This is a genomic window from Dermacoccus barathri (assembly GCF_015070805.1).
Lineage (GTDB): Bacteria > Actinomycetota > Actinomycetes > Actinomycetales > Dermatophilaceae > Dermacoccus > Dermacoccus abyssi.
This window is the reverse complement of sequence record NZ_JADCTK010000001.1, coordinates 513,181-568,583: the sequence shown is the minus strand read 5'-3', so window position 1 is coordinate 568,583 and position 55,403 is coordinate 513,181. Positions and strand designations below refer to the sequence as shown.

58 protein-coding genes, 1 pseudogene and 1 riboswitch (2 of these 60 only partly in view) are annotated in these 55,403 nt (G+C 69.2%); of the genes and pseudogenes, 41 read left to right on the top strand and 18 right to left on the bottom strand.

Annotation, left to right across the window (positions count from 1 at the left end):
- Window positions 1-333, top strand: partial view of a hypothetical protein gene (locus IM689_RS02720; RefSeq protein WP_193642762.1) — the 3' end only. 351 nt of this gene lie to the left of the window's left edge; the window shows 333 of its 684 coding nt (coding positions 352-684); its start codon lies off the left edge, out of view; the stop codon is at window positions 331-333.
- 200 nt (window positions 334-533) lie between these two features.
- Here the strand turns inward: IM689_RS02720 and IM689_RS02715 are convergent, their stop codons facing one another.
- On the bottom strand, window positions 534-1,607 hold the full coding sequence (locus tag IM689_RS02715; protein WP_193642761.1) for an enoyl-CoA hydratase/isomerase family protein: 1,074 nt from the start codon (window positions 1,605-1,607) through the stop codon (window positions 534-536).
- A gap of 95 nt (window positions 1,608-1,702) precedes the next feature.
- On the opposite strand from IM689_RS02715, the gene IM689_RS02710 reads away from it, so the two are divergent.
- Window positions 1,703-2,611 carry a glycerophosphodiester phosphodiesterase family protein gene (locus IM689_RS02710; RefSeq protein WP_319803771.1) on the top strand — a complete coding sequence of 303 codons (909 nt, stop codon included), beginning with the start codon at window positions 1,703-1,705 and terminating at the stop codon, window positions 2,609-2,611.
- Between the two features lie 111 nt (window positions 2,612-2,722).
- Here IM689_RS02710 and IM689_RS02705 read toward each other — a convergent pair whose 3' ends face one another.
- On the bottom strand, window positions 2,723-3,220 hold the full coding sequence (locus IM689_RS02705) for a VOC family protein (RefSeq protein WP_319803780.1): 498 nt from the start codon (window positions 3,218-3,220) through the stop codon (window positions 2,723-2,725).
- 277 nt (window positions 3,221-3,497) lie between these two features.
- Here IM689_RS02705 and IM689_RS02700 point away from each other — a divergent pair, with 277 nt between their 5' ends.
- Together IM689_RS02700 and IM689_RS02695 are read left to right on the top strand one after the other, a co-directional pair.
- Window positions 3,498-3,914, top strand: a complete 417-nt coding sequence (locus tag IM689_RS02700) for an ATP-binding protein (RefSeq protein WP_193642759.1) — start codon at window positions 3,498-3,500, stop codon at window positions 3,912-3,914.
- Between the two features lie 185 nt (window positions 3,915-4,099).
- Window positions 4,100-4,993: a DUF5926 family protein gene (locus IM689_RS02695; protein ID WP_193642758.1), complete on the top strand. Its 894-nt coding sequence runs from the start codon at window positions 4,100-4,102 to the stop codon at window positions 4,991-4,993.
- Between the two features lie 158 nt (window positions 4,994-5,151).
- Here the strand turns inward: IM689_RS02695 and IM689_RS02690 are convergent, their stop codons facing one another.
- Entirely contained in the window at window positions 5,152-7,320 is a 2,169-nt protein-coding gene (locus IM689_RS02690; protein ID WP_193642757.1) for a DUF2339 domain-containing protein, read from the bottom strand.
- A gap of 73 nt (window positions 7,321-7,393) precedes the next feature.
- Here IM689_RS02690 and IM689_RS02685 point away from each other — a divergent pair, with 73 nt between their 5' ends.
- Genes IM689_RS02685 through pheA form a run of 3 tightly spaced genes read left to right on the top strand, consistent with a single transcriptional unit; the run spans window position 7,394 to window position 9,459 of the window.
- Window positions 7,394-8,020 (top strand): TMEM165/GDT1 family protein, encoded by a 627-nt coding sequence (locus tag IM689_RS02685; protein WP_193642756.1) that lies wholly within the window; start codon window positions 7,394-7,396, stop codon window positions 8,018-8,020.
- A gap of 33 nt (window positions 8,021-8,053) precedes the next feature.
- Window positions 8,054-8,482 carry a DUF4446 family protein gene (locus tag IM689_RS02680; protein WP_193642755.1) on the top strand — a complete coding sequence of 143 codons (429 nt, stop codon included), beginning with the start codon at window positions 8,054-8,056 and terminating at the stop codon, window positions 8,480-8,482.
- Window positions 8,479-9,459, top strand: a complete 981-nt coding sequence (gene pheA, locus IM689_RS02675) for a prephenate dehydratase (protein WP_193642754.1) — start codon at window positions 8,479-8,481, stop codon at window positions 9,457-9,459. Before IM689_RS02680 ends, pheA begins: the two co-directional genes overlap by 4 nt.
- Window positions 9,460-9,529: 70 nt before the next feature.
- Here the strand turns inward: pheA and IM689_RS02670 are convergent, their stop codons facing one another.
- From IM689_RS02670 to IM689_RS02660, 3 genes are all read right to left on the bottom strand, one after another.
- A complete protein-coding gene (locus tag IM689_RS02670; protein WP_156170139.1) occupies window positions 9,530-9,676 on the bottom strand; it encodes a hypothetical protein in 147 nt (48 codons plus the stop codon).
- A gap of 84 nt (window positions 9,677-9,760) precedes the next feature.
- Window positions 9,761-11,179, bottom strand: coding sequence for a hypothetical protein (locus IM689_RS02665; protein ID WP_193642753.1), 1,419 nt, complete (start codon window positions 11,177-11,179; stop codon window positions 9,761-9,763).
- Window positions 11,180-11,326: 147 nt separating this feature from the next.
- Complete coding sequence (locus IM689_RS02660; protein WP_193642752.1) at window positions 11,327-12,730, bottom strand: hypothetical protein; 1,404 nt, start codon at window positions 12,728-12,730, stop codon at window positions 11,327-11,329.
- A 333-nt stretch (window positions 12,731-13,063) separates the two neighbouring features.
- Between IM689_RS02660 and IM689_RS02655 the strand changes: the two genes are divergently transcribed.
- Complete coding sequence (locus IM689_RS02655) at window positions 13,064-14,233, top strand: acyl-CoA dehydrogenase family protein (protein ID WP_193642751.1); 1,170 nt, start codon at window positions 13,064-13,066, stop codon at window positions 14,231-14,233.
- 13 nt (window positions 14,234-14,246) lie between these two features.
- On the opposite strand, the gene IM689_RS02650 is transcribed toward IM689_RS02655, so the two are convergent.
- On the bottom strand, window positions 14,247-14,711 hold the full coding sequence (locus IM689_RS02650) for a GNAT family N-acetyltransferase (protein ID WP_047310709.1): 465 nt from the start codon (window positions 14,709-14,711) through the stop codon (window positions 14,247-14,249).
- A gap of 59 nt (window positions 14,712-14,770) precedes the next feature.
- Here IM689_RS02650 and IM689_RS02645 point away from each other — a divergent pair, with 59 nt between their 5' ends.
- From IM689_RS02645 to IM689_RS02620, 7 genes and pseudogenes are all read left to right on the top strand, one after another.
- Entirely contained in the window at window positions 14,771-15,787 is a 1,017-nt protein-coding gene (locus IM689_RS02645) for an NADP-dependent oxidoreductase (protein WP_193642750.1), read from the top strand.
- A gap of 8 nt (window positions 15,788-15,795) precedes the next feature.
- On the top strand, window positions 15,796-16,173 hold the full coding sequence (locus IM689_RS02640) for a nuclear transport factor 2 family protein (protein ID WP_193642749.1): 378 nt from the start codon (window positions 15,796-15,798) through the stop codon (window positions 16,171-16,173).
- 294 nt (window positions 16,174-16,467) lie between these two features.
- Window positions 16,468-16,572: pseudogene (locus IM689_RS15125) on the top strand (NADP-dependent oxidoreductase); the annotation flags it as partial.
- Window positions 16,573-16,882: 310 nt separating this feature from the next.
- A complete protein-coding gene (locus IM689_RS02635) occupies window positions 16,883-18,121 on the top strand; it encodes a D-alanyl-D-alanine carboxypeptidase family protein (protein WP_193642748.1) in 1,239 nt (412 codons plus the stop codon).
- A gap of 34 nt (window positions 18,122-18,155) precedes the next feature.
- Window positions 18,156-19,412: an FAD-binding protein gene (locus IM689_RS02630; protein WP_193642747.1), complete on the top strand. Its 1,257-nt coding sequence runs from the start codon at window positions 18,156-18,158 to the stop codon at window positions 19,410-19,412.
- An 87-nt stretch (window positions 19,413-19,499) separates the two neighbouring features.
- Window positions 19,500-20,894 (top strand): FAD-binding oxidoreductase, encoded by a 1,395-nt coding sequence (locus IM689_RS02625; protein WP_193642746.1) that lies wholly within the window; start codon window positions 19,500-19,502, stop codon window positions 20,892-20,894.
- The gene (locus IM689_RS02620; protein ID WP_193642745.1) at window positions 20,891-22,192 is read left to right on the top strand and encodes an SAM-dependent methyltransferase; all 1,302 of its coding nucleotides are present in this window, start codon (window positions 20,891-20,893) and stop codon (window positions 22,190-22,192) included. The genes IM689_RS02625 and IM689_RS02620 overlap by 4 nt, the downstream gene beginning before the upstream one ends.
- 115 nt (window positions 22,193-22,307) lie before the next feature.
- On the opposite strand, the gene IM689_RS02615 is transcribed toward IM689_RS02620, so the two are convergent.
- Window positions 22,308-23,108, bottom strand: a complete 801-nt coding sequence (locus IM689_RS02615) for a DUF6308 family protein (RefSeq protein ID WP_193642744.1) — start codon at window positions 23,106-23,108, stop codon at window positions 22,308-22,310.
- Window positions 23,109-23,277: 169 nt separating this feature from the next.
- Window positions 23,278-23,393, top strand: a riboswitch (SAM riboswitch).
- A 14-nt stretch (window positions 23,394-23,407) separates the two neighbouring features.
- On the opposite strand from IM689_RS02615, the gene IM689_RS02610 reads away from it, so the two are divergent.
- From IM689_RS02610 to IM689_RS02595, 4 genes are all read left to right on the top strand, one after another.
- Window positions 23,408-24,292 (top strand): TauD/TfdA dioxygenase family protein, encoded by an 885-nt coding sequence (locus IM689_RS02610; RefSeq protein ID WP_193642743.1) that lies wholly within the window; start codon window positions 23,408-23,410, stop codon window positions 24,290-24,292.
- Window positions 24,293-24,336: 44 nt separating this feature from the next.
- Window positions 24,337-24,924 (top strand): GNAT family N-acetyltransferase, encoded by a 588-nt coding sequence (locus IM689_RS02605; RefSeq protein WP_227484359.1) that lies wholly within the window; start codon window positions 24,337-24,339, stop codon window positions 24,922-24,924.
- Window positions 24,925-25,041: 117 nt separating this feature from the next.
- On the top strand, window positions 25,042-27,303 hold the full coding sequence (locus IM689_RS02600) for a carbon starvation CstA family protein (protein ID WP_319803770.1): 2,262 nt from the start codon (window positions 25,042-25,044) through the stop codon (window positions 27,301-27,303).
- Window positions 27,296-27,532, top strand: coding sequence for a YbdD/YjiX family protein (locus tag IM689_RS02595; RefSeq protein WP_193642742.1), 237 nt, complete (start codon window positions 27,296-27,298; stop codon window positions 27,530-27,532). The genes IM689_RS02600 and IM689_RS02595 overlap by 8 nt, the downstream gene beginning before the upstream one ends.
- Window positions 27,533-27,605: 73 nt before the next feature.
- Here IM689_RS02595 and IM689_RS02590 read toward each other — a convergent pair whose 3' ends face one another.
- Window positions 27,606-28,220, bottom strand: coding sequence for a hypothetical protein (locus IM689_RS02590; RefSeq protein WP_193642741.1), 615 nt, complete (start codon window positions 28,218-28,220; stop codon window positions 27,606-27,608).
- 56 nt (window positions 28,221-28,276) lie between these two features.
- Between IM689_RS02590 and IM689_RS02585 the strand changes: the two genes are divergently transcribed.
- On the top strand, window positions 28,277-28,708 hold the full coding sequence (locus tag IM689_RS02585) for a pyrimidine dimer DNA glycosylase/endonuclease V (RefSeq protein WP_047310698.1): 432 nt from the start codon (window positions 28,277-28,279) through the stop codon (window positions 28,706-28,708).
- Window positions 28,709-28,730: 22 nt separating this feature from the next.
- Here IM689_RS02585 and IM689_RS02580 read toward each other — a convergent pair whose 3' ends face one another.
- The 3 genes from IM689_RS02580 to IM689_RS02570 form a co-directional block, all read right to left on the bottom strand.
- Complete coding sequence (locus tag IM689_RS02580; RefSeq protein ID WP_193642740.1) at window positions 28,731-29,066, bottom strand: SRPBCC family protein; 336 nt, start codon at window positions 29,064-29,066, stop codon at window positions 28,731-28,733.
- Window positions 29,067-29,336: 270 nt separating this feature from the next.
- Entirely contained in the window at window positions 29,337-29,756 is a 420-nt protein-coding gene (locus IM689_RS02575) for a pyridoxamine 5'-phosphate oxidase family protein (RefSeq protein WP_319803769.1), read from the bottom strand.
- 655 nt (window positions 29,757-30,411) lie between these two features.
- The gene (locus IM689_RS02570; RefSeq protein WP_193642739.1) at window positions 30,412-31,167 is read right to left on the bottom strand and encodes an IclR family transcriptional regulator; all 756 of its coding nucleotides are present in this window, start codon (window positions 31,165-31,167) and stop codon (window positions 30,412-30,414) included.
- 99 nt (window positions 31,168-31,266) lie between these two features.
- On the opposite strand from IM689_RS02570, the gene hutH reads away from it, so the two are divergent.
- The 5 genes from hutH to hutI are packed head-to-tail and all read left to right on the top strand — an operon-like array spanning window position 31,267 to window position 38,346.
- The gene (hutH, locus tag IM689_RS02565; RefSeq protein ID WP_193642738.1) at window positions 31,267-32,826 is read left to right on the top strand and encodes a histidine ammonia-lyase; all 1,560 of its coding nucleotides are present in this window, start codon (window positions 31,267-31,269) and stop codon (window positions 32,824-32,826) included.
- A gap of 28 nt (window positions 32,827-32,854) precedes the next feature.
- A complete protein-coding gene (gene hutU, locus IM689_RS02560) occupies window positions 32,855-34,606 on the top strand; it encodes a urocanate hydratase (protein WP_193642737.1) in 1,752 nt (583 codons plus the stop codon).
- A 19-nt stretch (window positions 34,607-34,625) separates the two neighbouring features.
- Window positions 34,626-35,855, top strand: coding sequence for an allantoate amidohydrolase (locus IM689_RS02555; RefSeq protein WP_319803768.1), 1,230 nt, complete (start codon window positions 34,626-34,628; stop codon window positions 35,853-35,855).
- The gene (locus tag IM689_RS02550; RefSeq protein ID WP_193642736.1) at window positions 35,852-37,171 is read left to right on the top strand and encodes a formimidoylglutamate deiminase; all 1,320 of its coding nucleotides are present in this window, start codon (window positions 35,852-35,854) and stop codon (window positions 37,169-37,171) included. Before IM689_RS02555 ends, IM689_RS02550 begins: the two co-directional genes overlap by 4 nt.
- Window positions 37,168-38,346 (top strand): imidazolonepropionase, encoded by a 1,179-nt coding sequence (gene hutI / locus IM689_RS02545; protein ID WP_193642735.1) that lies wholly within the window; start codon window positions 37,168-37,170, stop codon window positions 38,344-38,346. The genes IM689_RS02550 and hutI overlap by 4 nt, the downstream gene beginning before the upstream one ends.
- Before the next feature lie 11 nt (window positions 38,347-38,357).
- Here hutI and IM689_RS02540 read toward each other — a convergent pair whose 3' ends face one another.
- On the bottom strand, window positions 38,358-39,404 hold the full coding sequence (locus IM689_RS02540) for a diacylglycerol/lipid kinase family protein (protein ID WP_193642734.1): 1,047 nt from the start codon (window positions 39,402-39,404) through the stop codon (window positions 38,358-38,360).
- Window positions 39,405-39,574: 170 nt separating this feature from the next.
- On the opposite strand from IM689_RS02540, the gene IM689_RS02535 reads away from it, so the two are divergent.
- From IM689_RS02535 to serS, 5 genes are all read left to right on the top strand, one after another.
- Window positions 39,575-39,841, top strand: coding sequence for a toxin (locus tag IM689_RS02535; protein WP_193642733.1), 267 nt, complete (start codon window positions 39,575-39,577; stop codon window positions 39,839-39,841).
- Window positions 39,838-40,137: a ribbon-helix-helix protein, CopG family gene (locus IM689_RS02530; protein ID WP_193642732.1), complete on the top strand. Its 300-nt coding sequence runs from the start codon at window positions 39,838-39,840 to the stop codon at window positions 40,135-40,137. The genes IM689_RS02535 and IM689_RS02530 overlap by 4 nt, the downstream gene beginning before the upstream one ends.
- Window positions 40,138-40,231: 94 nt before the next feature.
- Entirely contained in the window at window positions 40,232-40,492 is a 261-nt protein-coding gene (locus IM689_RS02525) for a hypothetical protein (RefSeq protein ID WP_047310689.1), read from the top strand.
- A gap of 69 nt (window positions 40,493-40,561) precedes the next feature.
- Window positions 40,562-41,419 carry a hypothetical protein gene (locus IM689_RS02520; RefSeq protein ID WP_193642731.1) on the top strand — a complete coding sequence of 286 codons (858 nt, stop codon included), beginning with the start codon at window positions 40,562-40,564 and terminating at the stop codon, window positions 41,417-41,419.
- Between the two features lie 135 nt (window positions 41,420-41,554).
- The gene (gene serS / locus IM689_RS02515) at window positions 41,555-42,871 is read left to right on the top strand and encodes a serine--tRNA ligase (RefSeq protein WP_193642730.1); all 1,317 of its coding nucleotides are present in this window, start codon (window positions 41,555-41,557) and stop codon (window positions 42,869-42,871) included.
- Window positions 42,872-43,013: 142 nt separating this feature from the next.
- Here the strand turns inward: serS and IM689_RS14850 are convergent, their stop codons facing one another.
- Entirely contained in the window at window positions 43,014-43,148 is a 135-nt protein-coding gene (locus IM689_RS14850; RefSeq protein ID WP_264674261.1) for a hypothetical protein, read from the bottom strand.
- Window positions 43,149-43,501: 353 nt separating this feature from the next.
- Between IM689_RS14850 and IM689_RS02510 the strand changes: the two genes are divergently transcribed.
- Window positions 43,502-43,981 (top strand): hypothetical protein, encoded by a 480-nt coding sequence (locus tag IM689_RS02510; RefSeq protein ID WP_193642729.1) that lies wholly within the window; start codon window positions 43,502-43,504, stop codon window positions 43,979-43,981.
- A 140-nt stretch (window positions 43,982-44,121) separates the two neighbouring features.
- On the top strand, window positions 44,122-44,781 hold the full coding sequence (locus tag IM689_RS02505; RefSeq protein ID WP_193642728.1) for a DUF1345 domain-containing protein: 660 nt from the start codon (window positions 44,122-44,124) through the stop codon (window positions 44,779-44,781).
- 9 nt (window positions 44,782-44,790) lie between these two features.
- Here IM689_RS02505 and IM689_RS02500 read toward each other — a convergent pair whose 3' ends face one another.
- The 3 genes from IM689_RS02500 to IM689_RS02490 all read right to left on the bottom strand — a co-directional run bounded on the left by IM689_RS02500 (window position 44,791) and on the right by IM689_RS02490 (window position 45,640).
- Window positions 44,791-44,949, bottom strand: coding sequence for a hypothetical protein (locus IM689_RS02500; RefSeq protein WP_193642727.1), 159 nt, complete (start codon window positions 44,947-44,949; stop codon window positions 44,791-44,793).
- Window positions 44,950-45,157: 208 nt separating this feature from the next.
- Window positions 45,158-45,412 (bottom strand): hypothetical protein, encoded by a 255-nt coding sequence (locus IM689_RS02495; protein WP_193642726.1) that lies wholly within the window; start codon window positions 45,410-45,412, stop codon window positions 45,158-45,160.
- Window positions 45,413-45,457: 45 nt separating this feature from the next.
- The gene (locus tag IM689_RS02490; RefSeq protein ID WP_193642725.1) at window positions 45,458-45,640 is read right to left on the bottom strand and encodes a hypothetical protein; all 183 of its coding nucleotides are present in this window, start codon (window positions 45,638-45,640) and stop codon (window positions 45,458-45,460) included.
- 258 nt (window positions 45,641-45,898) lie between these two features.
- Between IM689_RS02490 and IM689_RS02485 the strand changes: the two genes are divergently transcribed.
- From IM689_RS02485 to IM689_RS02450, 8 genes are all read left to right on the top strand, one after another.
- On the top strand, window positions 45,899-47,248 hold the full coding sequence (locus IM689_RS02485) for a sensor histidine kinase (protein WP_319803765.1): 1,350 nt from the start codon (window positions 45,899-45,901) through the stop codon (window positions 47,246-47,248).
- Window positions 47,245-47,916, top strand: a complete 672-nt coding sequence (locus IM689_RS02480) for a response regulator (protein ID WP_193642724.1) — start codon at window positions 47,245-47,247, stop codon at window positions 47,914-47,916. Before IM689_RS02485 ends, IM689_RS02480 begins: the two co-directional genes overlap by 4 nt.
- Before the next feature lie 90 nt (window positions 47,917-48,006).
- Window positions 48,007-48,909 carry an ABC transporter ATP-binding protein gene (locus IM689_RS02475; RefSeq protein ID WP_193642723.1) on the top strand — a complete coding sequence of 301 codons (903 nt, stop codon included), beginning with the start codon at window positions 48,007-48,009 and terminating at the stop codon, window positions 48,907-48,909.
- Between the two features lie 2 nt (window positions 48,910-48,911).
- Window positions 48,912-50,126, top strand: coding sequence for an ABC transporter permease (locus tag IM689_RS02470; protein WP_193642722.1), 1,215 nt, complete (start codon window positions 48,912-48,914; stop codon window positions 50,124-50,126).
- Window positions 50,127-50,185: 59 nt separating this feature from the next.
- Complete coding sequence (locus IM689_RS02465) at window positions 50,186-51,505, top strand: hypothetical protein (protein WP_193642721.1); 1,320 nt, start codon at window positions 50,186-50,188, stop codon at window positions 51,503-51,505.
- A 126-nt stretch (window positions 51,506-51,631) separates the two neighbouring features.
- Window positions 51,632-53,080 carry a short-chain fatty acid transporter gene (locus IM689_RS02460; protein WP_193642720.1) on the top strand — a complete coding sequence of 483 codons (1,449 nt, stop codon included), beginning with the start codon at window positions 51,632-51,634 and terminating at the stop codon, window positions 53,078-53,080.
- 46 nt (window positions 53,081-53,126) lie between these two features.
- Window positions 53,127-54,002 carry an HAD family hydrolase gene (locus IM689_RS02455; RefSeq protein WP_406565484.1) on the top strand — a complete coding sequence of 292 codons (876 nt, stop codon included), beginning with the start codon at window positions 53,127-53,129 and terminating at the stop codon, window positions 54,000-54,002.
- Entirely contained in the window at window positions 53,999-54,265 is a 267-nt protein-coding gene (locus tag IM689_RS02450) for a DUF2283 domain-containing protein (protein WP_319803764.1), read from the top strand. The genes IM689_RS02455 and IM689_RS02450 overlap by 4 nt, the downstream gene beginning before the upstream one ends.
- Window positions 54,266-54,277: 12 nt before the next feature.
- Here the strand turns inward: IM689_RS02450 and IM689_RS02445 are convergent, their stop codons facing one another.
- Window positions 54,278-54,838 carry a DUF1990 family protein gene (locus tag IM689_RS02445; protein ID WP_319803763.1) on the bottom strand — a complete coding sequence of 187 codons (561 nt, stop codon included), beginning with the start codon at window positions 54,836-54,838 and terminating at the stop codon, window positions 54,278-54,280.
- 65 nt (window positions 54,839-54,903) lie between these two features.
- Here IM689_RS02445 and IM689_RS02440 point away from each other — a divergent pair, with 65 nt between their 5' ends.
- Window positions 54,904-55,403: the 5' portion of a TrmH family RNA methyltransferase gene (locus IM689_RS02440; RefSeq protein ID WP_193642719.1), read on the top strand. It continues 313 nt past the right edge of the window; 500 of the gene's 813 nt are visible here — the first part of the coding sequence; it begins with the start codon at window positions 54,904-54,906; the stop codon falls past the right edge of the window.

Genomic DNA, 55,403 nt, shown 5'->3' with positions numbered 1-55,403 from the left:
ACGTACCGGGTCTCGTACGACCTGGGTGCGGTTCGCCCTGCGAATTCCCCCATTGGTGCGCAGACGCTTGCAGTGCAGCTGACCTCACCCTCGGGCGTGGTCGTTTCGGGGTCTGCGGCCACCTATACGACGCCGAGCGGTACCAGCGGCGTGCAGGTGCCGTACGTGGCCTCCGGCGCCATCAGCCGCACTCTCTCGTCGACGTCGTTCAGTTTCAAGGCGGTGGCGGGGACTTACGTCTTCAAGGCGACCTTCACCACCCCGACGAACAAGGGTACGAGCCTCTTCGCCGATGGTCTCGGCTTCGCCGCGCCCGCGTTCACGGTCGTCTAGAGGGCATGCGGCGGATCGCCGGTCAGCCGAATGACTCTCGAGGTAGCGGGAGCCCGTGTGAATCGAATGTCAGTGACGGCATCGTCGGCTGTGTCATCGGGCACGAGGTGCTCCACTGACGCGTCCACGATCTGTGACCGACGGCCCGGTGTGTGAGCTGCGCAGCTCACACACCGGGCCGTTCGTCACATGGTGGTTCGTCAGTCGAACAGGCGCGTGACCTGCTCGTCGCTGATCTCGTCGAAGGACTTCTGCGACCACTGCGGCGCGCGGTCCTTGTCGACGAGCTGCGCGCGCACGCCCTCGACGAAGTCGCCGTGTTCGACGAGGCCGCGGGCGAGGCGTTTGTCCTGGTCGAGCACCTCGTGAACCGAATCCATCGACGCGGCGCGACGCAAAGCCTCGAGGGTCGCCGCCACGGACAGGGGCGAACGCTGAACGAGCAGGTCAGCAGCTTCGCCGGCCGCCGTCTCGTCCGAGTCGCGAAGACGGGCCAGGACGTCCGACGGCGCGCGCAATTGCTCGCCGGATCCGAAGGCGTCGTCGATCCACGCGCGATCGCTCTCCAGCGAGGAGTCCGCGCTCGTCGTGAGGCCGGCGACGGCCTCGTCGCGGGTGGCACCGTCGGCGAGGCGCTCGATGACGGTCGCCCACGAGGCAGAGTCGATGACGGCGTCCGAGAGCCCGACGTAACAGGAGTCGTGCCCATCGACGGTGGTGCCGGTGAGCGCGAGGTAGGCGCCTGTGCCGCCGGGTGCGCGCGAGAGGAGGTAGAGAGCGCCTACGTCCGGGAAGAAGCCGATGATCGTCTCCGGCATCGCAACCTTCGTGCGCTCCGTCGCGACGCGCAGACCGGCGTAGGCGGAGATGCCGACGCCGCCGCCCATGACGATGCCGTCCTGGTAACTCACGATGAGTTTCGGGTAGTCGGCGATGACCGCGTTCATACGGTACTCGCGCTCGAAGAAGCTGAACGTGCGCTCGTGCTGGCCCTCGAGGAAGGCCTCGCGGACGCTGCGTACGTCGCCGCCCGCGCACAGGCCGCGTTCGCCGGCGCCCTCGATGGTCACGGCGGTGACGGAGTCGTCGTCGCGCCACGCGTCGAGGCACTCGCGCACGGAATCGACCATGTCGGTGGTGAGCGCGTTGATCGCCTTGGGACGGTTGAGCATGATGCGGGCCAGCGAGCCGGTGCGCGCTGCGAGCACCTCGGACGTGCTCGTGGGGGCGAAGCTGGCCGCGTCAAGTTCTTCGGGAATCTCCTGCGTACTCATGAGGCTCCTCGTGAAATCGTGGGCATGTGCCGTCGCCGTCACCCTAGTCGGCGGGCGGCGCGCCCGGTTCGCTCCTCGCGGTAAGGATGGTCGACGTGCCCGCTCAGCCCCAGCGCCCGGCGTTGCCGAAGCCGACGAAGGTCGTCGCGCACGGGTTCCGTGCGGTGCGCCCGCCCGTGGAGCCGCTCGACATCCCGACGCTGACGGGCCGCCCGCCGCAGGTCGTCGCGCATCGCGGGGCGTCGCACCACGAGCCGGAGCACACCCTCGAGGCGTACGAACGGGCCATCGAGGTGGGCGCTGACGCGTTGGAGTGCGACGTGCGGCTCACCGCCGACGGGCACCTCGTCTGCGTCCACGACCGCACGGCGAAGCGGACGTCGAACGGCACCGGGGCGATCAGCGCGCTCGAGTTGGCGATGCTGGAGGAGCTCGACTGGGGGTCGTGGAAGGCGCGCGTCGGCGCCGACGACCTGGAGCTCGCCGACCGCAACGCGTCGCAGATCCTCACGCTGCGTCAGCTCCTGCGCACGACGCTGGCCGCCGGGCGCCGCGTCGACCTCGCCATCGAGACGAAGCACCCGTCGCGGCACGCGGGGAAGGTGGAGGCCGAACTGGCGCGAGTCTTGGCGGATTTCGGGTTGGACACGCACGACCCGGAGCGCACGAACGTGCGCGTCATGTCGTTCTCGCTGCCGGCCGTCACGCGGCTGACGCGGTTCGCGCCCGAGGTACCGCTCGCGTGGCTCATGGAGGGCGTCATGCCGCAGCGCATCCGTGGCGGACGCCTGCCGAGCGGCATCTCGATCGCAGCGATCAGCGTCGGGATGCTGCGCCGCAACCCGGGCCTCGTCGCCGAGCAGCACGGCCGCGGCCACGAGGTGCACGTGTGGACGGTCGACGAACCCGACGACGTCCTGCGCTGCCTGCGCAACGGCGTCGACGCGATCATCACCAACAAGCCTGCAGAGGTCCTCGCCGCCCGGGCGGCGTTCTACGGGTGAGCCCCACTCGCGCGAGATGTCGCGCACGTGGGGCTCAACAGGGTTGAGAGTTCCCCACAAGCGCGGGATGTCGCGCGAGTGGGGAACGTGCGCCGTCGATGAGCCGCGACCTCAGTCGCGGGGCTTCGGCATCCAGACCTCGGCCTCGGAGTTGTCGGGGTAGTAGTGGCCGCCGGGGATCGTCTGCAGCTCGATGAGCATGCCCCACGGAGCCTTGACGTAGACGCTGCCGTTGCCTTCGGAATCCTCGTAGCGGCTGTTGCCGTGCACCTCGCTCAGCGCCTCGCCGCCCGCGTCGACGAGACGGCGCAGCGAACCTTCGATGTCGTCGCAGTAGAAGCTGATGTGGTTGAGGCCGAAGTCAGCCAGGCCGGCCGCCGGGCGCTGCTCGCCGCTGATCTCGAACACCTCAAGGCCCGGCCCCTCGCCGATGACGAACATGCGCTGACGGTGGATGGCCGCGCCGCGCGGCAACCCGAGCTGACGCTCCACCTCGGCGCCCTGGCGGGGTTCGTCGTCGGGGGAGAGGCCGTCGTAGGCCACCTTGGCGCCGAGGCCCTCGACGAAGAAGCGCGTGGCCGCCTCGAGGTCGGGCACGGTGACGCCGATGTGCTGGATACCGCGGGGGCAGAGGGGAATTCGTCGTCATGGCTTCGACGCTAGCGAGGACGGCGGCGAGGCGACAAGGGCCTGACGTTCTGTCCAGCCGGCTGCGTTTTCTGCGGTTGGTGACGGTGCAACGTCACCAACCGCACCGAACGTCACCGGCTACGAAGCGAGCCCGGCAGCGACTGGACTGCGGCGACGACCTCCAGGCGCTACCGGTCGGTTTTTCACGCGCGTGAGAAACTGTGCACGGAGCACACCCCCAGGGAGAGGAGTCACCGTGTCGAGTGACGCACGCGTCCGAACTGTCCGCCTCGACTGGAGCCTGGAGTCGGTGCCCAAGATTCGCCACGCGATCGTCGACGACCTCTCCGACGGCACCATCGAGGACGACATCATCAGCGAGGCCGAGATGGTCGTCAGCGAACTCGTCACGAACGCGATCCGCCACGCCAAGCCCCTCGCCGACGGCAGTATCCGCGTGCACTGGAAGGTGCGCGCGCCCCGCGTCGAGGTCGAGGTCACCGACGGCGGCAGCGACGACGTCCCCGTCCCCAAGCCCAAGGCCGAGTGGGTCAACGCCGGCCGCGGGCTGCGCATCGTCCGCTCCCTCGCGCACGAGTGGGGCGTCACCGACGAGCGCAACGGCCGCACCGTGTGGGCCAGCCTCGGCGGCCCGAGCCGCCGCCGCGCCTGACGCCCGCCCCCGCCGCCAGGCCGACTTCCTAGCTGGGGCATTTGTCTCGATCTGGCCGCGATATATCGCCCCCGGATCCGCACAACATCCCCAGACCGCACGGGTCGACGGCCACCCATCAGCCGTTTGCAGCTCGCGCGACGGCGGGGAGGCACCCCGGCGTCGTCACGCCTAGAATCGTGCCCATGGGTAAGGCTTCACGCCGTAAGGGCAAGGAAAACCGGGTCGCGAAAGACCCCTCGCAGCAGCCGGCGCCGTTCGTCGCGCGCCCCTTCGAGGGCCTCGCGAACGAGACCGACTGGGTCGCCATGCGCGAGATCGTGCCGTCCGCCACCGCGAAGGTCACCTTCGAGGTCGACGGCGCCGAGCACGAGGCGATCGTCGCCACCATCCTGCCGATGGCGTGGCCCGGCCTGCGTCGCGAGAGTGGCGAGATGATGGTCGCGCTGCAGACCGGCGGCGGCTCCGGCGACGCCAGCCGCGACGTTGCCGCGCAGCTCATCGCCGTCACGCAGCTCGAGCCGGGGCAGCCGCTCGCCGCGATGCCGCCCGTCAGCGCCGTCACCCCGCGTCTGCAGGACATGCTCACGAGCACCTCGCTCGAGCCCACGGTGCACGACACGTTCGACTTCTGGATCCCCGAGGACCACGAGGTCGGCGAAGAGGCCTCCATCTCGATGGAGGACGCCAACGACTCCATCGCTCCCACCTTCAAGCTGCCCGGCGTCGACTCGGCCTACTGGGTGCTCATCGGCGACCGCGCTTTCGTGCGCTGGGTGCTCCCGCAGGAGGAGAACAAGGCCACCGACGCTCTCGCACGCCTCTCCGCGTCGGGCAAGGGCCGCATGCCGAGCAACGACGACGACGGCCGTCTCCTCGGCGCCTTCCGTGCCTGCGGTGTGCTGACGCCGGTGTGGGAGGTCGTCACCACGCGGCTGCCCGAGGAACAGCGCAAGCCGATGCTCGAACTCGCCGCCGCCTACGAGGAGGCCTACGCCTCGCTCGATTCGACGCCGCTCGACGCCGAGGAGCGCCGCGCACGCAACGGCATCGTCTCGCGCCAGATCACGCTTCGCTGACTGTCGCGCCACCCGCGCCCCTCGTCCGCTTCGGACGAGGGGCGCAGTGCGTTCGGGGGAACGCGGGGGCGAGGTGACGCAGTGCCAGGTGCGTGCTCGCCGTCAGGGCGCGTTGAGTCCTCAACCCCGCCTCGGCGCGGCACCTTCGAACGCTCGCGTCACTTCTTCGACGGCAGCCGACCGGCCGCAGGAACGCGGGGCGCCTCGTAGGTGGCCGACGACGTGAGACGGGCGGCCGTCAGTACGAGCAGGGGGATGACGACGAGGGCGCCGGCGGGCGGGATCGACGTGCCCGAGTCGTTCGCGATGAACCCGAAACCGAGCATGATGATGATGGCGATGAGCCCGTGGCGCAGCATCGGCACACGCACGAAGAGCGGCTGGAGGAAGCGCCCCGGGCCCGTCGGGAAGGCCGTCACGACGACCGCGACGAGCAGCCCGAGGGGCACGAGCCAGTGGAACCAGTGCTGGTTGAGCATGTTCCAGTTCGTGTAGAGGATGCGCTTGACGGGGTTGATCTGCCCGTCGCCGATGAGCCCGGCGAACACGTCACCGAGGTGGGTTCGCTCCGACTCGCCGCGCAGGTAGTCCAGCCATGCGACGCCGAGAACGAAGACAACACCAGCGAAAGCGGCCGCGATGAGGCGCGTGAACGTGATGCGCCATCCGCGCGCACGCATGGCGAGGTACACGAGCGCAGGCACGAACGCCGCCGAGCCGCCGCCCTCGTTGCCCCACTGCGGCACCCCGTTGACGAGGATCGCGGGCACGCCGATGGCGAGCACCGTGAGCAGCGCCAAACGGGGCCGCTTCATCGCGCGGTAGCGCCCGGCGAGCATCGCGGCCACGAACAGCGCGGACGTCATGAACAGCGCGTACCCGACGTTGCCCATACCGAAGTGACGCCCGCCGTACACCGGCTGCAGGCCGAGCATCGACACGAGTTGCAGGCGCGAACCCTGCACGACGTCCATGGCGAGCGTGACGGCGGTGAACCCCGCGAGGAAAACGGCCGGTCCGGGCGTCCACCTGCGCCACGGCCCGAGGAAGGCGACGATCGCCGTCGGCACGAGCACGACGAGCACACTCAACCCGTAGCGCACGAGGGCGTGCTCGTGCAGGTACCAGGCGTAGAGGTTCGCGAGGAACGTGGCGACCGGCACGCTGGCGAGTAGCGCGGCCGTCACGCTCCACCACCACCGGTTGAGTCGCCGGGCCCGAGTCACCTGTGGGCTCTCGGCCTCGGCGTCCTTTCGTGACGGCGGCGTCAGGTGGCCGCCGGAAAGCCGTCGCGCCCGTACGAACAGCCCGACTCCCACGAGCGCGAGTGCCAGGGCGATGGAGAACACCCACGTGAAGAACGGCGCAATGAGGTTGTGCTCGGTGCGCAACAGGGTCTGCATGTTGTGGACCGAGCGGATCGTCGCGGGTGTCGACGTGCGTTCGACCGAGAGCGGCCTGCCCTCACCGAGCGTCGGCGGGTTCGGCACACGTTCGAGGATGAACGCGGAGATGTCGGTCGTCGTCACGAGGCCGGGCTGGCGCGTCGAGCGCGAACGCAACATGCCGCCGCCGATGTTCGGCCCGTCGAGAATGATGGCGCGCGGCGACTCGGGTCGCTCGTCGTCGGTGAGACCGGTGACGAGGAACGTGGTGTCGATGGGCGCGTTGTCGATGACGTAGCGCAGCTCTGCGTCGTTGCGACTCTCGAGGGAAACGAAGGTCACCGGGCAGGCGCTGAGGGCGTCCTTGGTGAGCGTCGGTGAGTAGTGGCTGACGAAGCCGTCTTGGTTCGCGGCGGCGAGCGTGGCGCGCTCACCGACGGCGGCGACGCACTGTTGGTCGTCCTCGAGGGTGCTCGCCACGAGGCCCATCCGGGAGGGGATGTTGCGACGGAAGGCGACCTTCGACCACGTGTCCCACTGGTGGAAGGTGTAGGTCTGGGTCGTCGGGTTGTGGACGCCGGTGACGGGCTCGGGGCAGAACGAGTTGGTGCCGGAACTGGACGCCATCGGGGGCCCGTACCCCATGGGAGTGCGGGCGCCGGCGCCCAACGTCACCCACGCCGCGTCGCTGCAGGTGTGGGCGCTGATGGCGCGCACGAGTTGGTTGCCGATGGCGCCGTGACCGGCCATCTGCGCCAGCGTCGGAGTGGTCTCCTCGTTGATGTCGCTCCACGTGAGGCCCGGCATGCCGATGACGACGAGGTTGCCGGGCTGAACGCGGTGCGTGGGAGGCCGGTCGCCCTTGATCGTGCTGATGCCGAACGCCGCTGCCGCGAACGCCAGCGCGGCCGCGAGGACGCTGACGAGCCACCGGCGGAACATCGCTCAAGCATAGGTGTCGGCCCTGAGACGGAGGTGAGTCCCCGGCGGCCCGGCTCGCGTATCGTTGGCCAGCGTGGATATCGCCCTCATGCTGACCGTCTTCACGACGCTGTTCCTCGTGGAACTGCCCGACAAGACGTTCATCGCGACGCTCGTTCTTGCGACGAAGTACCGCCCGTTGTACGTGTGGATCGGGGTGGCGTCGGCGTTCCTCGTCCAGACGTTCGTCGCCGTCGCGTTCGGTGCGGTGCTGAGCAAGCTGCCGGAGACGCCGGTTCACGTCGTCGTCGCGCTGCTTTTCCTCGTGGCCGGCATCCTGCTCATCAAGGGCGCCAAGGACGCAGCCGCCGAGGGCGACGAGGCCGAGGAGGAGTTCGCCGGCAAGGCGAAGCCCGCCAAGGGCCTCAAGGCGATCAGCGCGAGCTTCCTCATCCTCTTCCTCGCCGAGTGGGGCGACCTGTCGCAGCTCGCGACGGCCGGGTTCGTCGCCCGGGGCGGCAACCCCTGGGCCGTCGGCATCGCCGCGTTCACGGCGCTCGCGCTCGTCTCGGGCCTCGGTGCCGCCGTCGGCCGCGCGCTGCTCAACCGCATCAGCCTGTCCACGATCCGCGCTGCGGGCGGTGTCGTCTGCCTCATCTTCGCTGCGCTCATGATCGCCGGGCTCGCGGGCGTCGAGTTCCCGAGCTGGGTACCGGCCTGACGCGGGCTGCCCGAGTTTCCCTAGGCTGAACCAATGCTGATCGCCGCTCTCGCCGTCGCCGCCGTGGCGTGCCTCGTCGCGGTGGTCTCAGTGTGGCGCGTCGTGACGTTGGAGCGGCGCTTCCGGGTGCTCTGGGGTGACGGCGACGGCCCGAAGGAGGTTGCGCGAGAACTCGCTTCCGCGCGAAGCGAACTGCGCAGCGCAACCGACGACGCAGGCGACAGCCTCAAGCGTGTGGCGCTCGTGCGTTACGACGCGTTCGGCGACATCGCGGGGCGCCTGTCGTTCTCCGCGGCCCTGCTCGACGACGACGGTGACGGCCTCGTCATCTCGTCGATCCACGCGCGTAGCGAGTCGCGCACCTACGCCAAGAGCATCGAGAACGGGCGGAGCTCGATCGAGCTCACGCCCGAGGAGAAGCAGGCCGTCGCGGCAGCGCGGGCCGGGAAAGAGACACCGTGAGCGCACGCGAGACCTTCGGCTACTTCGGCCCCGAGGGCACGTTCACCCAGGCGGCGCTGCGTCAGTGGCACCACCAGCACAACGATGCCGAGACGGCCGAGGCGCTGCTGGCCGAGTCGGTGCCCTACGCCACCGTGCCGACGGCGCTCGACGCGGTGCGCGAGGGCGAGGTCGACGCCGTCATGGTGCCGATCGAGAACAGCGTCGAGGGTGGCGTCAGTTCGACGCTCGACGCCCTCAACTCGGAGCATTCCGAGGGCACGCTGCGGCTCGTCGGCGAGGTGCTCGTGCCGATCACGTTCGTCCTGGCGGTGCGCCCCGGCACGCGTGAGGACGCGATCACCGGCGTCGGCTCGCACTCGCACGCCTGGCCGCAGGTGCGCGGGTGGATGACGAAGAACCTGCCGGGGGCCACGTACGTGCCCACGCTGTCGACGGCGGCCGCCGCGCAGGGTCTCGCGCGCGGTGAGGTCGGCCAGTACCAGGCGGCCGTCTGCGCCCCGATGGCCGCGCAGGTCTTCGGTCTGGAGACGCTCGCCACCGACATCGGCGACAACGTCGGGGCCGTGACGCGCTTCGTCCTCGTCAAGCGTGCCCGTGGGCGGGACGGGGGAAGCTCGACGCCGGAGCCGACCGGCCACGACAAGACGACGCTCGTGCTCTACCAGCACGACGACCGCCCCGGTGGTCTGCTCGAACTGCTCGAACAACTCGCCACGCGCGGCATCAGCATGACGCGCCTCGAGTCGCGCCCGACCGGTGCGGCGATGGGCAGCTACTGCTTCTCCATCGACGTCGACGGGCACGTCGCGGACGAGCGCGTCGGCGAGGCGCTCATGGGCCTGCAGCGCGTTGCCGCGCAGGTCCGCTTCCTCGGTTCCTACGCGCGCGCCGACCGCCGTCCGGTCGACGTCCGCCCAGACGCGAGCGACGAGGCCTACGTCGCTGCCCAGGAGTGGCTCGACTCCCTGCGCTGACGCACAGATGTGGCGCAAGGGGCTGCCGCAGTGTCGAACTGCGGCAGCCCCTTTTCTCGGATCGGTCGGCTCAGCCGGCGTCCTCGGTCTCGACGACGTCGTCGTTGGCGTTGCCCTCGAGGTCGGAGCCCGTCTGCTCGTCGACGGCCTCGTCGGCGTCGGGCGTCGGCGTGTCGGCCACGTCGGAAGCGTTCTTGTCGTTACCCATGTCGCTCATGGCGTCCTCCTCGTGCGTCGTACAGGTCGATTCCTGTTCTACGCCCTCGCCGCCCACGCGTCCAGCATCTCCACCCCGCGGGGGTCAGCGGCGCGTGCGGTAGCGCGGATCGACGAAGGGCGCGTCGTGGTCGGCGAGCCAGCGCAGCACCTGCGGCGCCACCTGCGGGTCGCTGCGCACGAGACGGTCGTGGACGTCACGCAGGTCGCCGTCGATACCGAGCCCGGCGATGATCTGCAGCACGGCGAGGGTGCAGCGGAAGACCTGCAGCCAGCGCTCGTCGGGTTCCGGGGAGAAGGTCACGGGCAGGGAGAAGACGCGCACGTTCCCGGTGAGTTCCTCCGCGCGCGCCACCATGGTGTCCCGCTGACGGCGCAGTTCGTCGAACTCCGAGGACACCTCGTCGACGGGGCGTCCCCCGCCGAGACGCCCGGGCGGGAACTGCGCGGTGTGCAGGAGGGAGGCGTCGTCCTCGACGAGGCAGATCTGCACGAGCTGATTCGTGACGCGTCCCTGTGCATCGCGGAACGGCGCGTACGGATTGTCGCCGGAAAGGATCGAGCCGTGGTGCGACCAGACGCGCCGCGTCGGCGTCGCCGCGGACAGGAAGTTGTCGTGGATGTCGTTGCGCAGGTGGTCGCTGCGGTACGGGTCCTTGACGAGTTCGCGCGCCAACTCACGCGTCGTCGTGAAGCCGTAGCCGAGCACCATCGCCACGAGGGCGCCGACGTCGTCGGTCCACGGCGTCGTCGTGACGGAGGTGATGACGACGGCCGGAACGCCGTCGTGGGCGCGGTGCACGATGCCGGGGCGGGGGCGACCGACGTACTGGACGGCCCACGGTGACAAGGTTGTCGGCGTCGGGGCGTCGGCCGGCACGGCGAAACGTGGCGTGCGGCGGCTGACGACGGCGAACGAGTCCTGGAGCGCGTCGGCGAGCCCGGGGTGGTCGATCGGCTTGGGCGCGGGACGGTCGGGCTGCGGTTCACGCAGATCGATGCGGTCCGACACGTGCATCGGGTAGCCGCGCGGGCCCTCGAAGATCGGGAGGACGGCGGCACCGAGGCCGCTCTCCATCGCCCTGCGCACGATGTTGACGACACCTTCGTCGGCCGTGGCGCTCGCGAGGGTGCTCTGGGCGTCGGTGATCTTCGCGCGGATGCTCTGCAGCCGGTAGGCCGCCTCGATGAGTTCCGAGTGCTCCGGTGCGGCCTCGAGGATTCCCATGGCGCGCGGCAGGTACGTCGGGTCGTACGGTGCGTTCCCGGCGGGGTCGTTGCTCATGCCGAGAATGCGGCCGATCACCTTGAGTGACTGCAGCGGCGGCGACGTCGAGTGCCGCCAGCGCTTGATGATCTGTTCGGTGATGGGCGCGGAGAGGCCGGCGTCATCGGCGTCGGCGTTGATCGCGTCTGCGAGGGCCTTGTTCGTGTACCTGCGCAGTTCCATCCAATGCTTGAGTTCGGAGCGGAAGATGTCCCAACTCGCGTCGTGTGCAGCCATCCGTCGAAGGTGCTCCTGGTGGTAGAGGAGAAGGATCCGGGGGCGGGGTGGCGCAGCATGGAGGCGCCGTCGTCTCGCGCTTCGACCTCGAGAAGCAGGTCGAATGTTCAATCTACGGCACAGCGTTGCCAGATTTCCGGTGAAACTTCAGCCGAGATGGTGCGACGACGAGAAGGTCTCGCTGACGAGCGGCGAGCCGTGGTCGGCCAGCCATCGCAGGATCGTCGGCGCGATGTCCGGTTCGTCGCGCGCGAGTCGTTCGTGGATGGGGTACAGGTCGACGTTCACGCCCAGCTCGTGGAGGCGGTGCGTCACGAGCAGCACGGTCTGGAAGACCTGCTCCCAGCGGTCCGAGGCGTCGGTCAGCAGTTCGACCGGCACGGTGACGACGCGGTGGCGCACCTGCTGCATGGTCGGGGAGTCGAGGCGGCTGGCGGCTTCGTCGCGGTCGCGCTTGGCGAGCACGGCTGCCTCCTCCTCGGTGGTGCCGAGCTGCTCGGCGAGCCAGTCGCTCTCGTGGTCGAGGATGGCGTCGGTCTCGACGAGGCGGACGTGGACGAGCGAGGAGGCGACGGCGCCGCTGGCGTCGGTCCAGGGCGCGCCCGGGTTGTCGCTGGGCAGGCCGGCGGCGTGGTGTGACCACACGTGACGCGCGGGCGCCTGGGTGAGGAACTGCTCGTGGACGTCGTTGCGCAGTGCCTCGGTGGCGAACGGGTTGCGCGTCAGTTCGCGAGCGATCTCGCGGGTGCTGACGAAGCCGTAGCCGAGCACCCAGGCGAGCATCGAGGCGACGTCGTCGACCCATGCGCGGGCCGTCTGCGCCGACACGGCAATCGACGGCACGGCGAGGTGCAGCATGTGCCCGCTGCGCGTCGAGGGGCGCCCGATGTGGGGGATGGCCCAGTGCTCCTGCGTCGCGAGGTCGTCGGGTTGGGTGCTGAATCGTGGACCGAGCTCGCCGGGCACGACGAAGTTCTCCACGAACAGCGACCGCATGGAGGGCACGTCGTCGATGCTGCCGAGGCCCGGGCGCGCTGCGCGGAAGTCGATGCGGTCGGAGACGTGCATGGGGTAGCCGGTGGGGCCGGCCCACACGGGGTAGACGGCTGCGGCGTAGCCGTGTGACATCGCGGTCTGCACGAGACGGCCGGCGCCGCTTCGCGCCGAGTGCTCGCCGAGGGAGGCACGCACGTCGAGAAGGCGGAGTCGCAGTTCCTGGAGGCGGAAGCTGGAGTCGACGAGCTCGCCCGTCGTCGCGGGCTCGGCGAGCAGGCCCATGCGGCGCAGGATGAACGTGGGGTCGTGCGGTGCGGCGCCCGTCGGGTCGTCGCTCATCTCGAGGATGGCGGCGATGTGGCGAACCGCGGCCAGGGGCGGCGCGGTGGAGTGGCGCCAACGCTTGACCACGTGCTCGTCGAGGTTGACGTCGCTCGACGCCCCGAGGGCGTCGTTCAGCTTCATTGCGAGCGCGCGGCTCGTGAAGTGACGCAGTTCCATCCAGTGACGCAGTTCGCTACGGAACGCGTCCCATCCGGCGTCGTGGCTCGCCATCGGTGTCGACTCCTTCGTGCCGCCCTCCCGGGCGACGTCCTGCGTAGACGCGAGAGTTCTCTCGTGTCGACACTTCGCAACCTGGCGGTTGCAACGTGTTTCAAAAGCGGTGGCTGCGTGGCGATTTTGCAACCATCGCTCCCGTGTGCACCCCTGCAGGCGAGAGCGTAGCCGAACGCTTGTCTCAGACGCACCGAACTGGGCGATATTCGACATCGTTTTTCGCCCTTCGGTTTGAATTTCGGTCGACAGGTTCGGCAGGGGCGAACGCCCGCCGTGCATGTGAGGTGCGGCACACTGGGGGCACCGCCCGTCAGCTCGAAAGGATCAGGCATGAGCCCCACCGCGCCGCTGCCCTACCGATCGCCGTGGATGAACGAGGAACTCGACGATCTGCGCACCCTCGCCCGACGTTTCTGCGAGGACGAACTCGCCGCGCACATCGACCGCTTCCACGAGCAGCACGCCGTGGACCGCGAGGTGTGGACGAAGGCCGGTGAGCTCGGGCTGCTGGGCCTGTCGATCCCCGAGGAGTACGGCGGCGGGGGCGGTACGTTCGCCCACGAGGCCGTCGTCGCCCTGGAGCAGGCGCGCGCCGGCGACGACTCGTGGGGCTTTGTCGTGCACTCGATCATCGTCATGCACTACGTGCTCGCGTACGGCACGGAGGAGCAGAAGAAGCGGTGGCTGCCGAAAATGTGCACCGGCGAGATGGTCGGCGCCGTCGCGATGACGGAGCCCGGCGCCGGTTCGGACCTCAAGCGTGTGCGCACCCGCGCGGTGCGTGACGGCGACGACTTCGTCGTCAACGGGTCGAAGACGTTCATCACGAACGCCGGCCACGCGGACCTCATCGTCGTCGTGGCCCGCACCGGCGAGCGTGACCCTAAGGCCGGGCACAAGGGCATTTCGCTGCTCGTCGTCGAGACGGACGGACTCGAGGGATTCGAGCGCGGACGTGTGCTGCAGAAGATCGGCCAGCACGGCCAGGACACCCGCGAGCTGCACTTCACCGACGTGCGCGTTCCGGTCGAGAACGTTCTCGGCGAGGAGGGCCGCGGTTTCTACCACCTCATGGAGCAGCTGCCGCAGGAGCGCCTCGGCCTGGCGTGCACGGCCGTCGGTTCGGCGGAGCTCGCCATCGAGCTGGGTGTGGAACACGCGAAGTCGCGCGAGATGTTCGACGGCGTGCTCATGGACCTGCAGAACACGCGCTTCGTGCTCGCCGAGTGCTCGACGGACGTGCTCGCCGCCCGCACACTGCTCGACCACTGCATCGGGTTGCACGTCAACGGAGACCTCGACTCCGCGACGGCCTCGCGGGCGAAGTTCTGGACCACCGACGTGCAGTGCAACGTCATCGACCGCGTGCTGCAGCTCTTCGGCGGGTACGGCTTCATGTCCGAGTACCCCATCGCCAAGATGTACGCCGGCGCGCGCATCCAGAAGATCTACGGCGGCGCCAACGAGGTGATGAAGGAACTTGTCGCGCGCTCGCTGTAGCCCGTTGCGGACGTCAGTGGTGGTCGCGCAGGTGCAGGGCGTACCGAACGGAGCGGCCGGTGTCACGGGCCTGCTCGAACCCGCGCGATTCGTAGAGACGGTGGGCGTAGCCGTTGTCGGCCTCCGTCTCGACGATGACGGCGTGGGCGCCGTTGTCGCGCGCCGACGTCACGAGAGCGTCGACGAGGCCACCGCCGACGCGACGACCGCGGGCGGCGCCGTCGACGAAGAGGTCGGTGAGGATCCACTCGTGGGCGAGGCGGATCGAGTCGAACGCGCGGTAGGCCTGAGCGAAGCCGACGACGCGGTAGCCGTCGCGGGCGACGAGGACGAGCGACTGGCCACCGGCCACGCGCTCCTCGAGGAAGGTGCGGGCGTCGTGCGTCGGGGCCTTGCCGTAAAAGCTGCGGTACTGCTCGAAAAGGCTTGCGACGTCGTCGATGTCGGCCTCGGTGGCGTACGAGATCTCGATGGTCATGGTTCCATCTTGCGCCATGCGGCCAGGGGGTTGTCAGGGGTGTGTGACATGGTGAGGGCATGACTTTCGAAAAGGCCCGCATCATCGTTCTCGCGTCGCGCCCGGAGGGTGCTCCGACGGCCGACAACTTCCGTCTCGAGGAGCGCGAACTGCCCGCGCTCGGTGACGGTGAGCTGCTCGTGCGCAACGTCGTGATGAGCGTCGACCCGTACATGCGTGGGCGCATGAACGACGTCAAGTCGTACGTTCCGCCGTTCCAGATCGACGAGCCGCTCGACGGTGGCGCGGTCGGTGAGGTCGTCGAGTCGAAGGCCGACGGGTTCGCCGCGGGCGACCTCGTGCTGCACGGTCTCGGCTGGCGCGACCTCGCGGTCGTCCCGGCGAAGGGCGCGCGCAAGGTGGAGCGGGAGATCAACGGCGTCGAGATCTCGCCGTCCACGTACCTCGGCGTTTTGGGCATGCCGGGCATCACCGCGTACGGCGGCCTGCTGCGCACGGCCGAGTTCAAGCCGGGTGACGCCGTCTTCGTCTCGGGCGCGGCGGGTGCCGTCGGTTCGCTCGTGGGGCAGATCGCGAAGCTCGAGGGCGCGTCGCGCGTCATCGGTTCGGCCGGTTCGCCGGAGAAGGTGGAGCGCGCCAAGGAGAGCGGCTTCGACGCGGCGTTCAACTACAAGGACGGTGACGTGCGTCGTCAGCTCAAGGACGCGGCGCCCGACGGTATCGACGTGTACTTCGACAACGTGGGCGGCGACCACCTCGAGGCGGCCATCTCGGCGCTCAACCTCAACGGGCGCATCGCGATGTGTGGCGCCATCGCGCAGTACAACTCGGCAGAGCCGCCGGCTGCGCCGCGCAACCTGGCCCTCATGATCGGAAAGCGCCTCACGATGCGGGGGTTCATCCAGGCCGACCACCGCGACCTCGTGCCCGAGTTCCAGGAGAAGATGGCGCGCTGGATCGGCTCCGGTGATGTCACGTGGGACGAGACGGTTGTCGAGGGGCTCGAGAACGCGCCGCAGGCGTTCATGGATCTGCTCACCGGCGGCAACACCGGCAAGATGGTCGTCACGATCTGAGGCCCACCGTGTCGAACCTGAGCGAAGAACGCCTCGTCACGTTGGAGCACCGCGGTTGGCAGGCGCTGTGTTCGCGCGCGGGTGCTGACTTCTACGGCCGCCTTATGACCGATGACGGCGTCATGCTCCTGGCGGGCGGGCTCCTGCTCGATCGCGGCGGGGTGGTCGAGTCGCTCGACGGCGCGCCGCCGTGGTCGATGTACGAGCTCAGCAACGTGAAGCTGCTACCCCTCGGCGCATCGGCTGCCGCGCTGACGTACCGCGCCACGGCACGTCGCGGGGACGACGAGCCGTTCACCGCGCTCATGACGAGCGTTTATCGGCTCGTCGACGATGAACCGCGCCTGGCGCTCTACCAGCAGACAGTTGAGCCGCTGCACTCGTGAATCGGGTTAATGCGTCGCATGGGCAGTAGCGCTGTCTCGCTACTGCTCCGATGAAGGTTCCGAGGACCGCCACGACATCCCCGAAGTCGCGTGCCAGGCGAACCGCTTCCGGTCCCAGAGGTGACGCTCGGCGGAGGAGCGTTCCGCGGCGGCCGAACGCGGTTCACGGGAGCACGCGGGTCGACCTCGTCGTTCGCGCTGGGCTCCCAGGTCTCGAATCGGGTGGTCAGTTCGTCGGCGTGCTCCAGAATCTTGTCAACCGAGCGGGGCATCCTCGTCACCTCGCAATGTCTCGTGACCGAAGACGAGACGGTTGTCGAGGGGCTCGAGAACGCGCCGCAGGCGTTCATGGATCTGCTCACCGGCGGCAACACCGGCAAGATGGTCGTCACGATCTGAGGTCGGACAGGGGGGCGACACGAACTTGTCACCGGGGGCTGTCTGAAGGATTCGTGCGCTTCGGGCTGATTGTCGGTGCAGGGGGTATAACGTCACTCCAAGAGCGAGATCTCCGTCACGCACCGTGGCGGCAACGTCTTCCACGGGGGCGTCGAAGATCGGTGCCTTCGGGCATCGCGCAGCGTCGTGTGGGCGACTCTGTGATGGCCGGGATTCTCGGCGCTCGCGCTGCCTGACGAGCCCGTCGCCCGTCGCCGGCCACCACCTCGGTCGCCTCGCGAGCGGGCATGCCTTAATCCTGGAGAACTGCATGATCCTCGCCAACCCCCGCAGCTTCGCTGTGGCCGTGACGCTCGCCCTCGGGGGCACGGTCGCGGGGAGCGCCGCCGTCAGCCTCGCGGCGCCCGCCGCGACCTCCACCACGGTGACCCGCTCCACGTTCCAGACCACGAATGTGCGCACGAGCCCGGCCACGAGCTCCGTCCTCGTCGGCAAGATGCCCGTTGGCACAACGGTCACCGGCACGCTTTCCAACGGCTGGGTCAAGATCAGCACCCCCAGCAAGTACGCGGGCAAGTACGTCAAGGACAGCGTTCTCGCGAAGACGACGGCCACTGCCCCGCCGGCCAAGAAGCCGAGCGTCCCCGCGCCGACCGGCACGTCGGCCTGGGTCGGGTACGCCAAGACCTACCTGTACAACAGCGCCGGAACCCAGCTGACCACGATCCCCGTGAACACCAAGGTCACCGGCAAGATTGCCGGAACCAAGCTGTTCAAGATCACCGGCGGGCCCTACAACGGCAAGTACCTGCGCAACATCGACCTGCTGTGGACCGACCCGCTCCGGTCCGGGCCCACCGCACTCGGCACGAACAAAGCGCCCGTCGGCATCACCGTCACCCGGTACGTCATCACGAACCGCGACCCCATCGCGGTGCGCTCGGCGGCGACGACGCACTCGAAGCTCGTGGCGTACATCCCGAAGGGCACCGCACTCAAGGGCAAGTACGTGAGCGACGACTGGTTCAGGATCACCTCTGGCGCTCACACGGGTCGCTACGTCTCGTCGGCCCTCATCTACGCGACCAACACCATGTCCGCGTACAACGGCGTCGCGAAGAAGAACGACATGTGCGCCCTGCCCTCCTGGACCCAGACGAACTGGGCCCCCACGCAGCCCCGGTTCCTGGCGTGCCCGGCCGCGAAGTCGTTCGTCGAGATGAACGCGGCCTTCCGCGCTCAGTACGGCTACGACATCAAGATCGACGAGGCCTACCGCGACCTGACGACGCAGCAGAAGTACGCCGGCTTCCTCGGATACCCCCGGGCTGCCCGGCCGGGCACGTCCAACCACGGGATGGGCGTGGCCATCGACCTGGAGACCCGCAGCAGCAGCGCCATGTCCGGCACTCCGTATCGCTCCGGCTTCGGTGGCCCGTACGACATGTGGATCACCGCTCACGGCAAGGAGTACGGCTGGGACCGGCCCGCCTACCTCGACCGGAACGGCTCGAATCCCGAGTCCTGGCACTACAACTTCATCGGCTGACCTCACCCTCGGCCCGCGGGTATAGCGTCGTTTCATGAGCGAGATCCCCGTGACGAACTGGGCCGGAAACGTCGTCTACGAAGCCAGTGAGCGCCTCGCGCCCACGAGCGTCGAGCAGGTGCAGGACGCGGTGCGCGCGGCTCGAGCGTCGGGCAAGCGGCTGCGGGTCGTCGGCACCCGGCACTGCTTCAACTCCGTCGCCGACACCGACGGCGTCCACGTCACCTTGCGCGACCTGCCGCGCCGCGTCGAGGTGACGAACGAGGGCAGTGCGTGGGTCGACGGCGGCATCACCTACGCCGAGGCGAACGCGGCGCTCGCCGAGCACGGGTTGGCGCTCGCGAACCTCGCGTCGCTGCCGCACATCACCATCGCGGGCGCCATTGCGACGGCGACGCACGGCTCGGGCGTCACGCAGCCGAGCCTTGCGTCCGCGGTGCGTTCCCTCACGCACGTCACGGCCGACGGCGATCTGCGCATCGTGCGTCGCGGTGACGCAGGTTTTGCGCACTACCCCGTGCACCTGGGGCTGTTCGGGCCGATCGTCGAGCTCGAACTCGACGTCGTGCCCGCGTTCGAGATCGCGACGACGGTGTACGAGGGCCTCGACTACGCGGCCGCCGTCGAGCACTTCGACACGCTCGTCAGCGAGCTGTACTCGTTCAGCCTCGCCCCGAACTGGCAGGACGGTGGTCGCGCGCTCCTGTTCGCCAAGCGTCGCGGCGGTGACGCCGCGCCGGCTGAGATCCTCGGAGCCCGCGCTGCCACGAGTGCGCGTCATCCCTCGCCGGGTGCCGACCCCGTGGCCGTCACGGAGCAACTCGGAGTGGCCGGGCCGAGCTACGAGCGCCTCACGCACTTCCGCTCCGAGTTCGAGCCGAGCGTGGGGGAGGAGGTGCAGTCGGAGTACCTCGTGCCGCGCGAGCACGCCCGTGCCGCACTGTCAGCGCTGCCGCAGTTCGCCGACGTCTTCGCCACGCTGGCGCACTCGATGGAGATTCGCGCCGTCGCCGGTGACCACCTGTCGCTCAGCCCGATGCGCGGCGCGGACGTCGTCGCGGTGCACATCACGTGGCACCGCGACCCGGACGCCGTCATGCGCTTCCTGCCTCGGTTGGAGGCTGCGCTCGAGCCGTTCGACGCGCGCCCGCACTGGGGCAAGCTCTACGCCACGTCGCGCGAGCGGATGCTCGAACTCTTCCCGGCGCTGCCGGAGGTGGATGCCGAGGCGCGCGGTCTCGACCCCGACGGGATGTTCCGCAACGCGTGGAGCGAAGCCCTGTTCGGGTAGACACCCCAGGGCGTGAGCACCGTCTCATCCGCGGGAGGTCGCGGATAATCTGGGGCCGGGTGTAGCGTCAGAACGTGAGGTACATCGATGTTCAATAGAAATTCTCAGACCGCGCGTCCGGTCGGAGTCGAGGCTCACGAGCGGGCTGTTTCGCGCCTGCGAGAGTCCTTCGCCGCGCTCGGCCCGGACGAGACGGTGCGCCTCGCGAAGAAGACCTCGAACCTCTTCCGTCCGCGCGAGCGCGCCACCCGCGGGCTCGACGTCGAGGGCCTCGCCGGCGTCATCAGCATCGACGCCGAAGCGCGCACCGCCGACGTCCAGGGCATGTGCACGTACGAGAACCTCGTCGACGTCACGCTTCAGCACGGCCTCATGCCGTTCGTCGTGCCGCAGCTGCGCACCATCACGCTCGGCGGTGCGGTGACGGGCCTGGGCATCGAGTCGACGTCGTTCCGCAACGGGCTGCCGCACGAATCCGTCCTTGAGATGGACGTGTTCACGGGGGAGGGCACGATCGTCTCGGCGACGCCGACGAACGAGCACGCCGACCTCTTCCGGGCCTTCCCGAACAGCTACGGCAGCCTCGGCTATGCGACGCGCCTGCGCATCGAACTCGCGCCGATCGGCGACCTCGTCGAGACCCGCAACGTGCGCTTCGACTCCGCCCGGGCGATGACGGAGGCGATCGAGCGCATCGTCGCGGACGAGGTGTGGGAGGGCGAGCGCGTCGACGGCCTCGACGGCATGATCGTCTCGCCGGGCGAGTGCTACCTCGTCCTCGCGAACTTCTTCCCCAACGTTCGCCGCCACCCGAGCGATTACACCGGTCAGCGCATCTTCTACCGCAGCCTCGAAGAGCTGGACCGCGACACCCTCACGGCGCACGACTACATCTGGCGCTGGGACACGGACTGGTTCTGGTGCTCCAACGCGTTCGGTGTGCAGAACCCGACGGTCCGCCGGCTGTGGCCGAGCAAGTACCGCCGCAGCGACGTATTCCACCGCATTGTCGGCTTCGAGAACCGCTACGGCGTGGCCGCGAAGATCGACTCGATGCGCGGCGAGCTACCGCGTGAGCGCGTCGTCCAGGACGTCGAGGTGCCGCTCGAGGAACTCGTGAACTTCATGCCGTGGTTCGACGAGCACGTCGGCATGACGCCGGTGTGGGTCTGCCCGCTGCGGTTGCGCGGCGATCAGGCGTGGCCGCTGTACCGGCTCGAGCCGAACCGCACCTACGTCAATGTCGGGTTCTGGGGCACGGTGGCCATCGAGCCCGGCCGCGCGGACGGCGACGTCAACCGCGACATCGAGGCCGTGCTGCCCACGATAGGCGGTCACAAGTCGCTGTACTCCGACGTCTACTACGACGCTCAGACCTTCGAAGACCTCTACGGCGCAGCCGAATACCGCCGTATGAAGTCGATGTACGACCCCTCGGGCCGACTGCCCGAATTCGCAGACAAGGTAAGGACTCACGCATGACCACGCCGACCGGCGCACCCCTCGTTCAGCAGGCCGTCACCGCGGTGCTCGAGGAGCCGCTGCCGATGCGCCTCACCGCGTACGACGGCACCGACGTCGGGCCGAAGGACGCTGCGATTCAGCTGCGGATCGAGAACGAGGAGGGGCTGCGTTACCTCCTCACAGCGCCCGGCGACCTGGGGCTCGCTCGCGCGTACCTCACGGGAACGCTGACGGGGACGGGCTTCTCCGAGGGCGACCCGTACGAGGTGTTCAGCCTCATCAAGCGCGATCTGCGCGTGAAGGATCTGGGCAAGCGTGACGCGGCGTCGGTGCTCGCGCCGATCGTCAAGGCGCTGGGGACGAAGGCGCTCAAGCACCCGCCGTTGCCGGAGATCGAGAGCCAGCCGCGCTGGAAGCGTCACCTCGCGAAGGTGAACCCGATGTCGCGGGCGGCCGATTCGATCAGCTACCACTACGACGTCTCGAACGCGTTCTACGAGAAGGTGCTCGGCCCGTCGATGGCGTACACGTGCGCCGTCTACGACGCGGCGACGGATTCGCTGGAGGAGGCGCAGGAGCGCAAGTTCGCGCTCGTCGCGGACAAGCTCGACCTCCAGCCGGGCGATCGGTTGCTCGACGTCGGCTGCGGCTGGGGCGGCATGGCGATCCACGCCGCGCGCGAGCGTGGCGTGAGTGTGCTCGGTGTGACGCTGAGCCGCGAGCAGGCGGAGTGGGGTCAGCGTGCTGTGCGCGAGGCGGGCCTGGAGCACCTCGTCGAGATTCGCCACAGCGACTACCGCGACGTGACGGAGACGGGCTTCGACAAGGTGAGCTCGATCGGCCTGACGGAGCACATCGGCGTGAAGAACTACCACGACTACTTCACGTTCCTGCACTCGAAGCTGCGTGACGGCGGGCGCCTGCTCAACCACTGCATCACGCGTCGTGACGACACGGCGTCGGCGCGCCCGGAGCCGTTCACGGACCGCTACGTGTTCCCCGACGGTGAACTGGCCTCGCCGGGGCGCCTCATCGCGGAGTGCCACGACGCCGGGTTCGAGGTGCAGCACGACGAGAACCTGCGCCTGTCGTACGCGCACACGCTGGCCGCGTGGTGCCGCAACCTCGAGGCGAACTGGGAGTTCTGCGTCGGCGAGGCCGGCCTGCCGACGGCGCGCGTGTGGGGCATCTACATGGCCGGTTCGCGCCTGGCGTTCGAGGAGGGCTGGCTGCACCTGCACCAGGTGCTCGCGACGAAGACGACGGAGAACGGCGACAACGGCGGCTACCCGCTCGGCTCGCACTGGAACGCCTAACCCCACCGTCGATGTTGAGCGGGGACCGCGGCACGGGTGCCGCGTTTCCAAGGAAACATCGCCTAGCGCGATGCAGCTGCTGTGTACCTGGCCGCTCACCGGAGGTTGCGATGAGTCACGTGCCAGGCACCGCTACCGGGCGTACGGCGTCGAGTGGGATTGCGGGGCCAGGCTCCCTCGTCACCCATCGCGCCCGTTCTTTGTCGCTGGCAGCCTCCGACTTTCGTGACTCACGCAGATCGTCCTGTGTAGTCCACAGGACGATGTCGAGTAGGCGGACGTCTGATGTCTGCGAGATACCGGGGATCTCGTGCGTGGCATCACGCAGGGCCCCCATCCAACCGGCGCGATCACGAAGTGTCGATCGCAGGCCGGGGAGCGCGTGGTGGATGTTCCTCCGCCGCCGTGTCTCGGCGCGTTGCGTAGCCCCGTAGGAGAACCCGTATTGGCCGACACCGAACGCCGTCGCGAGGTAGCTATCGAGGATCGTTGCGGCATGTGGCCGATATAGGGCGGCAAGTTTCGTAATGGTGGGAGTGCGCGCCCCGTGGAATCCGAAGGCGCTCAGCTCCGTGAGCGCGTCCAGTTCGGCATCGGAGAACTCGGTCAGGTCCTTAGAATCCGGTACCAAGGCGACACGTGCCGCGATCTCGGTCCGCCGCTCAACCGTGAATGCCGTGACCGCACCGACACTAGGGCGTGCATTCATCAACGCCGACAACAGCAAGTCCCAGGTGCGTACCTCTTCGAAGTGCCCTTCATTGCGAGCTGTAATCGCCGCGAGGTCGTAGATCGTCCATCCGCTGAGCGGGTGCGTGCAGTACGCCCACACTCGTTTGGTTGCGTCCTCGACGTCCACGGGCGCCAGGATGGCGCCTTCGACCAGGAGCGGTGACGGGACATTGTGAGTTGTCATGTCCGAAATTATCCGTTTCGGTCACGCCGCGACCCTGAAATACACCAGCCGCTCAGCTAATCGGAACAGGGAGGGGAGCGGATGTGTCCCCGCTGCGGAGTCCCGCGATGCGGACACTCGCCAACCAATAACTGTTCGTTCCACAAAGGATGCGCTTACGTTATGGGCGGGTCACGAGTTCCGGCGACAAGTCTCGGCTGGCCGGACGGCAACCCTCCGCTGCGGTGGGGTGCCCCGAGTAACGACCTGGCGCGTCGCCGCCCGGCGTCTGCGCAAGCGCAACGAACAAAGAGGTTGTCATGACACTTCTCGCTACCCACGCTCCCGCCACGACGCCCGGACTGCGCATCGAGCGCCTCGGCCCGGCCCTGGGCGCCGTCATCCACGGCATCGACCTGGCGTCCATCGACGAGATCGCGGCCTTCGACATCCGCCGCGCCCTGCTCGCCCACAAGGTGCTCTTCTTCCGCGATCAGCACGGCTTCGACGACGACGCCCAGGTACGCCTCGGCAACCTCCTCGGCGACCTGACGCCCGGCCACCCCGTCGCCGGCAACCACGAGCGCAGCGAGATCTACAACATCGACTCGAGCGACCCCGAGTTCTCCTTCTCCGACGTCTGGCACACCGACGTCACCTTCATGAAGCGGCCGCCGTCCATCAGCATCCTCCGCGCCGTGACGCTCCCGCCCTACGGCGGCGACACGTCCTGGGCCGACAGCCAGGCCGCCTACGACTCCCTCTCCGCACCCCTCAAGGCGCTCGCCGACCAGCTGCTCGCCGTCCACGACGGCAACCGCGAGTGGGGTGCCTTCCTCAAGAAGAACGGCGGCCACGAGTGGGAGGGCGAGATCGTCACCGAACTGCCCGCCGTCGAGCACCCCGTCGTCCGCGTCCACCCCGAGACCGGCCGCCGCGGCCTCTTCGTCAACCCCGGCTTCACCTCCCACGTCAGCGGCGTCTCCGAAGCCGAATCGCGTGCCATCCTCGACGCCCTCTACGCCCACCTCACGCAGCCCGAGCACACGATCCGTCACCGCTGGGCGCCCGGCGACGTCGGCATCTGGGACAACCGCGCCACCTCCCACTACGCCAACCGCGACTACACGAACACCCGCGTCATGCACCGCGTCACCGTGCGCGGCGACGAGCCCCGCGGCGTCGACGGCCTGCGCGCCCACTAAGCGCACCGAAAACTGATCGACGCCCCACGGTCGGGGGTGATGAGATGACCGACATGATCGAACTCATCGCCCCCGACGCCGCGCGCTACGACGACTGGTCGGCCATGCTGCGCGAGTTCCGCGACGCCACCACCGACTCGCGCGGCGACCACTGGGTGTGCGCGGGCGGCATGGACGGCTCGGGCTTCTTCGCGGGCACCGACGTCGACATCACCTCCGACGGCTTTGCCGCCTACGTCGAAGACTGCGCCCGCCAAGGCAACACGATGTGGCCGCCGCACACTGGCCTCGTCCACTGCTCCTACTTCTGGATCGTCGACGACGGCGCCCTCGTCGGTCACCTCGCCCTGCGTCACGCGCTCAACGAGTTCCTCTACGAACTCGGCGGCCACATCGGCTACTCCGTGCGGCCAGCCGCTCGCGGACGCGGCATCGCGAAGGAGGCTCTGAAGCTCGGGCTCGCCGAAGCCGCCGCGCTCGACATCGCCCCCGTGCTCGTCTGCTGCGCGCAGACGAACGGCGCCTCGCGCGCCGTCATCGAGTCCTGCGGGGGCCGGCTCGAGGACGTCCGCGAAGACAGCCGTCGCTACTGGTTCGGCGACGGACCGCGCCCCACCGGCCCCACTGCGTGACGTTCGTCCACATTCGTGATGAAGGCGTGACCTGCGCGTGCGTTGTCAAAGCCCTGTGACCTACCCGACACCGCATAACGTGGCCCTGCTCACACTCACACGAAAAGGGAGGTCTCCGTGCCCGCGTCGAGCACCAAAACCCCCGAGCGCGACGGGAACACGCCCCCGGTCGCGGTCGACCTACCCCGCCAGATCACGGGACGTCAGAAGATCGTCATCGCCGTCGCGGCCGTCATCGCCGCCATCGGTTGGACGATGGTTGCGTTCGTCCGCGGCGAGCACGTCAACTCGATCTGGTTCGTCATGGCTGCCGTCGGCAGCTACGTCATCGGCTACATGCTGTACAGCCGCCTCATCCAGTACAAGGTCATCCGTCCGCGCGACGATCTCGCCACCCCGGCCGAGCAGTTCGAGAACGGCCAGGATTTCCTGCCCACCGACCGGCGCGTGCTGTTCGGTCACCACTTCGCCGCCATCGCCGGCGCCGGCCCGCTCGTCGGCCCCGTGCTCGCCGCGCAGATGGGTTACCTGCCGGGCACGCTTTGGATCATCTTCGGTGTGATCTTCGCGGGCGCCGTGCAGGACTACATGGTGCTCGCCATCTCCACGCGCCGCGGCGGTCGCAGCCTCGGCCAGATGGCCCGTGACACGCTCGGCCCGGTCGGCGGTTGGGCGGCCATGTTCGCCGTCATGACGATCATGATCATCCTGATCGCCGTGCTCGGCCTCGTCGTCGTCAACGCGCTCGCCGAGTCGCCCTGGGGCGTCTTCTCGCTCGCGATGACGATCCCGATCGCGCTCTTCATGGGTTGCTACCTGCGCTTCATGCGCCCGGGTGCCGTCTCCGAGGTCTCGGGCATCGGCGTCGTCCTGCTGCTCCTCGCCATCGTCGCCGGTGGCTGGGTTGCCGGCACCGACTGGGGCAAGGACATGTTCACGCTGTCGCCGACGGCGCTGTCGTGGGCCATCATCATCTACGGCTTCGCCGCTGCCGTCCTGCCCGTGTGGCTCCTGCTCGCTCCGCGTGACTACCTGTCGACCTTCATGAAGGTCGGCACGATCGTGCTGCTCGCGCTGGGCATCGTCATCGCGCGCCCGTCCATCGACATCCCGGCCATCACGTCGTTCGGCAAGGAGGGCAACGGCCCCGTCTTCGCCGGTTCGCTGTTCCCGTTCCTGTTCATCACGATCGCCTGTGGTGCGCTCTCCGGCTTCCACGCTCTCATATCCTCGGGCACGACGCCGAAGCTGCTGCAGAAGGAGAGCCAGGCTCGCCTCATCGGCTACGGCTCGATGCTCGTGGAGTCGTTCGTCGCGATCATGGCGCTCATCGCGGCCGCCATCATCGACCACCACCTGTACTTCGTCATGAACTCGCCCGCCGGCGTCACCGGCGGTACGCCCGAGAAGGCTGCCGCGTGGGTGAACTCGCTCGGCCTCGGCGGCGACCCGACGTCGGCCACCGAGATCGCGCAGGCCGCGAAGGACGTCGGCGAGGAGTCGGTCGTCTCCCGCACGGGTGGCGCACCGACGTTCGCCTTCGGTATGTCGAACGTGTTCTCGCAGGTCATCCCCGGCGCTTCGATGAAGCAGTTCTGGTACCACTTCGCGATCATGTTCGAGGCGCTGTTCATCCTGACGACGGTCGACGCCGGTACCCGCGTCGCGCGCTTCATGCTCTCCGACACGCTCAGCAACGTCCCGGGCCTCAAGCGCTTCCGTGAGACGTCCTGGAAGGTCGGCGCCTGGATCACGACGTTCCTCGTCGTCGCCGGCTGGGGCTCCATCCTCCTCATGGGTGTCACCGACCCACTGGGCGGCATCAACACGCTGTTCCCGCTGTTCGGTATCGCCAACCAGCTGCTCGCCGCGGTGGCGCTGACGGTCGTGGTCGTCGTCGTCGTCAAGAGCGGCCACGTGAAGTGGGCCTGGATTCCGGGCGTTCCGCTCGCGTGGGACGTCATCGTCACGATGACGGCCAGCTACCAGAAGATCTTCTCCTCCGACCCGAAGCTCGGCTACTGGGCGCAGCACAAGGCGTTCGTCGACGCCAAGGAGAAGGGCCTGACGAGTTTCAAGACGGCCAAGACGCCGGAGGCGATCGACGCGGTCATCCGCAACACGTTCATCCAGCAGTCGCTGTCGATCCTGTTCGCGGGTCTCGTGCTCATCGTCGTCATCGCCGGTGTCATCGCCGCGATCAAGGCGGTTCGTGCGGGCGAGGCCGACGACGGCGTCACCGACGAGAAGGTGCCTTCGAAGATCTTCGCCCCGGCCGGTTTCTCGGCCACGGACGATGAGAAGGCCGTGCTCGAGCAGTGGCGCGAGGCCGGTCTCGACCCGGAGGGTGCTCCCACGGGAGGTCGCGTCCATGCCTGAGCAGACGAACACGCAGTGCCGGCTGGAGCAGGAGCAGCCGGGCGGTCTTCGTCGGGCCCTCGACTCGGTGCGGTGGTACTGGGCGTCCGTCATGGGCGACAACCACTACGAGCGCTACCTCGCGCATCACGAGCGCACTCACCCCGGTGAGGCTCCGATGACGAAGAAGGAGTACTGGCGCGAACGCACCGACGCGCAGGACACCAACCCGCGCAGCCGCTGCTGCTGAAACGTCGCACAACGCCGGGCCCCGCAGAACCTCTGAGGTTCTGCGGGGCCGCGGCGTTTCCGCCTCGTTCAGATCACGCGCCAGGCCGGTCAATGAACGTGGTGACACGCGTCAGAGAGGGAATCTGCGGTGTGGAGCTGAACCCGAACTGCGGGGCCGGGGTCACGGGGGCCAGGACGCCGATCGGCTCTCCTTCCCACGAGCCGCTCAGCGTCGCCACACGGCGAAGGTCCTGGGCGACGTAATACTCGTGCGCCCCGTGGCCTGCGGACCCGTGCGTCTGAACCCCCTCCACGAGGCGACGAGCCAGCGGGTTCGACAATCGTGCCGTCACAGGGTGGATGAGCGGTCCACGGACCAGGCGCAAGGGGTAGCCCAAGAGCCTGCGACGACCGAACGTAGCGCTAAGCCTCGAACGATCGGTGGCGATGACCCACTTCGAAGAGGTGCGCGCGACGTGAACGTCCGACAACGTGACCTGATCGAACTGGTACGTCTCGCAGACGTACGCTCCGATTTCTTCGTTGGGAGCGATGAGTTCGCGCGCGCCGTCCGGGTGGGCCACCATGATGTCGGCGAACGCTCCGAACGGGGAGCGCTGCCAGCACCCCACGACGAATCGGCGACCACACGGTGTGCCGACGCCCAGGATGTACCCGTCGAAGCGATGCCGGGCAGTAGAGTTCACGATCTGCCCTTCGGAGCCGAATGTCGACGGCTTAGGAGTGCCGGTAGATTCAGGGTATGCGCATATGGAGCCTTCACCCTGCCCAGCTGGACAGACGCGCTCTCGTGGCGGGATGGCGTGAGGGGCTGCTCGCGCAGAAGGTTCTCGCCGGCGAGACCACGGGGTACAGGAACCACCCGCAGCTGCTGAGGTTTCGTGCCACCGACGACCCGATCCGCGCCATCACGTCGTATCTTTGGCGACTCGCTGAGGAAGCGGATCGACGTGGCTACACGTTTCGTTCGGACAAGCTTTTGAGGCCCCTCGAGCCCTCTGTATCGCTGACGCTCGCGCAAGGGCAACTCGATTACGAGTGGGCCCATCTGTGCCGAAAGGTCGAGCAGCGAGACCCGCCGTGGTTCCGCGCGCACTTGGCCGCGAGCGCGCCGCGGCCGCATCCGATGTTCACGCTGATTCCCGGCCCCGTCGCCGAGTGGGAGATAGTGTGAGCGATGCCGGTAGCGGCCGCGCTCACCCAGCCGGTTCCTGAGATCCGATGATGCGGCTCAGAGTTCTCACGTATCCGGCACGAACGAGAGGCACCGTCAACCACGCGACGATGTCGGGCAGCCCGTGAACGCTGTACGTCTGATGCCAGTCGAGACGGCTCCCGCCATCGACGTCACTCAGGCGCACGGTGATTGTGCCACCGAACACTCGCCCGACCTTCACGATTCGAGCCTCCGCCGGCGGATCCCAGCGGTCGACGCGCATGACGTCGTCGATCGTCAGGGGCCCGAGGTGCGTGCGGGCGTTGAACCGTGACCCTTCTCGCAGGCCGCTCTCGTGTCCGACTTCGGTGGGCACGAGGGTCACGGTGGTGAACGGGATCACGCGTGAGTGAATCTCGAGATCCCACAGTGCGTCCCACACGGCCGACCGAGGGTGGGCCGAACTCCGTGTGATGCGAAAGCTGGGCGGATGTTTCATGGCACCTTTCGCGGTTCGAGGTGTGACGGCAAGTGCCGTCAGCGTCGGAGTGCTCGGTTCGAACGAGTCGTCGGCCGGGGGCCACGCGCACCCGGCCGACACCCGAGCATTCGTCGAGCGATAGCTCTGACGCGTGCTCGTCCGGATCTACATCTCGGTCGTCGCGCTGATGGCGGACGGGCGCTCACCGGTGACGCGGGCCTTCATGATGCTCGCGAGCGCTGAGACCTTGCCGCCGGGCTGCCCCCAGAACTGCGCGGAGTCGCTCTCGAATCGGATGAGACCAAGGTTCGGGTCCTCCTTGCCGCCGTCGAACCAAGCGGAGACCCCGTCGTCCCACAGCTCGTCGATCTTCTGTCGGTCCTCGACGAACTCGACGCGACCAGCGACGGAGAGCCAGGAGCCGGTTTCGGCGAAGGCGAGGTTGACCTCCGGCTGGGTGCGCAGCGCCTGAGCCTGCTCGCCCTGAAGTCCGATGAAGAACCAGACGTCGGCGTCATCGGTGACCTGCTTCGGGGTCATCGGGTGGCTGTGCAGCGTTCTGTCGTCGGCGATCGAGGTCATCATGACGAAGCGCTCACGCGCATGATCTCGACGACCTGTTCTTGCGTGATCTCGGACATGTCGGACCTTTCTATCGCTGTCTCGGCGGGGGCGAACCTCCGTCGGGGCGTTACGTTGCTCTCTTGCAACGCTAACGAGGCGCCGTCGGGTGTCACTACCTCCGGTGGGGTGGCCGCTTCACGGCTCCAGGTTGCGCCGGCGGGATCGGTCGCCGAGTGAGGTCAGCACCTTGACGAGTTGCCCGGCGGACGGCGCGAGTTCGGCACCCGGTATCGGCTTCGTGGCCCCGTCCACCGGGCCGGAAAGCAACCGGTTGACGACGCCGAGGAGGCGGGTTGTCAGCCCCGGCGCGAGGCCGTGGACGCGCGCGCCCACCTTTGCCGCGGGGTGAGGATGACGTAGGGCTTGCCGGCGAGGACCCCGCCGACGATGGCGTGCGCGGCGCGTTGGGCATCCATGCTGACGAGGGGCAGCGATGCGGCGGGCGCGAACCAGGCGTACTCGCGCTGACGGTCACCGTAGAACTCGGCGGCGGCGTCTCATCGGCGCCCACTCTCCATCATCACAGGCCGTCGTGACCACGCCAATGGGTCGTGGCATGTGCCACCCGAAGGTGCGGGTCAGCGGGCACAGCCGCCAATGCCGAGACCCCGCTGCCTCATCGAGCCAGACGAGACGTCAGTTCTCTAGCGGCATCCTTGACCGCTGTGGCGTACTCGGTCTCGCGGTCGCCCGCGTCCTCAGGCCACGTGACGGCGAGGCTCGCGGCAGGCAGGCCGTTGAGGTCGAGTGCCGCCCCTGCCACCGTCTGGAAGCCCGGCGTCACGCGCCCGACCTCCCGCGCGTACCCGCGCTGACGCACCTGCGCGAGCTCCGAACGCAACCCCGCCACCGTCTCCGGCTGATCCGCCCCGGAGTTGCGCTGCACCAGCTCCGCGCCGGAGGGGAACAGCGCCCTCACCTGCGCGGCCGGCAGGTGCGCGAGCATCGCCATCCCGCTCGCCGTCACGTTCGCAGGCAAGCGCACGCCGACGTCCGTCACGAGCGGTGAAACCCCCAGCGGCCGCTCCTCGATGACGTACAGCACGTCCGAGCCGTGCAGCACCCCGAGGTGCGCGGCCTGCCCCGTGCTCTCGGCGAGGCGCGTCATCACCGCGCGGGCCATGCGCTGCAACGGCTGCTGCCGCGAGTAGGCCGAGCCCAACTCGTACGCCGCGATGCCCAGCCCCCAGCGCCGCGTCTCCTCCGAGTGCGTGACGAACCCCGCGTCCTTGAGCACCCCGAGCAGCCGGTACGTCGTCGACCGTGGAAGCCCCAACTCGCGCGCCAACGTCGCGGCAGGCTGCGCCGACGGTCGCCCCGCGAGCAGCTGCAACAGGGCAATGACCTGGGCGGCGGCGGGGGCAGAACTCACGCGCCAACGGTAGCCATTCGAGGGCAACTGTCTCAATCCTGGGACAGTTCGCGTCGCCCGTGTCACGCCGCGCCCGGGCTCGCACGATGCAATGGGCGCATGACTTCTGCAGCACAGTCCACCGGCAGCGTCGCCGTCGGCGTCGGCCCACTCACGATCGACGACGTCGTCGCCGTCGCCCGCCACGGCGCCATCATCGAGCTGAGCGCCGACTCCGTCGCCGAAGTCGCGAAATCCCGCGCCATCATCGACGCCCTCGCGAGCGACACCATCCCGCACTACGGCATCTCGACGGGCTTCGGCGCGCTCGCGAACACGAGCATCCCGCCCGAGAAGCGGCAGAAGCTCCAGCGCAGCCTCGTCGCCTCCCACGCCGCGGGCTCCGGCGAACCCGTCGAGCGCGAGATCGTGCGCGCCCTCATGCTGCTGCGCATCTCCACCCTCGCCACCGGCCGCACCGGCATCCGCCCCGAAACCCTCGACGCGTACATCGCGATGCTCAACGCCGGCATCACGCCGCTCGTGCGCGAGTACGGCTCCCTCGGCTGCTCCGGCGACCTCGCGCCGCTCGCGCACTGCGCGCTCGCGCTCATGGGCGACGGTGAGGTGGCCACCGCCGACGGCGACGTCGTCCACGCCGCCGACGCGCTCAAGGCCGCGGGCATCGAGCCGGTCGTCCTGCAGGAGAAGGAGGGCCTGGCCCTCATCAACGGCACCGACGGCATGCTCGGCACCCTGTGCCTCGCCATCGCCGACCTGCGGATGCTCCTGTCAACAGCCGACATCGCCTCGGGCCTCTCGGTCGAGGGCCTGCTTGGCACCGACGACGTGTTCGCCGACGACCTGCAGAAGCTGCGTCCCCACCCGGGCCAGGCCAAGTCGGCCGCCAACCTGCGCAAGGTGCTCGACGCCAGCGGCATCCGCGATTCGCACCGTGACCCGCACGCCTGCACCCGCGTGCAGGACGCGTACTCGCTGCGCTGCTCGCCGCAGGTCATCGGCGCCGCCCGCGACACCCTCGACTACGTCACCACCGTCGCCGAGCGTGAGCTCGCCGCCGCCGTCGACAACCCCGTCGTCACGCTCGACGGCCGCGTCGAGTCGAACGGCAACTTCCACGGCGCCCCCGTCGCGTACGCGCTCGACTTCCTCGCCATCGTCATCGCCGACGTCGCTTCGATGAGCGAACGCCGCACCGACCGCTTCCTCGACCGCGCACGCAACAACGGCCTCCCACCGTTCCTCGCCGACGACCCCGGCACCGACTCGGGCCTCATGATCGCCCAGTACACGGCGGCGGGCATCGTCAGCGAACTCAAGCGCCTTGCGAACCCGGCCAGCGCCGACTCGATCCCCAGCAGCGCCATGCAGGAAGACCACGTCTCCATGGGCTGGGCCGGTGCGCGCAAGCTGCGCCGCTCCGTCGACGGCCTGACGCGCGTGCTCGCCATCGAACTGCTCACCGCCACGCGCGGCATCCAGATGCGCGCCCCGCTCACGCCGGGCCCGGTCGGCGCCGCCGTCATCGAAGCGCTCGACGGCGCGGGCCGCCCCGGCCCCGACCGCTACCTGTCGCCCGAGATCGAATCCGTCGTCGCCCGTGTCGCCGACGGCGACGTCCTCGCCGCCGCCACGCGCGCAGCCGGCGACTTCAACTGACCCCCAGCACGAACCGAAGGAGACCGCCATGGAGGGCGCCCGCCCCGTCCGCGCACCGCGCGGAACCGAACTCAACGCGAAGTGCTGGCAGACCGAAGCCCCGCTGCGCATGCTCATGAACAACCTCGACCCCGAGGTCGCCGAGCGCCCCGACGACCTCGTCGTCTACGGCGGCACCGGCCGCGCAGCCCGATCCTGGGAGGCGTTCGACGCCATCGTCGAGACGCTCAAGGACCTCGAGCCGAACGAGACGCTCCTCGTGCAGTCGGGCAAGCCCGTCGGAGTCGTGACGACGAACGAGTGGGCGCCGCGTGTGCTCATCGCCAACTCCCACCTCGTGCCGGACTGGGCCACGTGGCCCGAGTTCCGCCGTCTCGAGGCCGAGGGGCTCATGATGTACGGCCAGATGACGGCCGGTTCGTGGATCTACATCGCGACGCAGGGCATCCTCCAGGGCACCTACGAGACCTTCGCCGCCGTCGCCCGCAAGCGGTTCGGCGGGACGCTCGCCGGCACCATCACGCTCACCGGCGGCTGCGGCGGCATGGGTGGCGCGCAGCCGCTCGCCGTCACGCTCAACGACGGCGTGTGCCTCATCGCCGACGTCGACCGCACCCGCCTCGAGCGCCGCGTCGCCAAGCGCTACCTCACCGAAATCGCCGACGACCTCGACGACGCGATCGCGCGCGCCAACGCTGCGAAGGCCGAGAAGCGCGGCGTCTCCGTCGGCATCGTCGGCAACGCCGCCGACGTCTTCCCGCAGATGCTCGCGCGCCACCGCGCAGGCGACATCACGATCGACGTCGTCACCGACCAGACGTCGGCGCACGACCCGCTGAGCTACCTGCCGTCGGAGGTCGCCGTCGACGAGTGGCAGCGCGAGGCCGAGGGCGACCCGGTGGGCTTCACGAAGAAGTCACGCGAGTCGATGGCGGCCCACGTGCAGGCCATGGTCGAGTTCCAGGACGAAGGCGCCGAGGTCTTCGACTACGGCAACTCCATCCGCGACGAGGCCCGGACCGCTGGTTACACGCGCGCCTTCGAGTTCCCCGGCTTCGTGCCCGCCTACATCCGCCCGCTCTTCTGCGAGGGCCTCGGCCCGTTCCGCTGGGCGGCGCTCTCAGGCGACCCGCAGGACATCGCCGTCACCGACGCCGCGCTCAAGGAACTGTTCCCCGAGAACGAGCACCTGCACCGCTGGCTCGACGCCGCCGGTGAGCTCGTCGAGTTCGAGGGCCTGCCCGCGCGCATCTGCTGGCTGGGCTACGGCGAGCGTCACAAGGCCGGACAGCTGTTCAACCGGCTCGTCGCCGAGGGCAAGGTCTCCGCACCCATCGTCATCGGCCGCGACCACCTCGACTCCGGCTCCGTCGCCTCGCCGTACCGCGAGACCGAGGGCATGCTCGACGGCTCCGACGCCATCGCCGACTGGCCGCTGCTCAACGCCCTCACCGCCACGAGTTCGGGCGCCACGTGGGTGTCGCTGCACCACGGCGGCGGCGTAGGTATCGGCCGCTCGATCCACGCCGGCCAGGTCGGCGTCGCGGACGGCACCGACCTCGCGGCCGCGAAGCTCACCGCGCTGCTGACGAACGACCCCGCCATGGGCGTCTTCCGCCACGTCGACGCCGGGTACTCCCGCGCCGTCGAGGTCGCCGACGAGCGTGGCGCGCGCATTCCGATGACGCCCACCGTTCGTGACGCCGACGGCGCCGACGCCGCGCAGGCTGCCGCCACGCGAGCCGCCGCCGAGCGCACGGCGCCCAAGGCCGGCAACTGAGCGAGTGCGAGGTACTGACGTGAGCGAGACCCGCCGATTCGAGTCGCTGTGGAACGACCTGCACCCCGTGGGCCGTGACGGCGGCTCCGGCGGCTACCGGCGCTTCGCGTGGACGCGTGAGGACGCGACACTGCGCGAGTGGTTCGTCGGCGAGTGCGCCGCGCTGGGCCTCGACGTCACCGAAGATCGCGCCGGCAACCAGTGGGCGTGGTGGGGCAACCCGGACGACGCGCCCGGCGAGGGCGTCGTCACCGGCTCGCACCTCGACTCGGTGCCCGACGGCGGTGCGTTCGACGGGCCGCTCGGTGTCGTCTCCTCGCTCCTGGCCGTTAAGACGTTGCAGGAGAAGGGGTTCGCGCCACGCAAGCCGATCGGCGTCGTCAACTTCGTCGACGAGGAAGGCGCTCGCTTCGGCGTCGCCTGCGCCGGTTCGCGCATCATCACGGGCGCGCTCGACGCCGACCGCGCCCGCTCGCTCACCGACGCCGACGGCGTCACGATGGCCGAGGCGTGGCAGCGCGCCGGGCGCGACCCGGGCACGCTCGGGCGCGACGACGAGACCCTCGCGCGGGTCGGCACCTTCGTCGAACTGCACGTCGAACAGGGCCGCGCGCTCATCGACCTCGACGACGCCCCGGTCGCCATTGGCAGCGACATCTGGCCGCACGGCCGTTTCCGCGCCGACCTGCCCGGACGCGCCGACCACGCCGGCACGACGGCCCTCGGCAACCGCGACGACGCGCTGCTCAAGGCGGCGCAGTTCATCGAGGCGACGCGGGGCGCGGCGGCCTCGCGTGACCGCTCGGGCGAGGGCGGCGACCGCGTCGTCGCGACCGTCGGCAAGCTCGACGTCGTGCCCGGCGGCATCAATGCCATCGCGTCGCACGTCACGGCGTGGGTGGACGCACGAGGCTCCCGGGAGGAGGACGTGCGGGCCGTCGTCGGCGAGCTCGAGGAGCGCGCCAGGGCACTTGGGGGGTCCTGGCGCGCCGAGTCGTGGACGCCGACGACGCCCTTCGACGCAGGCCTGGTCGAGCGGCTCGACGCGACGCTCGGCGGCGTGCCCTTGCTCGGCACGGGCGCCGGCCACGACGCAGGCATCCTCGCCAACCACGGCGTGCCCACGGCGATGCTGTTCGTGCGCAACCCGACAGGCACGTCGCACTCGCCCGAGGAGTTCGCCGAGACCGACGACTGCGTGCGCGGCGTCGAGGCCCTCGTCCGCGTTCTGGAGGATCTCGCCGGATGACGACGTACTGGGCCCAACACGCGCTCCTGCCGGAGGGTGTGGCGTACAACGTTCGCCTGACGGAAGCCGAAGGGCGCTGGAGCGCAATCGAACCCGGCGTCCAGCGTGGCGACGGTGACGTGCCGTTGGGTGGGGTCGCCCTGCCCGGTTTCGCGAACTGCCACTCACACGCGTTCCATCGCGCGCTGCGCGGGCGCACCCACGGCGACGGCGGCACCTTCTGGACGTGGCGTGAGCGTATGTACGCCGTCTCGAGGCGCCTCACGCCGGAGAACTACCGGGCGCTCGCGCGGGCCGTCTTCGCCGAGATGGTCATGGCCGGCATGACGAGCGTGGGCGAGTTCCACTACGTCCACCATCGCCCCGGCGGCGCGGCGTACGACGACCCGAACGCGATGGGCGAAGCGCTCCGCGAGGCCGCCCGGGAGGCGGGGATCCGCCTCACGCTCCTCGACACCTGTTACCTCCACGGTGGGCTCACCGCTGAGGGCCACACTCCACTCAACGAGGACCAGCAGCGCTTCAGCGACGGTTCCGCGGCCGCCTGGGCCGCGCGACACGCCCTGCTCGCCGACGACCAAGCGACGCGCATCGGCGCCGCCATCCATTCTGTGCGGGCCGTCGCTCGCGACGAGGTCGGTGAGGTGCTCGCCGCGAGCGACGGTCAGCCCGTGCACGCGCACCTGTCGGAGCAGCCCGCGGAGAACGAGGCGTGCGAGGCGTTCTACGGCCGCTCGCCGGTGGCGCTTCTGGACGACGCAGGCGCGCTGACATCCCGGTTCTCGGCCGTCCACGCCACGCACCTGAGCGATGACGACATCGCGCTGCTCGCCGACGCGAACGCCGTCGCGTGCTTCTGCCCGACGACCGAGCGCGACCTCGCCGACGGCATCGGCCCCGCGCGCGCGCTCGCCGATGCCGGGGTGCGCGTCAGCCTCGGCAGCGACCAGCACGCGGTCGTCGACACGTTCGAGGACGCCCGCGCGCTCGAGATGCACGAGCGCCTCGTGACGAACGACCGCGGCCGCTTCAGCCCCGAGGAGTTGCTCGACGCGGCCACGCGTCACGACACGATCGGGTGGCCGGACGCCGGACGCCTCGAGGTCGGAATGCGCGCGGACGCCGTTGCCGTGCGCCTCGATTCGCGCCGCACCGCCGGGTGCCTGCCCGAGCAGGTGCTGCTCGCGGCCACCGCCGAGGACATCACGGACGTCGTCGCGGACGGCGCCCACGTCGTCACAGCAGGTCGTCACCGCCTCGGTGACGTCGGGGCCCTGCTCACCGAAGCCATCACCACACTCTGGGAGGACGCATGAGCACGACGCTCGTCACGAACATCGGGGAACTCGTCACGAACGATCCCGCGCGGAACGGGGGTGGCGCGGCGCTTCGGGGAGAGGAGCGCATCGCGCTCCTGCGTGACGCCGCGCTCGTCATCGACGGCGAACACATCGCGTGGGTGGGATCGGCCTCCGAGGCCCCGGACGCCGACCGCTGCCTCGACATGGACGGGGCCGCCGTCATCCCCGCGTTCGTCGACTCGCACAACCACCTCGTCTTCGACGGCGACCGCTCGGCCGAGTTCGCCGCGCGCATGACGGGGGAGGCCTACGACGGCGGCGGCATTGCGAACACGGTGCGCCCCACACGCCAGGCGTCCGACGAGCGTCTGCGCGAACTCGTCGCCGCCCGCGTAGAGCAGGCACGGGCGCAGGGCACCGGGCTCGTGGAGATCAAGTCGGGCTACGGGCTGTCGGTCGACGACGAGGCGCGGACGCTGCGCATCGCGGGGGAGTTCACCGACGAAGTGACCTACCTCGGCGCCCACGTCGTGCCGAGCGACACGGATCGGCGCGAGTACGTCGACCTCGTCACCGGCGCGATGCTCGAAGCGTGCGCGCCCCTCGCGCGTTGGATCGACGTGTTCTGCGAACCGCACAGCGCGCACGCGTTCGACGGCGACGAGACGCGCGAGATCCTTGGCGCCGGCGTAGCTGCGGGCCTCATGCCGCGCCTTCACGCGGGGCAGCTCGGGGATGGACCCGGTGTGCAGCTGGCCGTCGAGTTCGACGCGGCCAGCGTCGACCACTGCACGTTCTTGTCGACGGAGGACGTTGCGGCACTGGCCGGTTCGTCGACCGTTGCGACCCTCTTGCCGGGTGTCGAGTTCTCCACCCGTCAGCCGTTCCCGAGCGGGCGCGACCTCCTCGACGCCGGAGTCGAGGTGGCGCTCGCGACCGACTGCAACCCGGGCACGTGCTTCTCGAACTCGATGCCGTTCATGATCGCGCTCGCCGTGCGCGAGATGGGCATGACGCCCGCGGAGGCGTTGTGGGCTGCGACGGCCGGGGGCGCTGCAGCGCTGCGGCGCGACGACGTCGGCGTCATCCGCGTCGGTGCGCGCGCCGATTTGGCGATGCTCGACGCCCCGAGCTACCTGCACATCGCCTACCGCCCGGGCGTGCCGATCGTCAGCTCGCTCGCGGCCTGAGGTTCACCCGACTACTTGCTCGACTTCTTCGCCTTCGCGGGCAGGCCCTTGAAGTCCTGACCGAACGGCCCGGGCAGGCGGCTGCGCAGGTCGGAGAGCTTGGAGTCCTTCGGGTCGGCGATGCGCACGACGAGCGCGTCGGAGTCGATCCACATGCTGACGTCGCGTGCCTGGCCGATGACGTCACCGTCGAGTTCGACGGCGCGCTCGCGGCCCATGGCGCGGGCCTCGACACGGCGCGCGCGCACCCGCTCGACGCGGTTCGTGTTGCGGCGCGACTTGGTGAGGATCTGGCGCGTCAGCGCGCCCCACTGCAGCGGCCCGTCGGCCGAGAGCCAGACGGCGTCGAACCATCCGTCGTTGCCCGTGGCGTCGGGCATGAGCTTGACCCCGCCGGTGAGGCGGCCGAAGTTGCCGACGAGCAGCGTCGTCGTCTTCTTCGTGCGCGGGGCGCCGTCGTCGAAGCTGGCGAGCATGCGCTCGGGGCGCTCGGTGAAGTACTTGATGCCGGCGAGGGGGTAGGCCATCCAACCGACGCGCTTCTTGAGGCCTTCGCTCGTCGAATCCATGATGTCGCCGTCGAGACCGAACCCGGCCATGATGAGGAAGGTGTCGTTCTTGGCCGAGCCGTCGTCGAACGTGGCGTGCACGCGGCCGACGTCGATACGCATGTCGTGACCGACGAGGGAGCGCGCGAAGTTCTGCGCGGCCGAGCCGTCGACGGAGACGCCGAGGTTGCGCGCGAGGAGGTTGCCCGTGCCCTGCGGCATGAGGCCGAGCGGGATGTCCGTGCCGGTGAGCGCGGAGCCGACCAGACGGACCGTGCCGTCGCCGCCCGCGGCGAAAACGATGTCGCAGCCCGCGCTGACGGCCTGATGAGCCTGGCCGACGCCGGGATCTTCGAGCGTCGTCTCGAGCCAGAGCGGTTCGTCCCAGCCGGCCTCCTTGGCGGCCTTGGTGCACTCGCGGCGCAGCTTGTCTTGGTCGTCGACCTTGGTGGGGTTGACGACGATGCCGGCGCGCTTGCGGGCGCCCTGCGAGGGTGAGGAGTTCGGCACCTCACGACTGTATCGGTCAGCGAGCGTCGGCGCCGGGCGACGGCTGGTTGCCGACGTGAGCATGCCTCGCTGTGGGAGCGAAACACCCTCGATGGGAGCGTTGCGGGCCCCGTCTTCGGCGCCCGTCGCGGGCTCTGTCTCTCGGGCGAGTTTCGTGACACAATATTGTTGTGGATGACGCCGTCACACTCCATCCTTCGGCCTTCAAGTACGGATTGTCCGCCGAGGACGTGACGCAGGCGTGGACGACTCGTTTCGCACGACAAGCTCGCCTTGAAGACGATCAGCCCGAGCGGTATCTACGCATCGGAGTCGACACGAGAGGGCGGCCCGTGGAGGTCGTCGCCTTGGTGTTCGACCAGAAGCGGACGCTCATCATTCACGCGATGCCGGTACGCAAGGCCACGCTCGACCTACTAGAGGGGAGAAAGCGATGAACGAGAAGTTCGACACGGCAACCCGACCCGACGGTGGCTCGTGGGGCACGGTGAATGGGCAGCCGATCACAGAGGAAACGATCGAGGCCCTCGTCGCTGACGCCGAGGCGGGATTTCCCAAGGCTCGGGTGGCTCCGGTCGGGCGTCCGCGCACCGTGGGGAAGCGTCCGGCCGAAACCGTGACAGTACGGCTGGACCCTGAGCGCATCGATGCTGTCCGCGCGCGGGCGCGTCGGGAGCACACGAGTGCCAGTGACATCCTGCGTCGAGCCCTGGACGAGTATCTCGCCGGTTGAGCAGTGCCGATGGGAGTGTTGCAGCGCTCCCGTCGCCACAATCCGCGCCCGTCGCGGGTTCTGCTCCCGTCGGGAGGCGCCCTAAGGTCAGGGCGTGAACCCTCGCCGTGTTGTCTTCGTCATCCTGACGCTGATGGTTCTCGCAGCGCCGCTTCTCGTCGAGGCCTCGCGGCAGGGTCACCGCGAGCTCGACCGGTGCATGACGAGCGCGCCGACGGTCGATTCGCCGTCGATGGTCAGTTGGGAGATCGACCACGACTACGCCCGTTTCCGACTGATCTGCACACTCTTGGACTCGAACGATCCGACGCAGCGCATCACCTGGACCAGGCCGCTGTGGGAATGGCCCCCGTGAGCCGACCGAACCGAGGTCGCGTCGGTGCCTCATCGATAGGGTGCCGACGTGGCATCGCGGGATAGCAGCGTGGCATCCGTCGAGCGGTGGCAGGCTTGCGGATGGCAGGTCGAGATCGAATACGCGGTGGCGGGCACCTTCGACGAGGTCTTCCTTTCGCGGCCAGGACGCGACGTTCACGCTCTTGTCGCCCCCGAAGGCGATGAGGTGGTGGTGGACCCGGGCGGTTCTCGCGAGGAGATGCAGCTGCGGTCGTTCGATGATCTGCTCGATCGCCTTGCCTTCGGGTGGGTGATTCGGTGCGGCGAGGGTCGACCGGCGCGCGACAAGGTGAATCGGGGCGAAACGCTCTTCGCCGGGCGGGTGCGTTCCGGCGACCTAGCGGACACGGAAGTCACCGTCCTGCTCATCCAGCCGCGACGCGGACTTATGCGCCGACTCTGTGATGCTGCCCGGCGGTCGCGGGAACGGTGCGGAGAGTTCGGCTTGGCGTACGTGTATCTCTGGCCGATACCCGGGCGCGAGCCCAACGTGAGCTGGGGCCCGGGCTTCGCCGGCGCGTGGTCGGAACTGTACGACGCGAGATTGCCGGAGGACGTCGAGTGGTATCCGGCAACTGAAGTGGAGCGATTCGTCGAACGGTTTGCGGTTGACCAGGGCATCAGCGATGAGGCGGCTGCGGCCCATCTGCGGAACCTTCTCCTGCTGCGAGGTGTTACCGCGAGCGCGACCGAAGCGACCGTGACAGTGGAGCGCGCGGGCATCCGAGTCGATGCATTGGTGACGTCTACCTCGGTCCACCTTCTCGTGAACGGCCGACGCGTCGATGCGCCACGTGAGCGCATGCCGAACGAACCGGCCGCCGAGATGCTGCTGGATGCTGCGGACTGGTTTGCGGAGGACTCGCGCGTGTGGTCGAGGCCATGAATGGAGGGCCTCACAGGCCCGTGACGAGTGCGTTGGGACGGTACGAGTTGTTCAACGCTCTCCCCTTAGGCGGGTTCTGCGCTCGTCGGGGCGTCTCCGGGCAACCCGGTTGCCCCTACCCGATAGCCTTACCTCGTGATCGACATCAAGCTTCTGCGCGAAAACCCTGACGCCGTCCGCGCGAGCCAACGTGCTCGCGGCGCCGACGAGAGCGTCGTCGACCAGATTCTCGAACTCGACGCGACGCGTCGTTCGTCCCTCGGCGAGTTCGAGAAGGTGCGTGCCGAGCAGAAGCAGGTCTCCAAGAGCGTCGGTGCCGCGATGGGCGCGCTCAACAAGGCGAAGAAGTCGGGTGACGACGCCGAGGTCGCGCGTCTGCAGGCCGACGCCGACAAGGCCCGCGAGGACGCCACCGCGCTGAGCACCCGCGTCAAGGAGCTCGAGGCCACCGCCGACGAGGCCGGCGCCAAGTTCGACGAGCTCATGCGCACCGTCCCCAACGTCGTCCTCGACGGCGTGCCCGCCGGCGGCGAGGACGACTTCGTCACCGTCAAGACGGTCGGCGAGCCGGTGCAGTTCGACTTCGAGCCGAAGGACCACCTCGAGATCGGCGAGAAGGTCGGCGCCATCGACATGGAGCGCGGCACGAAGGTGTCGGGCTCGCGCTTCTACTTCCTCAAGGGCGTCGGCGCTCGCCTCGAGCTGGCGCTGCTGCAGATGGCGCTCGACCAGGCCATCGCGAACGACTTCACGCCCATGATCACGCCGACGCTCGTGCGCCCCGAGACCATGCAGGGCACCGGCTTCGACGTCAAGCACGACGCCGAGATCTACCGCGTGCAGGAGGAGGACGACCTCTACCTCGTCGGCACCTCCGAGGTGGCCCTCGCCGGCTACCACGCGAACGAGATCATCGACGTGACGGAGCCGGTGCGCTACGCCGGATGGTCGAGCTGCTACCGCCGCGAGGCCGGGTCGTACGGCAAGGACACGCGCGGCATCATCCGTGTGCATCAGTTCAACAAGGTCGAGATGTTCACGTACTGCAAGGTCGAGGACGCCGAAGCGGAGCACGCCAAGATGCTGGCGTGGGAGGAGGAGATGCTGGCCAAGTGCGAGCTCTCCTACCGCGTCATCGACACGGCCGCGGGTGATCTCGGCACGTCCGCTGCGCGCAAGTTCGACTGCGAGGCGTGGGTGCCGACGCAGGGCACGTACCGCGAGCTGACGTCGACGTCGAACTGCACGACGTTCCAGGCGCGCCGTCTCAACGTTCGTGAGCGAGGCGAGGGCGCCACCCGTGCCGTCGCGACGCTCAACGGCACGCTCGCGACGACTCGCTGGCTCGTCGCCATCCTCGAGACCCACCAGCAGGCGGACGGTTCCGTGCGCGTGCCCGAGGCGCTGCGCAAGTACATGGGCGGCCTCGAGGTGCTGCCCGTCATCGCCTGACCTGGTTGCCTGACGCGCCGATCCGCGCGCGAGTGCCCGCATCGTCATGAGGACGGTGCGGGCACTCGCGCGTTCTTTGCGCACCCCGTTGGTTCAGCCCCCCCGACCTACGCCACCCTGACCGCGTCGATTCGTGCCGGCTTCAGTGCGGAGCATCTTCCGGGTAACGCCGCTGCTCACCTACCGGCGTGACGAAGACCTGAACCTGCACGAAGGCGGTGCCTCGCCAGCTGTCGGCCCAGCGTCGCCAGTCATCGGTGAGGACGGGAACCGTCACGAGGGTTCGGGTGTCATCGCAATCGGTGAGCTGGCCAAGGCTCGGCATTCCCGCTAGCTGCCTTCTTGTCGAGTGACCGGGCTATCGCTGTGGTGGTCTCGTGGGTAATACGCGCTCCGACCGGGTTCTTTCCCGCCACGAAGGATGCTTCGCGCCAACTGTCGAGGATGAGCTTGGAGTGCACAGGTGACCACCTGTAAACGTTCCGGATGTTGTCCGGCGGGCACGAACGCTTGTCGCGAACTCACGTGTTCGCGAAGTGTGCTCGTCGGCGCCCCCGCCCCGGGAGGTGGTCCGCGGGGAGGTCGCCAGCCCGTAGCGTCGGGAACGAACCCGACGACCTTGGAGGACCCTTGCCGCGCGACGACCAATTTCTGCAGATCTACCTTCAGCATCACTGGGTGGGCTCGACCGGGGGCCGCGACCTCTTCGACCGCGCCGCCTCCTCCCACTCCGACGCTCGCGCGCGTGAGCAACTCGCGACACTCGCCCGCGAGGTCACCGAGGATCGTCAGGCCCTGCGCGACATCGCCGACAGGTTCGGGGTGCGCGAGGCGCGGGTTCAGCAGGCAGCCGCGCGCATCGGCGAATACCTCGGCCGCTTCAAGCCGAACGGGGCCCTGAAGGGTCGTTCGCCGCTCAGCGATCTGGTCGAGCTCGAGGCCCTCAGCCTCGGCGTCGAAGGCAAGAAGCGGTGCTGGCTCACGCTGCTCACCCGAGCCGAGAACGAACCGCGTCTCGACGCGGCGCAACTCGAAGAACTGCTCCGACGCGCCGATCAGCAGCTCGACGTGCTCGCGGGCTTGCACCGTGAGGCTGCCGCGCGCATCTGACCCGAGGCAGCTGCAGGCCGGACGGTGTGAGCTCTGGCCCGGTCTGTGACCGGCGCAGCTCACATCTCGGGCCGTACCTGACATCGTCCGTGCACGGCCGACCGGCGGCGTCCGCCCCGCGCGAGCGATAACGTTCCGCCATGGCTTCAGGCAATCGTCGCGCGCTGACGCAGCGCATCGGCGTCCGGCTTGCCGCATGCATGGCACTGGGTGCTCTCGTCGCCCTGGCCTCGATGACGTACCTCGAGCGCAGCCTGGCCTTCCACGTCATGGCGGGTTGGACGGCGGCGGCCACGATCTACGGGCTGTGGACGTGGCTCACCGTTCGACCCATGAACGAGCACGAGGCCGCCGAGCACGCGCGCGAGGAAGATCCGAGCGTGGCGCTGTCCGAGGCGACCGTCATCGGTGGAACCGTGGCGAGCCTCGCCGGGGTGGGCCTGTTGCTCGCGGCGGGGCAGCACAAGAGTTCGGGCACCCCGGAAGCGCTGCTCGGCGCGGGCAGCGTCGTCGCGTCGTGGTTCCTCGTGCACCTCACGTACATGACCCGCTACGCGCGCCTGTACTACGGCGACGAGCCGGGCGCGCGAGGCATCGACTTCGAGGGTGGCGAGCCCGATTACTACGACTTCGCCTACGTAGCCTTCGACCTCGGCATGACGTACCAGATCTCCGACACCACGCTGAAGAACCGCCAGATGCGCCGCTTCGTGCTCGCCCACACGCTGTTGAGCTACGTGTTGGGCGTCGGGGTCGTCGCGACGACGCTCAACCTCGTCGTGTCGCTCGCGTCGAGCTAGGCCGCGCCGTCAGTCGGTGGTTTCGGTGGGCGTGCCGGGGTCGTCGCTGACGATCTCGCGCTCGGGCGAGCCCTCGTCGATCGCGCGAGCCTCGTTGCGGGCGTCTTCGCCGCCCTCGTCGTGGTTCGCGTCGTTCGAGAACGCGTCGGTGAGCTTGTCGATACCCATGGGATCTCCCTTGTTCGGTGCGAGTTCTTCTGATGTGCGTGGTTTTGGCGTGCCCGTGCCCGGCCGGCGCGGGCACATCAAGGGCAGGCAGTCGGGCGGCCGCCGGTGAGCGCGTCACGAGGACGCTGCAGGGGCGCACTTGCGACGCTTGGTCGCGATGTCTCGCAAGCGCGCCCGCGCAGCCGGCGGCCGCCCGATCGGGGAGCGCTCAGGCGCCGGTCGTCGGGCGAGCGGCGCTCACCTGGGGCGTGCCCGCGTCCTCGTCACCGGTGAGCGCGTCGATCTCGCGGACGATGCGCACGAACTCGTCATCGTCGATGGTGACGCCCGCTGCATCGAGGCCCTCCCGCAGCTTGCTGTCGATCTTGGCGTCGCCGGCGCTGTAGTCCCACGACGTCGCGGTGTCGACGGCGGCCTGGGCGGCCTCGCGCGCAGCTTCGAGTTCTTCGGGGGTGTGGCTCATGGGTGATGTCCCTTTCGTGTGTTCCGGCGGGGTGGGTTGGTGCCGTCACTCGCCCTGGAGGCGGTCCTCGTCGAGGCCGGACTGGGGCACGTTGTCCTCGTCGACGCGGTCTGCTTCGCCGCCCGCCTCCGGGTCTGTGATGTTGCGCTTGTCGCGCTCGCTCGGGCGCACGCCCTCGTTGTCGCCGTCGTCCGGCATCTCGAAGACAGCGTCAGTCGCTACCGTCATGTCAGTTCCTCCACATCGAATCTCGTGCAAGGCAGTGGACGGCCGGCCCACACGTGGGAGTGCCGCCCCGGCCATGATTGCCGAAATTGTCTGCCCGCGTGCGGCTTACGCTCAGGTGCCGCCGCGAGTAGGACACCCACTCAGCCAATCAGGGGGTACGTCGTCTGTCACCCGACCGCAGGGGTGGCCTAGCCCAGTGCGAGCATCTCCGCCGCTTGAGGGAGGTGCGCCCGTCGACTGCGCTCTACCCTCGGTCGGGTGAAGGAGTTCTTCGGCCTCGACGACGACTGGGAACGTCCCCTGCCCGAGGGCTGGTTCAAGCGGGACGCCCTCATCGCCGGTGTCGTGTTTCTCTCCGCGCTGCTCGGCCTCGAGGTATTCCGTGCGAGCGGTGCGCTGTCGAGCGGGTGGCCGCGCTGGGCCATCGCGCTCGCGGCCGCTGTCGGTGTGGCGCCGCTCGTGTGGCGACGCCGTTTCCCTGTGACGGTTATGGTGCTCACGGCCGCGCACATGTTCGTCGCGGGCGTGACGCAGCCAGCCGTCATGGCGAACATCGGCATGCAGGCGGCGTACTTCTTCGCCATCTTCACGGCGCTCGCGTGGGCGCGCGACCGGCGCATCGTGTTCCTCGCGGCGTGCGGCGTCGTCATCTTCATGTTCGGGTGGCTCGCCGTGCAGTGGTCGGTGGCCTCCATGCGCGACGAGCTGGTCGCCAGCTATCAGGGCAACGGTTCACGCGAGGGCGCACTCTTCGGCCCGGGCGCGGCGGCGGTGCTCTACGGCCTCATGGTCAACGTGCTCTACTTCGCCACCGCCGTCGGCGCGGGAGCGGTTTCGTGGCGCGGCGCGCGGGCTCGGGCGCGCGCCGTCGAGCAAGCGCGCACGATCACCCGCCAGGCCGATCAACTCACCGAGCAGGCCGTCGTCGAGGAGCGGCTGCGCATCGCGCGTGAACTGCACGACGTCGTCGCCCACCACGTCGCGGCCATCGGCATCCAGGCCGCTGCAGCGCGCAAACTCATGGCGAAAAACCCTGAGCGCGCGACGGATTCGCTGAGCAACGTCGAGGCGTCGTCGCGCGAGGCCGTCACCCAGATGCGCGCGCTGCTCGGCACGCTGCGGGCCGAAGGGCAGGCGGGGGCCTCGGGCACGAAGGACGCCGGCGAAGGCGAGACGGTCACCGCGCGCACCCCCGAGCCCGGCTTGAGCAACATCGCCGCCCTCGTCGACGAGGTCCGCAGCGCCACCTTCGACGTCCACCTCGACAACCTCGTCGACGTCGACGTGCCCGCCAACATCGGCCACAGCATCTACCGGACGGTGCAGGAGGCGCTCGCCAACGTGCAGCGTCACTCGACGGCGACGGCGGCCACCGTCACGCTGCGCACCGGTGAGGAACGCAACGCCCGCTACGTCGAGGCCGAGGTGCTCGACGACGGCCGCCCGCGTTCGGGCACCTCGGGCAGTGGCCTCGGTCTGCTCGGCATGCGCGAACGCGTCACCGCACACCGCGGTACGGCCGAGATCGGCCCGCGCCTGACCGGTGGATACCGTGTGCGCGTGCGGCTACCCCTCGACGCTGCAGCCAAAACCAAGGAGACGGCGTGACCGAACCGCTCAAGGTGCTCATCGTCGACGACCAGAAGATGGTCAGCGGCGGCTTCTCCCTCATCCTCTCGGTGGAGGACGACCTCGACGTCGTCGGCACCGCCGCGGACGGTGAACAGGCGCTCGCCGCCGCGCGCGAACTGCGCCCCGACGTCACGCTCATGGACGTGCAGATGCCCGTGATGGACGGCATCGAGGCCACGCGCCGCTTCGTCGAGGAGGGCCTGGGCCGTGTCGTCATCCTCACGACCTTCGATCGCGACGACTACCTCTTCAGCGCCCTCGACGCCGGCGCGAGCGGCTTCCTGCTCAAGAACGCCGACGCCGACGAACTCGCCGAGGCGGTGCGAACCGTCGGTCACGGCCACGCGCTGCTCGCCCCCGAGGTGACGCGTCGCGTCATCGAACGACGCACCGCGCAGCAGGCCGCCCCAGAGGCGGACGCGCGACTGGCCGCGCTCACTCCGCGCGAACGCGACGTGCTTGCGCTCCTCGGGCGCGGGCGCTCCAACGCCGAGATCGCCGACGAACTCTTCGTCGGGGAGGCCACCGTCAAGACGCACGTGTCGAACGTCCTCATGAAGCTCGACCTGCGCGATCGCGTGCAGGCCGCCGTCGCCGCCTACGAGACCGGCCTCGTGCGCGTGGGGGAGCAGTCCGGCACCTGAAGTTCATCCTCCCGGCGGAGGTGAGAACCCCGCCGTTTCGCCAGGATGGTTCACGTACCTCCCAAAGGGCGAAAGCGAGAGGAACGGACGATGTTCGAAGCGAAAGGGCTGAGCCGCACGTTCGGCGACAAGGTCGCCGTGCGCGACGTGTCGTTCAGCGTGCCGGACGGCCGGATGACCGGCTTCGTCGGCGGTAACGGCGCCGGCAAGACGACGACGATGCGCATGATCATGGGCGTGCTCGAGCCCAGCGCCGGCGAAGCGCTGTGGAACGGGCAGCCGATCACGGCGGCCGACCGTCGCTCGATCGGCTACATGCCCGAGGAGCGCGGCCTCTACCCGAAGCAGCCGCTCATCGACCAGCTCGTCTACCTCGCGCAACTGCGCGGCGTAAAGGCGTCCGTGGCCCGCACCCGCGGCCTCGAGCTGCTCGACCGGTTCGGCCTTGCCGAGCGCTCGAAGGACAAGCTCGAAGCGCTCTCGCTCGGTAACCAGCAGCGCGTGCAGATTGCGGCGTCCGTCATCACCGACCCGTCGGCGCTCATCCTCGACGAGCCGTTCAGCGGCCTCGACCCGCAGGCCGTCGACTCGATGGTCGACCTCCTGCGCGAGTTCACCGCCCGCGGCGTGCCGGTGCTGTTCAGCAGCCACCAGCTCGACCTCGTCGAGCGGCTGTGCGACGGCCTCGTCATCCTGGCCCGCGGTGAGGTCGTGGCCGAAGGGCGGGCGGAGGATCTGCGCCGCCGCGGACGCATCCGCCACCGCCTCGTCCTCGACACCGACGCCGGCTGGCTGCGCGACGTAGCCGCCTCGCTCGGCATCAGCGTCGTCGACATCGACGGCCCGGTGGCCGTGCTCGAACTTCCCTCCGAACCCGAGCGTTCCGCGGCAGCCGCCGACGCCGTTCTCCGCCGCGCGATGGAGCGGGGCCGCGTGCGTGAGTTCCACGAACTCGTGCCCCAACTCGCCGACATCTACCGAGAGGTGGCCTGACGATGAACGCCGCAGCAGCAACCAGCTCCCGCCCGCGCCCGGCCTGGCAGATCGTCGCCCTGCGCGAAATCGCCGTCAAAGTTCGGGACAAGAACTTCCTCATCTCCATGGCGGTAATCCTGCTCATCACCGCCGCGTCGTTCGGCTTCTCGATCTGGATGACGGGCAAGACGCAGACGACCTCCGTCGCCGTCGTCAGCGAGCAGGGCACGGCCGGCGTCACCGGCAAGAGCCTCGTGGGTGCCGCCGAGAAGACCGCGAAGGACGGCGGCAGCAAGGTCGAGTACGCCACCGTCGACGCGTCGTCGGCGGCCGATGCGCGCGAGGCCGTCAAGAGCGGCCGCGCCGACCTGGCCCTCCTGCCCGTCGAAGGGGGTTGGAAGCTCGTCGGCGACACGGACGTCGACAGCAGCGTCCAGCGGCACGTCACGAACGCCGCGGCGCAGCAGACCCTCACCGCCAACGCCAAGGCTCAAGGCATCGACCTCGCGAAGCTATCCAGCGGCGCGGCGGTGACGCCGGAGAAGCTCAACCCCGATTCGATGGACGGCGGCATGGCCAAGGGCATCACCCTGGCCTTCGTCATGGTCTTCTACCTGGCGGCCTTCATCTTCGGCATGCCGATCGCCCAGAGCGTCGTCGAGGAGAAGCAGTCGCGCATCGTCGAGATCCTCGCCAGCGCCATCCCGCTCAAGCAGCTGCTCGCGGGCAAGGTCATCGGTAACGCCGTCCTCGCGATGCTCCAGGTGGTGCTGTTCGTCTCCGTCGCACTGATCGGGCTGTCGCAGACGCAGTGGGGCACCTTCATCGGCACTGTCGCCAGCGCCTCTGGATGGTTCATCGTCTTCTTCGTCGCCGGCTTCTTCGTGGTGGCGTGCATGTTCGCGGTGGCAGGCGCGATCTCGTCGCGCAGCGAGGACATCCAGACGACGTCGCAGCCCGTGATCATGCTCGTCGTCGCCGTGATGATGCTCGGTCTCATGCTGACGGGGACGGCCCTGAAGATCGCGTCCTTCGTGCCGGTCGTCTCGACCGTGGCCATGCCGTCGCGCATCGTGACGGGTGACGCGGCCTGGTGGGAGCCGATCGTCGCTCTCGTGCTAGCGGCCGTGGCCGCCGTCGTCATCACCCGCGTCGCCACGCGCCTCTACACGCGCAGCGTTATGCAGACCGGTGGACGCCTCAGCTACAAGGAGGCCTTCAAGCTGCAGGCGTGATGGGCCACAGGTAGATTGGGCGCAGATCAGATTTCACCACCTCGAAACGGGAGGGTCGCATGAGCGACAACAACGAGAAGCCCGCCTCCACCTGGGGCGACGGCGACTCCGAGGCACAGACGCGCATCGCCGGCGGCTCGACGCCGGCCGGTGAGGCTCCGCGCCCTGACGGTGACACGCAGGCCTTCGAGAACGACGCGACGCAGGTGGCCTACCGCGACCAGCCGCAGGCCGCCGCCCAGCCGAAGCCGGGACCCGACCGCGCGGAGGCGCCGACGCAGGCGTCCTTCGCGCCCGGCGCGGGTGCCTCCGGCTCCGGCCAGGGCTCGGCGAACGACGCGTCGGCCAACTCGCAGGCCTACCCGAGCGCACCGATCGCCCAGCAGCAGGCTCCGTACTCGCAGGGCTACCCGGGTGCGTACGGCCAGTCCGGTCAGCAGGGTCAGTACGGTTCTGCCCCGCAGGGTGGCGGGCAGTACGGTTCGGCGCCGCAGGGTGGTCAGTACAACTCGGCTCCCCAGGGTGGCTACGCCCAGCCCGGCCAGTACACCTCCTCGCCCCAGGGCGGGCAGTACGGCTCGGCGCCGCAGGGTGGTTACGCGCAGCCGGGGCAGTACAACTCGTCGCCGCAGGGCGCCCAGCAGTACGGCTCGGCGGGTCAGCACAACACCCCGACGCACGGTGGCCAGCAGGGTCAGTACACGTCGGCGGCCTACGGGCAGTCGCAGTCGGCCCAGCCAAACGCCACGGCCCCGAAGCCGGCCAAGGCCTCCGCAGCGGCGACGTCCCCCGTCGCGAAGTTCGGCCCGTTCCTGCCGGCTCTGCTCGCGCTCATCGCGCCGTTCGTCGCATGGGTGACGTTCAAGTCGGGCAGCGAGTCGATCGCGCTCAACGGCATCGGCGGCAACACCAACTCGGCCAACCCGACGTTGGGCGAGTCGAGCAACACGGGCGGCATCTTCGTCCTCATCCTCGCGGTCGGTCTCGCCGTGGCCGGTGTGCTCGCCGCCCTCGGCAAGCTCAACGCCAAGGTGACGGGCATCGTCACGGCCGCCATCGGTGCAGTGCTCCTCATCATCGGCATCCTGCAGTTCCCGAGCGCTGCCAGCGCCGTGGGTGACGGTGGCGCGGCCTCCGGTTACTCGGCCACGATCGGTGCCGGTGTCTGGCTCACGCTCCTCGCGGGCGTCGCGGCGCTCGCCGTCGGCATCGTCGCGTTCCTGCAGAGCCGCAAGGGCTCGGCGGCACCGACCACGCCCAACGGCGCGAACGGTGGCCAGCAGTGGAACGGCGGCTACCAGCAGGGCCAGCAGCAGTTCGGTCAGCAGAACGGCCAGTACGGCTCGGCCCCGCAGGGCGGGTTCGGCCAGAACCACTGACGCACACCCCACGACGAGGGCCCCTTCCGAGCGATCGGTCGGGGCCTTTCGTCGTCTCTCCACGCCGGCCAGAACGGCGGGGCGTACTCCCCGGTAGTGCTGGCCGGCGCCCCTACGGTGTCCGTCATGTCACGAAGCGCTGAAGTCGACGCCGCCGACGTTCGCGGCGAATCAGGGCTGGCCAGGTTCGCGCAGCGACTGGCCGGCTGGACGGAGAAGTGGTTCCCCGACGCGTACGTCTTCGCCCTCGTCGGCGTTGTCGTCGTCGGGGCTGCGGCCCTCATCAACGGAGCGTCGCCCAAGGTCGTCGCCGAGTCGTTCGGCGGCGGCTTCTGGGATCTGGCGGCCTTCACCCTGCAGATGTCGATGGTCGTGCTCACCGGCTACGTCGTCGCCACGAGTCCACCCGTCGCGCGCCTCATCGAGCGGCTCGCCCACGTGCCGTCGTCACCGCGCACGGCCGTGGCGTACGTGTGCCTGCTGGCGATGTCGGTGTCGCTGCTCAACTGGGGCCTCAGCCTCGTCTTCGGTGGCCTGCTCGCCCGTGCGGTGGCTCGCCGCGACGACCTCGTCGTCGACTATCGGGCGCTCGGCGCCGCGTCCTTCATGGGCCTCGGCGGCGTGTGGGCGCTGGGCCTTTCGAGCTCGGCGGCGCAGATCCAGGCCACGCCCGACTCGCTGACGCCCGAGGTTCTCAAGATCACCGGCGTGCTCGACTTCGGCAAGACGATCTTCACGTGGCAGTCGATGCTGACGGCGCTCATCCTCATCGTGCTCAGTGTCGCGATCTGCTACTTCTCCGCACCGCGTGGCGAGGCCGTGCGCACCGCGGCCGACATGGGTGTCGACCTCGACGACGAACCCCCGGCCACCGAGGAGCGCACACGCCCCGGCGAGTGGCTCGAGCACAGCCGCATCCTGCCCATCGTCATGTTCGTGCTCACCATCGGCTGGCTCGTCACCGAGTTCATGAGCAAGCCGGCGCTCACGGTGGTCTCGAGCCTCAACGGTTACCTCCTGCTGTTCCTCATGCTCGGACTTTTTCTGCACGGCACGCCGCGCGGCTTCCTTCAGGCCGTGACGAAGGCCGTTCCGGCGACCGCGGGCATCCTCGTGCAGTTCCCCCTCTACGCCGCGATGGCGGCGATCATGACCCAGGCGAGGGGTCGCGGCGGCGTCACCGTCGCCGAGCACATCACGCACTTCTTCACGAACCTCGGTGACGGTGGTGCGTTCGCGATCGTCGTCGCGCTCTACACGGCGCTGCTCGGGCTGTTCGTGCCGTCCGGTGGCGGCAAGTGGCTCGTGGAGGCGCCGTACGTCATGCAGTCGGCCACCGACGTCCAGATGAACCTCGGCTGGACCGTGCAGATCTACAACATCGCCGAGGCTCTGCCGAACCTCATCAACCCGTTCTTCATGCTGCCGCTGCTCGCCGTGCTCAAGCTGCGGGCGCGCGACATCGTCGGGTTCACGTTCCTGCAGTTCCTCCTGCACCTGCCCGTGGTCATCCTGCTCGTGTGGTTGCTCGGTATGACGTTCTCGTTCGAGCCGCCCGTGCAGCCCGCACCGTGACGTTGTGCCACGCCGCGTGGCGGCGCGGCCCGCGTAGGGTGGGCCTGTGACTTCGTCCGACCACACGACGCCCGTCATTCCCGAAGCTGCGGCTGCGAACAGCGCCCGGCCCGATTCCCGTGATGCGCACGAGTGGCCACCGCTCATGGTGTGCCTCGACATCGACGGCACCCTCCTGCAGTACGACGGCACGATGCACGACGCGACGCGTGACGCCGTCCGCGACACCGTCGCCGCCGGCCACCACGTCGTCCTGTCGACGGGGCGCGCCGTTGTCGCGACGACGCCGATCCTGCGCATGCTCGACCTCGACCACGGTTACGTCGTGTGCTCGAACGGCGCCATCACGCTGCGTCTCGACAGCTCGCTCGACGTGGGCTACGAGATCGTCGATCGGGTGACGTTCGACCCCGCGCCGGCGCTGTCGATGCTGCGCGGACAGTGGGAGGACGCCGTCATCGCGGTCGAGGGGCCGGACGGGTTCAAGGTCACCGCGCCCTTCCCCGACGGGGAACTCGACGGCGAGCAGACCGTCGTGGAGTGGGAGGAGCTCATGTCGGAGCCCGTGACGCGCGTGACGTTCCGCTCGCCGTCGGGCACGAGCGAGGACTTCCTCGAGCTCGCCGACCGCATCGGCCTGCACCACGTCAACTACGCCGTCGGGTACACGGCCTGGATGGACATCAACCCCGAGGGCGTCTCGAAGGCGTCGGCGCTCGAGCTGGTACGCCGCAAGCTCGCCATCGAGCCCTCGAACACGGTGGCCGTGGGCGATCAGCGCAACGACCTCGAGATGCTCGAGTGGGCTGCGCGCGGCGTCGCGATGGGCCAGGCGCCCGACGAGGTGAAGGACGCCGCGGACGAGGTGACCGGCTCGATCGAGAACGACGGCGCCGCCGACGTCCTGCGCTCGCTCTTGTGAATCCGCCCGACGGCGGGGTGCCCGCTGACGCGGTGCGGCTGGCGTTCGACGGCGAGGCCGACGCGGCCTACGTCGCGCTCGGCCCGGACCCGGGAGCGGGCGGTGTGACGCGCACCGTCCCGGTCGAACTCGGCGGCGAGCCGGGTATCGACCTCGCGTTGGACGTGGACGCGAATGGCCGCCTGGTCGGCGTGGAGGTGCTCGGCGCGAGCCGTTTGCTCGCGCCGGAGGTGCTGGCCGCCGCGCACCGGTTGGACGACTGATCGCCCGTCGCTTCAGCGGGCCAGAGCCCGCAGGTAGCGGCGCGTCATCCAGCGCTGCGCCCATCGCATGACGGGGGCGCCGATGCGGGTGAGGAGCCAGCCGGGCCGACTGAGGGAGTCGATGCTGACCCACACGTCATCGCCGCGACGTTCGACGAGGAAACATTCGACGCCGCACTCGGGGTGACCGGGCAGCGTCGCGTAGACGAATCCGCGCCGGTGCGGCTCGTCGATCACCTCAGTGACGCGGCACGGAATCGGCAGACGCACCCGCCCGACGCCGAGACCGAGCAGAACAATGGTGCCTTCGCGAAGCGGCACGTCGCTCACCCGCACCGTCATCCCCGAGCCCAGTTGAAGGCCCCACGAGAGCAGTTCGACACCGACGGCGTCGAGATCCGAACGGCGCAGCAGTGCCGACTCCGCGAGCCGTTCGAAGCCCCGAGGCGCCGTAGCCGATGCGTCGTCGAAGTCGAAGGCAAGGAGCTCCGACGGAGCGGTGATCTGTGCGCGGGCGAGCCGCTCAACCGTCGCCTCGGACAACAGCCCGACCCCCGCCTCACTCCTCACCACAGCACCATCCTGCACGTGCAGATCGGGGCTTCGGCGGTGGGGGTTGAGTGGGGGAGAATGGGCGGGTGGCTGATCTTCACCTCACCTCCGCGACCAACCCGCGCCTCAAGGGGCTCGTCGGTCTGCGTAAGCGCCGTACCCGCGAGAACGAGGGCGTCACCCTGCTCGAGGGGTACGAGGAACTGTCGCTCGCGCTCGATGCAGGGGTGCGCCCCCGGGCCCTCTACACGTGCGACGACCTCATGCTCGACGCCGATCGCCAGCAGGACGTCGTCGACGCCGCTCGTGCCGCCGGCGCCGACATCGTGACGGTGGCGCGCGCAGCGTTCGAGAAGGTCGCCTACCGCGAAGGTCCTGACGGCTTCCTCGCCGTCGTGCCGAGCGTCCAGGCCCACCCGCGCGAACTCGACCTGCCCGAGAGTCCGCTCCTTCTCGTCGCCGAGGGCGTCGAGAAGCCCGGCAATCTCGGCGCGATGCTTCGCACGGCCGACGCGGTCGGCGTCGAAGGCGTCATCGCCGCCGACCCGGTCACCGACTGGGGCAACCCCAACGTCGTGCGCGGCTC

Excerpts from the sequence above, each read along its gene's own strand:
- IM689_RS02650 (WP_047310709.1), bottom strand. The coding sequence starts at position 14,711 with ATGACCATCGAGATCTCGTACGCCACCGAGGCCGACATCGACGACGTC.
- IM689_RS02665 (WP_193642753.1), bottom strand. The coding sequence starts at position 11,179 with ATGGCTGCACACGACGCGAGTTGGGACATCTTCCGCTCCGAACTCAAG.
- IM689_RS02475 (WP_193642723.1), top strand. The coding sequence starts at position 48,007 with ATGTTCGAAGCGAAAGGGCTGAGCCGCACGTTCGGCGACAAGGTCGCC.
- IM689_RS02470 (WP_193642722.1), top strand. The coding sequence starts at position 48,912 with ATGAACGCCGCAGCAGCAACCAGCTCCCGCCCGCGCCCGGCCTGGCAG.
- IM689_RS02715 (WP_193642761.1), bottom strand. The coding sequence starts at position 1,607 with ATGAGTACGCAGGAGATTCCCGAAGAACTTGACGCGGCCAGCTTCGCC.
- IM689_RS02635 (WP_193642748.1), top strand. The coding sequence starts at position 16,883 with ATGATCCTCGCCAACCCCCGCAGCTTCGCTGTGGCCGTGACGCTCGCC.
- IM689_RS02690 (WP_193642757.1), bottom strand. The coding sequence starts at position 7,320 with ATGTTCCGCCGGTGGCTCGTCAGCGTCCTCGCGGCCGCGCTGGCGTTC.
- IM689_RS02495 (WP_193642726.1), bottom strand. The coding sequence starts at position 45,412 with ATGAGCCACACCCCCGAAGAACTCGAAGCTGCGCGCGAGGCCGCCCAG.
- IM689_RS02550 (WP_193642736.1), top strand. The coding sequence starts at position 35,852 with ATGACGACGTACTGGGCCCAACACGCGCTCCTGCCGGAGGGTGTGGCG.
- hutU (WP_193642737.1), top strand. The coding sequence starts at position 32,855 with ATGGAGGGCGCCCGCCCCGTCCGCGCACCGCGCGGAACCGAACTCAAC.
- IM689_RS02605 (WP_227484359.1), top strand. The coding sequence starts at position 24,337 with ATGACCGACATGATCGAACTCATCGCCCCCGACGCCGCGCGCTACGAC.
- IM689_RS02500 (WP_193642727.1), bottom strand. The coding sequence starts at position 44,949 with ATGGGTATCGACAAGCTCACCGACGCGTTCTCGAACGACGCGAACCAC.
- IM689_RS02490 (WP_193642725.1), bottom strand. The coding sequence starts at position 45,640 with ATGACGGTAGCGACTGACGCTGTCTTCGAGATGCCGGACGACGGCGAC.
- IM689_RS02655 (WP_193642751.1), top strand. The coding sequence starts at position 13,064 with ATGAGCCCCACCGCGCCGCTGCCCTACCGATCGCCGTGGATGAACGAG.
- IM689_RS02575 (WP_319803769.1), bottom strand. The coding sequence starts at position 29,756 with ATGATGACCTCGATCGCCGACGACAGAACGCTGCACAGCCACCCGATG.
- hutH (WP_193642738.1), top strand. The coding sequence starts at position 31,267 with ATGACTTCTGCAGCACAGTCCACCGGCAGCGTCGCCGTCGGCGTCGGC.
- IM689_RS02615 (WP_193642744.1), bottom strand. The coding sequence starts at position 23,108 with ATGACAACTCACAATGTCCCGTCACCGCTCCTGGTCGAAGGCGCCATC.
- IM689_RS02595 (WP_193642742.1), top strand. The coding sequence starts at position 27,296 with ATGCCTGAGCAGACGAACACGCAGTGCCGGCTGGAGCAGGAGCAGCCG.
- IM689_RS02660 (WP_193642752.1), bottom strand. The coding sequence starts at position 12,730 with ATGGCGAGCCACGACGCCGGATGGGACGCGTTCCGTAGCGAACTGCGT.
- IM689_RS02610 (WP_193642743.1), top strand. The coding sequence starts at position 23,408 with ATGACACTTCTCGCTACCCACGCTCCCGCCACGACGCCCGGACTGCGC.
- IM689_RS02460 (WP_193642720.1), top strand. The coding sequence starts at position 51,632 with ATGTCACGAAGCGCTGAAGTCGACGCCGCCGACGTTCGCGGCGAATCA.
- IM689_RS02645 (WP_193642750.1), top strand. The coding sequence starts at position 14,771 with ATGACTTTCGAAAAGGCCCGCATCATCGTTCTCGCGTCGCGCCCGGAG.
- IM689_RS02465 (WP_193642721.1), top strand. The coding sequence starts at position 50,186 with ATGAGCGACAACAACGAGAAGCCCGCCTCCACCTGGGGCGACGGCGAC.
- IM689_RS02505 (WP_193642728.1), top strand. The coding sequence starts at position 44,122 with ATGGCTTCAGGCAATCGTCGCGCGCTGACGCAGCGCATCGGCGTCCGG.
- IM689_RS02585 (WP_047310698.1), top strand. The coding sequence starts at position 28,277 with ATGCGCATATGGAGCCTTCACCCTGCCCAGCTGGACAGACGCGCTCTC.
- IM689_RS02620 (WP_193642745.1), top strand. The coding sequence starts at position 20,891 with ATGACCACGCCGACCGGCGCACCCCTCGTTCAGCAGGCCGTCACCGCG.
- IM689_RS02625 (WP_193642746.1), top strand. The coding sequence starts at position 19,500 with ATGTTCAATAGAAATTCTCAGACCGCGCGTCCGGTCGGAGTCGAGGCT.
- IM689_RS02695 (WP_193642758.1), top strand. The coding sequence starts at position 4,100 with ATGGGTAAGGCTTCACGCCGTAAGGGCAAGGAAAACCGGGTCGCGAAA.
- IM689_RS02530 (WP_193642732.1), top strand. The coding sequence starts at position 39,838 with ATGAACGAGAAGTTCGACACGGCAACCCGACCCGACGGTGGCTCGTGG.
- IM689_RS02670 (WP_156170139.1), bottom strand. The coding sequence starts at position 9,676 with ATGAGCGACATGGGTAACGACAAGAACGCTTCCGACGTGGCCGACACG.
- hutI (WP_193642735.1), top strand. The coding sequence starts at position 37,168 with ATGAGCACGACGCTCGTCACGAACATCGGGGAACTCGTCACGAACGAT.
- IM689_RS02680 (WP_193642755.1), top strand. The coding sequence starts at position 8,054 with ATGCTGATCGCCGCTCTCGCCGTCGCCGCCGTGGCGTGCCTCGTCGCG.
- IM689_RS02630 (WP_193642747.1), top strand. The coding sequence starts at position 18,156 with ATGAGCGAGATCCCCGTGACGAACTGGGCCGGAAACGTCGTCTACGAA.